Genomic DNA, 57,671 nt, shown 5'->3' on the forward strand with positions numbered 1-57,671 from the left:
ATTGCTTCTGAAAAACGCTTAAGATTATCCATTGCATTTTCTTCAAGAGCTACATAGTAGATTGCTTTTTTATCTTTCAAGAATTCGTTAATTAGGGATGTTTTGCCAATTCTTCTTCTGCCATAGATCACAGTGAATTGAAAATTATTTTCTTGATAAGCTTGATTCAGTTGCTTTAATTCTTGATGCCTGCCGATAAACATTTTGTGCTCCTTTTAGAACTGCTACATTACAATATAGTATAATACGATGTACTACATTATATTATACTACTTTGCAATATATCTTATTATAATCATGTTTATCACAATAATGAAGAAAAAGATATTATCTAAATCCCAACATCGCAATTGGCACAACTTGAACATGGTCATCTTTCCGCTGGTAAGCAACTTGCCCAGTATTGAGCAAAACTTTGCTAATTTGATATTCATCTTTGGCTTGTTCTTCAAACCAATTCAAATGTTTAACATAGCTATTTTTAACATTAGGATTAGTTTTCACTTCAAATAAAACGACCTTGCGATCTTTTTGCAAAATAAAGTCAATTTCGTGGCGGCCCTTGCTATCTCTGAAGTGCGTCAGGTGGACGCCAAGTGCATCCGCGTAAACAATTAAACTCTGGTAAACCAAACTCTCCATCAACTGACCAATCATGTCGCTATTAATCCTGCCAACATGCTTGCTGACGTCAAAATCCGTTAGCTGATCCTTGGTCACATCTAGCAAACTCATTGCAATTGCTGGATCAAGCATGAAATGCTTCGGTGCCTTAGTTAAAGCTGGGAACAGTTTGCCCATGCCAATAAATGGTGGAACATCATCAATAATATAAAGAATCTTTAGTGCTTCTCTGAAGAAATCAGCCGTCGGTCGACTCGGCGTTTGTTCATTATTAGCCAATGCCGTATCGATAATTTTTTTATAGCTAGTTGTGGTGCCAATTGAAGCCGCAAAAGCCTTCAGCCATGCACGCGCGTTTCCGGTTCTTTAACAGTAAAGCCATTCTCCTCAAAATCATGTTGGATAATATTATTTACATAGTCGCGAATTAATAACTCACGAGCTTTAGGACTCTTATTTCTAATTCCAGGAAAACCGGAGCGAAAAATCTCATCTAAATAGTTGTCCAATTTTTGATCAGTAAAACCAGTTGCCTGATAATTGGGATCATCTAATAATTTTGTTACAGAAACATATTGCTGTGACATCTGTCATTCTTGGACAGAATAAGGTCGCATTTTCATCCGCACAATTACTGTGAATACGAGCATCGACGCGAATACTACTACCTGTGAATAAAACACTCTCTGCTGGTAAGACATCATCAACTTGATGACGGACAAAAGACCACAAATTAGGCTCTAGTTGCCATTCATCAATTAAAACTGGCCCTTTAACACCTAAAATTGCTTCCGGGTTGTTACGGAGAAGCATTTTTACTTGTGGATTATCTAAACTCATTATAGTTTTAGCTAAGCGAGAGGCAGTGGCCGTCTTACCCACAGCCTTAGCTCCTTCAATCAAAATAGCGGGTAATTCTTTGAAATCTTCTGCTAAAGGTTGGTCAATTATTCTTGGTTCGTAGTTCATTTTTATATTTTTCCATTCTGAATTTTACAATTATTCCGCTTTTAATTTTAACATTTTTCCACCTTGAATTTTATAATTATTCCACTCTGAACTTTAATACTTTTCCACCTTGAATTTTACAATTATTCCATCTCATCAAAAAAAGCTACCGAAATTAATCGGTAGCCCGTAAAATCTTATTTATTATTCTGCGACATATTTGCCATCATGATTTTCAAAAATAATTTGTTGATCAGGTAATTCCACCACAATTTGCTGATATTCATGCGCATAGCCGTGATGCGTTAACTTCACCGTTACCTGGTTATCCACAACTTCGATATCATACAAGTTGTACTCGCCATCTTGGTATTTAAAGTCAACGTCATCATCTTGGTAATGGGTATACTTGCCGGAGTTGCCAAAGACTTTGAAGGTCATTGTCTTATCCGGCTCATCCGAGATGTGGCTAACTTCTTTGCCCCATGGCAAAATCGTATTCTTCTTGATAAAGAGTGGCAACTTATCAATCGGTGCATCAACCAAGATTGTGTTTTTACCAGCATATTCACTGCCATTCCAGAAGTCGATCCATTCACCTTCAGGCAAATATACCGCACGCTTAATTTGACCTTGCTGCACAACCGGGGCTGTCAAAATGTCCGTGCCCACCATGTATTCGTCGTTCAAGTTATGCACCTGTGGATCATTTTCGTAATTCAAGACCAGTGGCCGCATGACTGGCAAACCAGTTTTGCTTTCACGATAAAATTCATCATACAGGTATGGTACAAAGCGATAGCGCAACTTCAAATACTTGCGGTAAATCGACAAGGTTGGTTCACCAAAGACCCATGGTTCCTGTGAACGCGTACCAAGTGCGGCGTGGTTACGATACAGCGGACTGAACAAGGCACCTTCGATCCAGCGCGTCAAAAGTTCTGGCGTACAGTCTGCACCAAAACCACCAATATCGGTGCCAGCAAAGCTAAAACCGCTCATCCCTAAGTTGCACAACTGTGGGATCATCATTTGTACATGTGTCCATAAACTCTGATTGTCGCCAGTCCACACTGTGGAAAACTTTTGCGTTCCCGCATAGGCAGCACGTGTAATTACAAATGGTCGCTTGCCAGAATATTTCTTGATTCCTTCATAGGTTGCCTTAGCCATATTGTGACCATAGACATTATGCATCTTCTTATGAGTTGATGCCTCTTTTTCATTATGGAAAACAATATCTTGTGGAATCTCACCCTTAAATGAGGCAGGCTCATTCATATCATCCCAAATACCTGAAACGCCTAAGTCAACTAAATACCTGCAGTTCTTAGCCCACCACTTACGCACTTTTTGACGGCCAAAGTCTGGGAAGACGGCATCTCCTGGCCAAACCTGGTTAACGTAAACCGTACCATCTGGCGCCTTAACGAAGTAGCCCTTCTTGATACCTTCTTGGTAGATCTTGTAATCGTCATCCTTCTTCACGCCCGGATCGATGATCGTAATGATCCGGAAGCCTAATTTGCGCATCTTTTTGATAAAATCGGCTGGCTTCTCATAGGTGTCTTTTCTCCAGGTGAAGACGCGATAGCCGTCCATGTAGTCGATGTCTAAATGCAGCACGTCGCAAGGCAAATCATACTTGCGCAAGTTCTCGGCAATCTTTTCAACCTGCTTTTGACTAACGCTGTAGCCCCAGCGTGATTGTTGATAACCTAAAGCCCACTTTTGTGGCATTGGCACGCGACCAGTCAGATAAGTATAGTTGGTGATAACTTCCTTGAGCGAATCTCCGCCGATCACGTAGTAATCAAGGTTGCCGTCAACTGCGGAGTAGTAGTAATAGTTGCTGCTTTCCTTGCCTAAATCGATATGATTGCGGTAGGTGTTATCAAAAAAGATGCCGTAGGGATGACCGTTTTTTAATCCAAGCAAAATTGGAATCGATTTATATAAACGCGTGAAGCTTTCAACATGCGGATCAGGATTGTCGGTATTCCAGTTGTCGTAAGCATAGTGGCGCTTGTTTAAAAAGCCGGTCTTGTCGCCCAAGCCGTAGAATTGTTCATTGTCGGCCAAGGTCTTAATTACCTCATAGTAATCTTTACCGTGCCTGCCTAAAAGCTTGTTAACATCGTGACCTTCTGATTCAGCCAGCTTCAGGTGCTCTTTATCTATTTGACGGTCGATTGGCGTGCGCTGACCGCGATAATCAATGATCAGCGGATTGCCGTTTTCATCATAAACATCAATCTTCTCGTCATCGTAGGCTTTGACGATCAGCTTTTCAGTAGCAAGTTCAGCGTGATCGCCCTTGTCTTCTACCGTGAAGTCGGTCTTGACCTGCTTGTCGCCTTCAATCGCGTAAGAATTGCTGGCATTACCGCGGTCTTGGAAGACGCGAATGATTTCAGGCGTAATAACAGTTAAAACAAGTGAACTATTTTCATAATTTAAAGTAATCTTTTGTCCATCTTCAGTAAAATTAGTAAGTTTGTTAGTCATTTGAATTCCTCTATTTATCTTTTTGTATTCGCTTCCAATTTTAACACAACTAGTTTTCCATATAAGCTCAAAACGATAATCTGGAATTTTTCCCAACAAAAAAACCGCCTAAGGGCGGCAAAATTTAGTTAAACAAGTCCGACAGCTTAGTAGGGATATTATTGTTCTGAGCGAAGTATTTCTTAAAAGTATCAAAATCTGGCTCTTCTTCATCGCGACGAGTGTACATGTCATGCACCGCCAAGATGCCTGTGATCATCAGGTTAACACCTAACACAATTAATAATCCGACTAAAATATACACAAGATATAACATGACTGCACCTCCGCTAATAAGTATTATCTGTATTACTTACCTATTACACTAATATTTATTAGGGCATTTGTCAATCATTCTTTGATTATTTTTCTTTTTCGTGATTTCTACCTAAGTACAAAAAGCCATAGATCGCTGGTCCAATAACAATCGCGCCTGCAATTGAAACGATGATCACTACTACAAAACGGGGCATGGCCAAAAAGCTTGCACGAAAACCGGTACCAGCCCAAGCACCAACGAAGACGATTAGCCAGCCCAACAGCATTGAAATTAGCAAATCCTTAGTAGAAAAACTATTCGGTATCTTTTTCTTCTTCATCATTTTCACCTCATGACTTAATTATGCACAAAAAAATACTGATACGCCATCTTTCAACAGCATATCAGTATACATAATTATCTTGAAATCAAACTGCTAAAGGCTAAACCGAGTGCAGCACCACCGGCAGCACCAGCTTGATGCGATACCGGACGTGCACTTCTAGTAATTGCGTAATGAAATTTCGTCACGCTTTTGGACAGCTTGCTTTGCCAACTCAAGGGATCAAGTCCCACGCAAATCAAATTGCAAACATAGTTAGCAGACTCCCCATTCTCAAGTTGATGTTTAGCCTGCAGTAAAACTTTTCGTTCTTCCGGCTTAGTATCCATATCCATTAACAAATCAGTAATGTTGTTCAAAAGCCAAATTTTCAAATCATCTTTTTCTTCTTGATACATATTCAGCATCTCTTTTCAATTTTTAATTTGACCCTATTTTAGTTCTTCACCAGCAAATTGCAATATTTTTGCAAGAAAAAAGCCATGGAAGTTGTCCATGACTTTCTTATTTACCAAAAGATAATTTTATTCATCTTTCTTTTTCTTATGATCGGTTAACCCGAAGAATCCCAATACCATTGCAAGTAATCCGATAATACCAACTGAGGTATGTTGTTCACCTGTCTGTGGCAAATTATTCTTCTTGGCTTCCCTCTTAGCAAGCTGATTATTAGCTGCCTTTGGAGTTGGTGTTGCAGAATTATGCTCTGCCTCAGTCCCTTGTGGTGAAACTCTATTAGTTCTGTCAGCTGCTTGAGAAGGAGTAACCATATCTTCATACAAAGGCGCATTCTCGTTCTGATAGCCCTTGATCACGGCCGGACCAGACTTGATCTTATCCTTGGAGTGGACATGAACCTCAGTCTCATCAGTACTTGGCTTAGATGGCAACTCAGGATTATTGTCAGGCTCTGGCGTTGGCTTAGGTTGTGGCTTATCAGACTCATCAGGTTTATCATCCTTACCATCATCAGGTTTAGGAATTGGCGGAACTACCTCGTCTTGCGTGTAAGTGATGGTGATTGCCTCATCAGCAGTGGTTACCTCAACAGCTTTAGCAGCAACTGCAGCTTGAGATGGAGTATAACCAGCAATCGTAGGTACATCATAAGCATCCCATTGTGATTTGGCAGGATCAGCAGCATTTGATTTATCAAATTTCCAATCACTGTAAGTAATCTTACCTGTTACCTCATCGAAGGTAGCAGTCCGAGTAAATGTCACAATTTGCTTCTTTTGATCCTCTGGGATTTGTCCCAATTGTTTAGCAGTTAAGCCTTCGTAGTTAATTGTTCGAGTGACATCCTTCATTTGAGTATCTTACTTAGTCTTGTGGACCAGCTTAATGTACAAATGTTGCTCCAATGGAGTACCAAATGTGTAATCTTCAGGTAAAGTTTGACCTGGAGCCAATTCATAGTTTGTTGGAATCGTTAAGCCAAGGTCATTAATCGTTGAATCGGCAACGCCAGTCTTGGTAATTGAATTACCAACTTGCTTGTTGTTTTCATCAGTATCTTGGAACTCAATCGTTAAGGTAGCATCTAATTCAAACTCGGCGGTTGAAGAAAGTTTCAGGTTATAGTTTGGATTTGCGTTGATTAACTTTTGCATTGAAGTTGGTGTTAACGAAATCAAGTAAGTACCAGATTGATTTGGCGTACTTGCAAATCCATACTCTAAGTCATCTGGAACAATTATACCTACTGGTACATTAAGGTGATAGTTACCAGCATTGATCTTAGCAGTCGTTTCTTGTTCAAAGCCAACAATCTTAATCTTAGCGTCAGCGGGACTAATTACATAGGTGATCCGGCCACTTTCAGTAAGCTTGTAGTTTGGATTTGCTTGTTGAAGCTTGTCTAAGCCATCCTTAGTTAAAGCAATGTAGTAAGTTCCGACATTAGTTGGTGCAGCAATCTTCTTGCCTTGAGCATCAACCCATTCGTAATCACCAGTAGTTAAACCTGAAGTATTCAAGCTTTGACCAGTGACAAGGCCATTAGTCCTGAAACTACCTTGAGTAAGATTAATCACAACTGGTTCACCATAAGTGCTACCGTCATTACCATCTGATGTGACATTAGCATCCTTTGGATTAATCTTAAAGCTTGCGTAACCCTTCAATGAACCAGCATTCAACGTTACGTTACCATTGCCAGCATACTTATCAAGAGCTGCCTGTAAATTAGCTAATCCTTGGTCGCTTAACTTAACGGTGTAAGTCTTATTAGCATCAGCTGAATTATTTACAACTATGTAGTCACCTACATGTAACTTGTAAACATCAGCATCAGTGCTACCTGGGAAGACAAACTTGACTTCAATATTTCCATCAGTGCTATTCAGGTCATCTAATGAAATCTCTTGACCATCATAAGTCTTAGCGTTTTGACCACTTAATGTTGCTGTACCAGTGACGGCGTTAATCGTGTAAGTAAACTCACCAGTAAATGCATTATCCGCAAAGCTGTAGTTTGGATTATCGCGCTTAATCTGCGCAATTGCTCCATCATTGAGCTTCAAGTAGTAAGTACCAGCATTCGTTGGTTCACCAGTCATAGCGGTGTAAGTACCATCAGCATTCTTGGTGTACCACGTGTAATCATTAGCGGTTACATCAGTGTGATTCAAGTTCTCACCAGTAACAAAACCAGTTGAACTCCAACTTACCTGATCCATGACATCAGCAACTGAGGTAGTTTGCCCAGTGTAATCACGACTTGCGGAATTGCTAATCGTAACTGTAGCCGGAGCTGGAGTTATCTTGTAATTAATTACACTCTTCGCAACGTCAAAGCTGTAGTTTGGATTCTTCTGCTGTTTTAAAACTTCAGCCACATTTAAATCTTGGCTAGGCTGTCCAGTTTTCTTCGCCCCAGAATCAGCCGTTTCTTCATGCGCGCCATCATCAGATTGCACGTCCGCATGAACAGTCTGACCTTCATTAATCGTCAAAAACAGTGTTGACAATAAAACTGAGCAAACACCAATACTTAATTTTCTTATCCCAAATCTTTGCTTATTATCATAGTCATGTTTATTAAAAGTCATCGCAGAAATCTCCCCTACAAGTAGTAGTCTTATACTCCGTTTATGTTAATAGAAGAAGACTATATGTTACATGTATTTTAACAAAAAGATAACAGTGTATAAAATATATTACCTATTAGGGTTATTAATTAATTAAAGATTTATAATTTTTTATTTAAATAAAAAAACGCCACTCAATTTATAACTAAAAAGGTTATTGAGTGACGTTAACATAATAATAGTATATCTTTATTTGTACATATACTTAGCACAAGCTTCTTTAGGATCCATCCCCTTGCGAATCTTCAATGCTAATTCAATCGACACATCCGCAATAATCGACTGTGGGTCAATCACATGGTAAGGATGATCCGGGGCCTTTTCTTGAGCTAGGGATAACTCAGTGCATCCCAGTAAAATTACATTACAGCCATAATCATCATGCATTTTTTGCAAAATTTGATGATACAACTTGCCATCAACGACTCCTTTTTCCTTGATATCACGATAGATCAACTTGGTTACCATCGGTTGAATCTCCGGGCCACCAAATTCCACGTTGCGATGAATGCGGTGAATCTCATCTTCATAGAGATGATCATAAATTGATCCTTCAGTCGCAATCAAACCAATCTTGGTTTCCTTGGGATATTGTTCGATGAACTTATGAACTGCAATTCGCATCATATGCAAAAATGGAATGTCAGTTAATTTAGCTAAATCATCATAGAAGTAATGAGCCGTATTGCATGGCATGACGAAGAAGTCAGGATTTAACTTTGCTTGTCCTAGCACGTCGTCACGCAGGTCATAGAAAAAGTTAGGCTTAGTATGATCTTTAATATAGGCAGTTCGATCAGGAACTTGTGCGTCATTTACTAAGCAATAATTCAAATAATCTTGATCTTTGGCAATCTTTACGCGATGATTAATCAAACGAACGTAGCTTTCAGTGGCGATAGTTCCCATGCCGCCAATAATACTAAAGAAATGCTTCATTTTTTCTACTTCCTAAAATGTTCTTCTTGACCCTCTAATTCATTAATAACTTGTTGGGCAACTACAATATCTGATGGATATGGCGTATTGACGCCGCGAATCTTTTGGAAGGCATCCGCACCCTTGCCGCAGATCAATACCATGTCATTAGGCGTAGCCATCGCAATCGCGTCATGAATAGCCTTCTTACGGTCCAATTCAATCGTGACATCACACTTAGAATGATCAATGCCTGAGTCAATCTCTTCGGCAATGCTCTTCGGATCTTCAAAACCTGGATCATCAGTAGTTAAGAACGCCTTATCTGCATAAGCAGTTAAACTCTCGCTAAATCCTGGACGACGTGATACACCCTTATCTCCTGGTGCACCAACAACAACGATGATCTTTGGATCGTTAAATTCATTGCGCATGAAGCTCATTAACGCCATCATTGAAGCCTTGTTATGAGCGTAATCAACGACAACCATACCATGCTTCTTGGTTCTTTCAGTTTGCATTCTGCCTGGAATGGTTACATCGCGAATACCGGCAGCACATTGATCATGGTTAAGTCCGGCAAGACCAGCACCAATAATGGCAGCTGTACCGTTGGATTCGTTGAAGTCGCCGAGCATCTTCAATCTGTAGTCGCCATTAATTGGTAACTTGCGTGCCTTATCACTGGCACAAACCAAGTTGAAGCGAGTCTCGTTCATGTCCAATTCTTCAGAAGAAAATCTGAAGTCAATTGGTACCTTCAAATCCGGATTTTCAAAATTATCACGAGCGAATAAGTAGATGCTATCAGGATTAGTCGTGGTAGTAGCTGCTGCATAAATCTCATCAAAGTGATCAGTTTCCGCGTTAATAATACACTTGCGGGAGTTAACCAACAATTGCAATTTGCAATGCAAGTAATCCGCAAAGTTAGGATGCTCGTTTGGTCCAATATGATCAGGACTAATGTTCAAGAAGAAGCCTAAATCATAGGTTAAGCCAAATACCCGATTTTTCTTATAAGCTTGGCTAGAAACTTCCATAACCAAGTGGGTCATCCCATTATCTACTGCCTTACGCATGTCACGGAACAAGTCTAAGCTCTCTGGCGTGGTCAAACTGGACTTGAAGCTATCTTCTGGCTTAGGTCCAACCACATCGTTAACTGAAGAGATTAAGGCAGTCTTGCCACCATTAACTTGATCCAGCATCCCCTTCAAGAAGTAGGCTGACGTAGTCTTGCCCTTAGTTCCAGTGACGGCTACTACATATAAGTCATCTTGCGGGAAGCGGAAGAATGCGGCAGATAGCAATGCCATTGCCTTAGACACATCGCGCACAATTAGGGCGTGCATTCCCTTGCCTTCTGGATATGGTTGCTCTGCCACGTAACAAATAGCGCCATTGTCTTTAGCCATTGATAAGTAAGTTGGTCTAAAGCCTGCGCCTTTGCAGAAGAATAATGTATTAGTTTGAATATCACGCGAATCATAAGATACGTAATCCATCTTAGTTGCGACAGTATCCTGGACTGCGCTTGATTTAAGCAAATGGTGCTCTTTTAAAATTAATATACAGGTATTTAAAGAAATACTCATTAACTTTTCTCCTCGTTGTATTAAAACATTTCAGTCAAAATTATAACACAGCTAACGCTTACTTGGTGCTTTCTTAGGATCAAGTGGCAAACGAATAATGAAACTCGTCCAGTTTTTATCCGACTCACAGCGAATCGTACCATGATGCAAGTCAACGACACTCTTGGTAATCGAAAGCCCTAAGCCTGTGCCGCCAGTTTTGGTATTACGCGAAGTTTCCACCCGGTAGAAACGCTCGAAAATTTTATTTAGTGATTCCTTAGGAATCGGCTCACCATTATTTTCGACGCGAAGCTCAACTTCACGCTTATTGACCAGGTTAGCAACTAATTTGATCTTAGTCGCGCCAGCGCCATACTTGAAGGCATTAGAGATCAAATTATTATAGACGCGCACTAATTTTTCCGCATCAGCCTTAATCGTTAAGTCTTTAGGTCTAGCCTGGATCTCGATCTCAATCCCCTTCTTCTCGGCTTCTAGTTCAAAACCCGCGGCCACTTGCTCTAGCATGGAATAAATATGCAGATCGTTCAGATTCAGCTTGGTATTGGTTGATTTCAAGGTTGTATATTCAAATAAATCATTGGCCAGCGATTTCATCTGCTCTGCTTTGGTATAAGCAATATCGATATACTTTTTCTGATCCTCAGGTGCTGTAACGCCAGTTTTAAGCAAGCCCAGATAGCCAATAATTGAAGTTAGTGGGGTTCTAATATCGTGCGAGACATTGGTAATCAATTCATCCTTAGATTGCTCGATTGCCCGCTCTTCATTAATTGAATGCACAGTACTATCAACCAGTGAATTAATCGAATCCACCACGCGCTGCAATTCGGGCCGCACCCTGAAGTTAATTCGATGATCAAAGTGGCCACTAGCAATGTAATGCAGTTCCAAAATAACGTGACGCAGCTGCATTTGGTGATATCTTCTGATCAAGCGCCAATAAAGAACGGCAAGATCACCTAATCCCATTAAGACAATGAAAATATTCTGCCAAGACCAAACATGATAGCCCCCAGCAAAGGTCATCGTTTTTTTTAGGAAGAAGATCCCATTAACCAAGTTCTCATCCTGCAAAATGGCCAGGTGAATCAGAATAATTATTGATAAATTCAATAAAAGCAGAAGGATAACCGTCACGACTCCTTCTGCAAATAATTCGCTCTTCTCGGCGCCAGTAAGTTTGACGCGTTCTTTTTTCATGGGCTATGCCTCGACCTTGTAACCTACGCCCCAAACGGTTTGGATAACGTCCTCACCATCAGTGGCCTTCTGGATCTTATCCCGCAAGTGCGATACGTGGACCATGACTGTCTTAGCTGACACGATTGATTCTTGTTGCCAAACACGTTCAAAAATTTCATCAGCAGAGAAAACACGGTTAGGATGACTAGCTAATAGGTATAAAATACCGAATTCCAAAGCAGTCAATTGAATGGTCTTGCCATCGATTGTTTTTACTTCGTGTGAATCACGGTTGATTACTAATGGGCCAACTTCCAAAATGTCTGGCTTGTCATCCTTGACTTGCTTTTGACTACGACGAAGTAGTGAACGTACTCTAGCCATCACTTCTAATGGATTAAATGGCTTAGAAACATAGTCATCGGCACCGGTAATCAAACCTTGGATTTTATCCATATCGCCGGTTTTGGCAGAAACTATAATGATTGGAATATCGGAATCTTTTCTAACTTCCTTGATTACTTCGATTCCTGACATATTGGGCATCATAACATCTAAAATCATCAAAGCGATGTCAGGCGTCGTGGTTAACTTAGTAATTGCTTCCTTGCCGCTATAAGCTGCAACTGGTTCATAACCTTCATTTTTTAAATAAATGCTTAAAAGTTCTACGATCTCTTTATCGTCATCAACAACTAAAATTTTCACGAGGAAAAATCCCCCTTCTTATTCTTATTTTTATGCTTATCTATAGTTTAGCAAATCATAGTCTTATTTTACTCATTTTTCAAAAAAACGCCTAAGATCATTGCTTATCTTTATTTTTTCTAAAAAAATAAGCCGGTTAAAACCGACTTATTTAATTTATTGAATTTCTTTCTTACCAGTATAGAGCTCATAGTAGTAACCCTTTTGCTTAAGAAGTTCTTGGTGATTACCATGTTCAATGATGTGACCATGATCAAGAACTAAGATCAAATCTGAATTAACAATCGTGGACAACCGGTGAGCAATTACGAAACTCGTTCTACCGGCTAAGAGGTTATCCATCCCGGCTTGAACCATCTTTTCGGTTCTCGTATCGATGCTTGACGTTGCTTCATCCAGAATCATAACTGGTTCATCGGCGATCATTGCCCGGGCAATACTGAGCAACTGCATTTGCCCTTGAGAAAGGTCGCCCCCATCACCATCGATTACCGTTTCATAGCCGTGATCGAGGTCGTGAATGAATTCATCCGCGTGTGACAATTTCGCTGCTTGGTAAACATCATCGTCACTGGCTTCTGGGTTACCAAAGCGGATGTTGTCCATAATTGTACCAGTGAACAAGTGTGTTTCTTGCAAAACGATCGAAAGTGATTTACGCAAGTCATCCTTTTTAATATTCTTAATCGGAATACCATCATAAGTAATCGTACCTGAATCAATTTCGTAGAAACGATTAAGCATGTTCGAAATGGTCGTCTTACCGGCACCAGTTTCACCAACCAAGGCCACTTTCATCCCTGGCTTGGCATTAATCGAAATATCGTGCAAGATTTGATGTTCTGGCACATAGCTAAAGCTAACATGATCAAAGATAATGTGACCGCGAACTGGCACCTTCTTAACTGAACCGTCTTTTTGCGGCACGTTCCAGTTCCATTGGCCGCCTACTTCAGCATCTTTAGTAATCGTTACGTCGCCTTGGTCGGTTTCTGAAACTTGATCTTCTAAGTTAAAGATTCGATCAGCACCAGCCAAAGCCATAACAATTGAATTCAATTGTTGTGAAATTTGTGCAATTGGCATACTGAATTGCTTAGATAATTGCAAGAATGAACCGATGGCACCCAGTGAAAGCGGAGCCCAGGCATTGATATCTACGGCACCACCAATAAAGGCGATCAAAACATAGAGCAAATTACCCATGTTACCCATAATTGGGAACAAAATCGTGGCATAAGTATTAGCTTTACCAGATGCCTCACGCAATTCTTCGTTGTACTTATCAAAGCCTTCCTTTGATTCTGGCTCATGACTGAAGACCTTAATAACCTTCAAACCATTAAGCATTTCTTCGTTGTAACCATTGATTTGCCCCAACTTCTTCTGCTGCAACTGGAAATAATGACTTGATCTTAAAGTCAAATAACGCACAATTCCAATTGATAAAGCAAAGATAATGAATGAGAACAAAGTCAATTGCCAGCTTAAGCTGAACATCGCAAACACAACGAAGATCAAACTCAGAATTGAGTTGGTAAATTGTGGAATGGATTGTGAGATCATCTGCATCAATGTATCAATATCGTTGGTGTAGCGTGACATCACATCGCCGAATTCATTTTGATCGAAGTATGAAATCGGCAAACTTTCCATATGGGTAAACATCTCGTTACGAACACGGAATTGAACCTTTTGCGCCAAAACACCCATTAACATGTTAAAGAGATAGTTTGACAAAAAGCCGATCGCATAAATACCAAACATTACTGCAATAGCAGTAGCCAGCGGCCCATAATTAGGCACTTTTTCTTTAGTTAATGGCACAATGTAATCGTTAATCAATCGTTCAATGAACAGTGAGCCAATAACGTTGCTGGCCGCCGCCAAGACGATCGTAATAATAGAAACCGTGAGCATCCATGGACTAGTGTTAGCGATTAACTTGAGCAGTCGCATCAAGATTTTCATCCGTCTGCCCTTAGTTTGATTTTTCTTTTCTATTGCTTGATCCAAAATCGCTCACCTACTTTCCTTGTTCTTCTTGGAACTTAGCGATTGAACTGTAAAGCTTGTTAGTCTTTAGCAATTCCTCGTGCGTTCCGATATTCTCAATCTTGCCGTGATTCATCACGATGATCCGGTCAGCATCTTTAATCGAAACAATTCTTTGTGAAATGATAATTTTGGTGGTTTCAGGCATATCCTTTGCCAAGGAAGTTCTAATTTCACGTTCAGTGTTAGTATCAACGGCTGAAGTTGAATCGTCCAAGATCAAAATCTTTGGATTCTTAAGCAAAGCTCTGGCAATGGTAATTCTTTGCTTTTGCCCACCAGAAACGTTGTTACCACCTTGTTCGACCATCGTATCGTAGCCATCTGGCATCTCACTAATAAAACCATCAGCGTGTGCAATTTTAGCAGCTTGGACAACTTGTTCATCCGTGGCGTTTTCGTTACCCCACTTCAGGTTATCCTTAACTGTACCGGTAAACAGAACATTGTTTTGTAAAACCATCGCGACGTTATCACGCAAGGTCTTTAGGTCATATGACTTAACGTTATGACCCGCTACACGCACAGCACCTGATGTAACATCATAAAGACGCGGAATCATTGAAACCAAAGTAGATTTAGACGACCCGGTTTCACCGATAATCCCGATTGTTTCGCCTGGCCGGATGCGCAAATTAATGTCGTCCAAGGCATTCGTCTTATCAGCAGCTTCATATTTAAAGTTCACATGATCAAAAATAATTTCGCCATTAGTTAAACGCTTAAGCGGCTTCTTAGGATTTTCAATCGTTGGTTCCTCAGTAATCACTGAAGCAATACGACGACCACTAGCGCCTGAAATAACCAATTGGGTGGTAATCATTGCCAAGATATTCAAACTGAATAAAACAGAGTTTGAATAAGTAAACATAGAAATTAATTGACCAGTTTGCAAGCTGCCACCAACAACTTCTTTTGCACCAAACCAGCAAATAGCCAAAGTGGAAATATTCAAAACGGCAGCTACAACCAATGCGTTTAAAGACATGATCTTTTGCGCTGTAGCAAATAATTTGTAAATAAAGCCAGATGACTTTTTGAATTCTTTAATCTGGGGCTTTTCTTGCACGTAGGTCTTAACTTCACGAATACCGCGGACGTTCTCACGCACTACTTGGTTCATGCGGTCATACCCTCTAAAGATCTTAGGGAAGTACGGATAAGCCGTTTTGATAATTAAAGCTAAAGCAATAGCAAAGATTGGTCCTAAGACTAGGAAAATCAATGACAAGCGCGGACTAATAATTACCGACATGATGATCGAGACAATGAACATCATCGGTGCTCTAACTGCAATTCTAATTAACATCTGATATGCAAGCTGGACGTTATTAACGTCAGTCGTTAAACGTGTTACCAAACTGGCACTTGAGAAGTGATCAATGTTCTCAAATGAATAATCTTGCATATGGTAAAACATATCCTTACGCAAGTTAGCGGCAAAACCTGCAGCGGCATGTGCCGAAACATAACTGGCGCTCGCACCTAAAGTTAAAGAAACAATAGTTAATACCAGTAAAATTAGCCCCATTTTACTAATATAGGACATGTTTCCTTTCATAATTCCGTTATCGATCAAGATACCGACCAAGTATGGGATTAGCATTTCGATAATAACTTCACCGATAACGAATAGCGGCGAGAGCATGGACAATTTTTTATATTGCCGAATCGATTTGCTCAGCGTTTTGATCATATGAACCCACCCTTCTATTTTTTCTAATCTTACAAAGAAAAAGATAAATGGACTGTACCCATTTATCTTTTATGGTTATTAAAATTAAGCATGTGCTTTTTCTTAAGATTTCGCAAATTATTTGCTTTGTGGTCGTGGTGCAAATGTTGAACCAACGATATGGTAATGCTTTCTGAATAAATAGCGTACACCAAATGCGACCGCAGCAATAATAATATCGGCAATACCTGGCAATACCGGGTTGATTACTTGCATTGCTGGAATTGATAAAATCCAGATCAAGACAAATAATGCAGCTGCAATGATTAAAATACTCAAAAATGCTTTAACCCATGGTCGCCGACTACCCTTTTTGGGAATCATCCAATCATTGTACTTAACCATAGTGACACCCATTAAGATACTTACGGTGGCTAAGGTTAAAACGCCCCATTGAGAGTTATATTCTTGCTTGCCTGTTTGAAATAATGCCAATATGCCGAACATCCCGAAAAAGATAGCCAAATAAAGCAGTGAACCATCAACCGCTAATTGCCAAAATGGCGTTGGCGTTGGTTTTCTCTTAGGGTGAAGCATTTGTTCTGCCTTAATTGCAGGTGAAGCTAAGTAAAGACCATTAGCTAGTTGACCATGACGCTGAGCAATAATAATTTCGCTCAATAAGCTATTCGTCATTTGCACTGCATCATCACGTGACATTGAGCCTTGCTTTTGCAGTTCTTTTTCCAAGCGGAAAACGTAATCGCTATTCTTATTGCTTAACTTGCTACGCAGTTCTTGGAGATCTTCTTGCTTAAGCTTTTCATCTTGGTCCTCAACTTCTGCTTGTTTTTTTAGTTTAGCCTGTTTTGCAGTATCAATCTTAGCAGTATTTTTTTCTTTCTTTGTCTCTTCAGCCATTCTTACTCCTAGACATTAAATCTAAATTCAATAATATCGCCGTCTTGAACCTCGTAATCCTTGCCTTCAAGACGGAGCTTGCCTGCTTCCTTAACCTTTTGCATGGTTTCTAACTTGTCCAAATCATCGTATGAAACAACTTCGGCACGAATAAAGCCACGTTCAAAGTCTGAGTGAATAATACCGGCAACTTGTGGAGCCTTCATCCCTTTGTGGAAAGTCCAAGCACGAGTTTCAGGACCACCAGCGGTGAAGAATGTTCTTAAGCCTAAGATGTGATAAGCCGCACGAATCAAACGATCCAAACCTGATTCCTCAACGCCTTCCATTTCAAGGAATTCTTTCCTTTCATCGTCGTCCATGCCGGCAATTTCTTCTTCAGTTGCGGCAGAAATGCCTAGGCATTCAGCATTTTCGCTATCAGCATGCTTCTTGACGATTTGGTAGTACTTGTCGCTTTCTGGATCAGACATTGAGCTTTCGGCAATGTTGGCAACATAGATAACTGGCTTAGAAGTCAGTAAGAACAAGCCCTTAACAATCTTTTGTTCATCTTCATTAAAGTCGATTGAACGAGCGGCGTTGCCTTCTTCAAGCACTGGCTTTAATTTGTTAAGCACAGCCATCTCAGCCTTGGCTTCCTTATCGCCTTGTTGAGCGACCTTCTTAACCTTGCCGATACGCTTGTTAACAGCATCAAGGTCAGCAATAGCAAGTTCCAAGTTAATCGTATTGATGTCTTCTTCTGGGTCAACCTTACCAGTAACTGAGGTAATATTGTCATCGTCGAAAGCACGAACTACGTGTACGATTGCATCGGTTTGACGGATGTTTTCCAAGAACTTGTTACCAAGACCTTCACCTTTAGAAGCACCCTTAACCAATCCGGCAATATCGGTGAATTCAAAAGTAGTGTGTACGATCTTCTTAGCAGGGATCAATTCTTGAATTCTAGCCAAACGCTTATCAGGAACTTCAACCATTCCGACGTTTGGTTCAATGGTGGCAAATGGGTAGTTGGCCATTTCCGCACCAGCCTTAGTAATCGCGTTAAACAAAGTTGACTTACCAACATTTGGTAAACCAACGATACCAGCAGTTAATGACATTTGTTGTCCTCTTTTTCTAAAAAACTATTCTTTTATATTTTATCTTACTTGTCTATTTTATCTAAAATTCGGGCGAGCGATACTGTCTTTTGGCACATATTGCTCTTTTTTTGCATTTACCGGATCATTGGCCTTAGTTAAGACCTTCTTCATCTTCCGGTTGAAGTCGCTACGCGGCATCATTACCATGTGACCGCAACCCATGCATTTTAATTTAATATCAGCACCCATACGCAAAATTTCCCAGTCATTGACCTGACAAGCATGGGGCTTTTTCATTAGAACCGTATCAGCTAAATTATATGTAATTTCTTTAGTCATCTAAATTAACACCTAAAATATCAAGAATTCGATTCAATTCATCACTAGAAGCAAAGTCAATTGATAAATGACCCTTGCCCTTCTTAGTTTCTGAAATATTGACGCTTGCACCAAATTTATCAGAAAGCTGTGTTTCACTTGCCCGAATAAAGGCTGACTTCTTATTAGTCTTCTTGCGAGGCTTTTTAGCATTGATCTCACTAACCAAGGCTTCTACCTTGCGAACCGGTATTCCTTCCTTAGCAACTTTCTTAGCTAAATCATCAATCTTGTCCTTATCTTTCAAACCAAGCAAGGTTCTCGCTTGCCCCATAGATAAATCGCCATGCTGCAGCAAATGCTTAGTCTTGTTAGGCAGGGTAAGCAGACGCAAGTAATTGGCAATATATGGACGAGACTTGCCCATCCGCTGAGAAACCTCTTCTTGCGTTAAGCCTAGATTCTTCTGCAGCATTTCATAAGCCTGGGCTTCTTCTAGAGGAGTCAAGTCCTCACGCTGCAAGTTCTCTAAGACGGCTACTTCCATCATTTGACTCTCATTAAACTGACGGACAATAGCTGGAATAGTAGTCTTCTTAGCCAACTTGGAAGCACGGTAGCGCCGCTCACCAGCAATAATCTCATAGCCATTCACCGACTTGCGCACGATAATCGGTTGAAAGACGCCGTTTTCTTTAATCGAATCAGACAATTCCTTCAAGCTCTTATCGTCAAACTTTTTACGCGGTTGATAAGGATTGGGCCGAATAGCACTTAATTCTAGTTCTTGAACTTCCTCGGTTTCTTTGTTTTGGGTTTCATCTTCAAATAAAGCTTCAAGTCCGCGGCCTAAACCGCCTTTTTTCTTGACTGCCTTACTTTTGGAGTCTCTTGCCATGAGCTTTTAACACCTCTTTTGCTAAATCATCATATACCTTGGCGCCGCGTGATTTAGGCGCATATTCCGTAATCGGCTGCCCATAACTTGGAGCTTCAGCCAATTTGGTAATTCTAGGAATAATCGTCTTGTATACTTTTTTACTAAAGTAAGACTGTACTTCCTTAACGACCTCAGCTCCTAGGTTTGTTCTAGCATCAAGCATAGTTAGCAATACACCTTCTACGCCTAAATCTTTGTTAAAGTGTTTCTGCACTAAACGAATAGTATTCAAGAGCTGACTTAAACCTTCCATAGCGTAGTATTCACTCTGCACTGGAATCAAAATTGAATCTGAAGCAGTGAACGCGTTGATTGATAACTGCCCTAACGATGGCGGACAATCGATAAAGACGAAATCATAATCGCCACTCACGGCATCTAGGGATGACTTCAATCGCGTTTCACGCGCCATTAGACTAATCAATTCTGTTTCTGCACCAGACAAGTTAATCGTCGCCGGTACCATATCTAACTTAGGCGTTGAAGTATGATGAATTGTTTTTTGAATGGGAATTTCATCAATTAAAACGTTGTAAATGTCCTGGTCAATCTCTGATTTTTCAATTCCTAAACCAGAGGTGGCGTTGCCTTGCGGATCAATATCCACAATTAAAACGCGATAGCCACGGTCGGCAATTGAGGCTGCTAAGTTGATAGTAGTAGTAGTTTTGCCTACACCGCCTTTTTGGTTAGCAACCGAAATTACATTTACCATATTTTCCATCCTTCCCTACTTTCTCTTTAATTCAATCGTGATCTTGTAGTCGTCGGGATTCTTGTCTTCCTTGACTTTAACTCTAATGCCAGAGTCCTTAGCCAATTTAACGGCCTTTTTAATCGTGTTGATTTGCACTTTTAGGTCCTTAGGGATACGACTAGTAATCTTCTGCTCCGGCTTATTCTTTTCTTTCTTTTCCCGCTTAGGATTAAAGTATTCATCAACATTTTGAGCAATTGCTTCAGTTTGCTTAACGTTCAAGCCTTTTTCTTCAATTTCCGCTAAAACACGCTTTTGATCTTCATCATTTAATCCAATTAAGGCACGACCATGACGAGCAGTAATTTTGCCGGCAATCAGAGCTTCTTGCACATCATCGCCTAATTTTAACAAACGCAATTTATTAGCAATGTATGATTGCGACTTTCCCATGTCCTTAGCCAATGCCGTTTGCGTTAAGTCATTCAGCTTCATTAAGTTGGTGTAGGCCTTAGCTTCATCAATCGGATTCAAGTCCTCACGCTGCAAGTTTTCAATTAAAGCCAGCGAAGCAGCTTGATCGTCATCCATATTCTTTACAATTGCTGGAATAGTATCCCAACCTAAGCTTTTCGCAGCCCGATAACGCCGCTCACCAGCAATAATCTCATATTGATCGCCATCTTCACGCACAACGATTGGCTGCAGCAGTCCATCCTGATCAAGCGTTTTAGCTAATTCTTTAATAGAATTATCTGAAAATTCACGCCGCGGTTGATAACGGTTAGGAACGATTTTGTCCAATTCAAGATCTTGAATTTGCTTATTTTTTGGGACTTCATCATCATGATGCATAAAAGAAAATAATGACATTGTTCATCCTCCTACTAATGTATTGGTTTACGCCGTGGCGTCCCTGCTTGACGGGGATACTTTTTAGGCGTTGGCTTGATTTTTTGCATTAAAACCAAGGTTCTTTCTTCTTCACTCTCTGGCAAAGTTAATTCTTCTGCTTTAATTAGTTTACCGCCCAAGGTAGTAATTGCTTTTGAGCCATCATCCAGCTCAGCTTGTGCCTTAGGTCCCTTCAATGCAACGAAATAACCGCCCTGCTTAACTAAGGGCAAGCAGTATTCGCTAAGTACGCTCATCCGAGCCACTGCACGAGCAGTCACGATATCGAATTTTTCACGATACAATTTATTTTGCCCAACATCTTCAGCGCGGCCATGCACTAATTCGACATTGTCTAGACCCAGTTTAGCAATCAATTCCTTTAAAAAAGTCAATCGCTTGGCCAGTGAATCGACAATCGTAACCCTCAAAGTTGGCTTCAAAATCTTCAGCGGAATAGAAGGAAAGCCTGCACCAGCGCCAACATCGCATAGACTAGCGCCATCTTTAAAAATAGTGCCAAAAACAAATAATGGCGTAATGCTATCGTAAAAATGCTTGAGATAGACCTCGTCTTCAGCGGTAATACGCGTCAAGTTAACGTGCTGGTTAAACTCGATTAAAAAATTAAAGTAAAGTTTAAATTGTTCTTTTTGTTTATCTGTTAATTGAAAATTATGTTTTGATAGTTCTAAAATAAATTTTTCCGGATTCATTTTTCACCCGTGAAACCTTGTTTCACACTTCTAAATTTAACGCCAAATATCCTAATTAGTAAAGATATATCATCTTTTTAATTATGGAGTATTTTATCGCAATCGTCAAAGTTTTACCGCCTTGAAATTAGGGTATAATAAGACGGCAAGGAGAAGAAAATATGGTTGTTACTTTAATTGTTTTGGCTTACTTAGCCTATCAAGCATATTCGGGTTATAAGACTGGCTTTACCCGCTATATTATCGGTTTAATTTGTTCGGCGATCGTCTTCATGGTGGCGATTATTATGCAAAATCCATTTGGCAACTGGCTTTATATGCAATTCACCGGTCAGTTGATCAAAAGCAACTCAACTACCAACGTTGAATTAATGCTGGCACGGTTTGCGGCTTTCTTCATTATCTTCTTTGTAGGCAAGATGATCATGAAGATTTTTAAAAATTGGATACCCGCTAAGAATCCTAATGCCACAAATTTAGGCAGCTTATTAGATAGCGTACTGGGAGCGTTAGCATCCCTAGTCGCCAGCTACTTCGTCGTATATGTAGTCTTGTCGATGTTCAACGCATTGCAGAATCCTTGGTTCATGCAGCAGACAATCGATTCTAGCTTTTTGCGGTTCATCATCTACAATACGCCTGGTCTTTCCAACGGCGTCTTCAACAATATCTTTAATATCGGTAAAACAGTCGGATAAACAAAAAATGAGGAAACGAATAATATCGTCCTCATTTTTTATTGCCCAAAATTATCATATTCAACGTGTTCATCGTTATAAACAAAGATGGCACCAATGTGATCAGGATTCTTATGCCAATCTTTCATCGGATGGCCCGCAAAGAATAATCGCTTGCATTCAATCTCCGCCTCGACAGAATCCTTTGTAAAAGTCGTTACCCCTGCCAAATCGGTCTTAACAGGATACCCTGTTCTAGGATCGATCAAGTGGTGGTATTTTTTGCCATTCACAATCAAATAGCGTTCATAAGTACCGCTAGTAACCGCAGAACACTTCGGCACCATTACCGAGGTAATATTATCACCACGCGGCTCCTTTGGATCTTGCACGCCAATCGACCACTGCCCGCTGGCTCTCTTAGGTGAATCACCCACCAGCAGGATATTGCCGCCTAGATTAATAATGCCAGCCTCTACGCCATATGCTTCCCAAAGATCGCGGATTCGATCAGCAATCCAGCCTTTAGCAATGCCACCAAGATCCAATTCCATGCCCTTCATCTGCAAGAAGACGCTTTGATTTTGATCATTTAATACTACCTTAAACGGATCCGTCAGCAGCATTTTATCTTTAATTTCGCTATCTTTTGGAACGTGGGCACCCTTAAAGCCAATATGCCAAAGCTTGACTACCGGTCCAATTAAGGCATTAAAGCCAAAATTCTCACGGCTTTGCTCAACAGCCAACTTGACTAACCCGTAAACGGCACTGGAGACTTGTACTGCATGATCTCCAGCTGCATGGTTGATATCCATGACTTCAGATTTATCACGGTTAACGGTAAATAAATCTTCATAATGATCAATTAAATCAAATGATTTTTTTAATAAAGTACGTTCTTGAGTACCAAAAATTTGTAATGTAATTGAAGTCCCTAACGCATGGTGTTGACCGACTACTTGCTCTAATGCTAAATCTTTAATCATTTTATTGCCTAGTCTTCCAAATATAAATCACGTAACGCATCACGCAACTCTGGCGTAACGCCTATCTTTTCCTCAAGATAATTATCAAGCCCGCCAAAATTCTGCTCAATTGCGATTAGTGCAGTATCTAAAAAGGCATCGCTAACTGAACCTAGGATGCGCATGTTAGCGCGAAAGCAAAGATTTTCACCATTTTTCTTCATAATGACATCGCGCTTAGCACGATAATCATTAAGCATGTAATTCGAGTACAGGTAATCTTGTCTAATGGTTTCCAGATCAACGCCTAGCAGATACAGAATGACGACCGTAACGATGCCTGTCCGGTCCTTTCCTTCTGAGCAGTGATACAGAACTGCGCCATCCTTAGTATTAGCTAAAATTTCTAGAATTCGGTGCAAACTGCGTTGGGCATGTTCTTTCATTACATGATCGCGATAACGATCACACATCATCTGAAAGCCAGCGTACTGATCCTTACGATAAATGGCAAAAACTTGTCCCAGATCTTTTTTGCCACCCTTAGTATTGTCGTCTAATGAAATTGGCACATCGATGTGTTCCACGCCTGAAATTTCACTATCAGGCATACGGCGACATTCATGGGGTGAACGAAGATCAATAATTTTAGTCAAGCCATAATTACGCAAAAATTGCTCGTCATGCGCGGTAATATTACTAATCTTACCTGTTCTCAACAATCGGTGCATCTTCACCTTGCGTCCTTGATAGCCCACATAGCCACCTATATCACGCGGATTGCGAACTTTCTCTAATGGTAAAACATTTAACATCGCCATTCACTTCACCTCTATCTATAACGAAAAAACCGGATAGTCTCTATCCGGTAATTTTACTATTGCGTTGTCTAACTAGCAAAATTATTTATTTGCTTGCTTAACAAAGTTAATAAAGTTCTCCATCATTGCATCTAATTGCTTGACGTAACCCTCATTAGTTAATTCGCCAGTATTTTTGTCAAAATTGCCTGCAGCACCACCAATTAAAACTTCGTTGCCTGGCAAAACATTAGCGCTCATATCTGGCGAAAGCAAGATCTCACGAGCATCTTCTTGAGCACGGCTTGAGCCTTGGATCCCATAGGATGTACCAACAACAGCTGCTGGTTTCATCTTCATTACATTAGGACCAGCATGAGAACCTAACCATTCCAGTGCACTCTTCAATGCGGCAGGAATAGAGTGATCATATTCAGGCGTAGTAACAATGATGCCATCGGCATTTTTGATATCTTCAATCCATTGCTTAGTTTTCTCGTCAGGTTGATCAGTTCTGCAGAATGGCTTGAGTTCATCAATTTCTTTTACTTCAATATCAGCCTTGTCGCCATAACGCTTAGCAATAAACTTAGCTAAAAAACGGTTGTATGAAAATGGAGCATTTGTACCAACGATTGCTAATAATTTCATTTAATAAGCCCCCTACTTAGTAAGTTGTGCGTACCAGTCATCAACTTCGTCAAAGAAATGATCTAAGAATTTCAACGTTCCTGGATCTGCTAAATTGCCTTCTTCGTCGAATTGCTGAGGTGCGATTCCCATCATGAATTCATCACCATTAAAGACGTGAGCACTAAAGCCTGGAGCTGCCAGAATACTCTTCAAACGAGTCTGTGAACGAGCAGCACCTTGAGGCATTGGTGAAGTTGAAACAATGACTACTAGCTTATCGTGGAATGGATGAGCCGAACTAGACAGCCATTCTAAGACACTTTTTAGTGCACTAGTAACGGAGTGCTGTTGTTCTGGCGAACCGATCAAAACTACATCAGCATCGTGAACTTTTTTGCTTAATGCAAGAATCTCAGCTGGAGCATCCACGCCTTCTTTATACATCGGCAATCCCTTAACCGTAGCAAAGTCAAAGTCATATTTGTGATCAAAATGGTTCATAATGACCTTGAGCAGTTTTTCATTAAATGAGTTGTCGGCATTTGAGCCACATAAAGCTAATACCTTCATAAAAACCACCTTTCAAAAATCTCTTATCTTCATTATAACTTACTATTTTAAAAATTAACCGTTTTCATTTTTAAAATAACAAAGGAAAAAGACATCTCACACGCGGTGAAAATGTCTTTTTTGGTTTGAAAAGCACAAATGATTGATGAAATATTATGCCAAGTTATCTTTAAGTGATGCTTCGTCGTCTGCAGCGAACATTGGGTTCTCTTCAGTTTCACTAAGACGATCATTAAGCATAGCATCATGGATTTGTGCATTCAAAACATTAACGATTTGGTTTTGGCTGAAGCTGGCAATCTCATTAACTACCAAAGCAGCCATACCAGTGGTTAAAATCCAGTTGGCAATCACAATATCGTGAATCTTGTCTGCATCATAACCAGTATCTGAATATTGTTCCTTAAACTTCTCAACACCAAGATCCATCAAGGTGTCAGCAATTACCTTGCTACCGAACTTGCCGTTAACGAACATTGCACGGAATAAGTTCACATGAGTCTTAGCAAAATCAATGTATGATAAGTCTAAGTCAATCAAAGGTTCGCCAGTGTACTTTTGTTGCAAAGTGCTGGTTCTCAATTCCTTGGAAATTCTCTTCAATACTTGCGCACGAAGGTCGCCCATATTGTCAAATTCCAAGTACAAAGGTTGAGTAGAGAAGTGACCTGCCTTCGCAATGCTACGAGCAGTCAAGCCTTCTAGCCCATCCTTAACAGCCATCTTATAAGCCGTATCTAAAATCTTGTCTTTACTAATTTCTTTTCTTCTTGCCATTTTAATGCACCTCAATCATTTTATTCAGTATGTGCTTTTCAATACTGCTGTTATTTTTATCTTCGTGACTATCATATATCCAATAAATAACAAATGCAAGTCCTAAACACAGTTTTTTTGAATTTCTTAAAGTCGCTTGAATAGCGATGCATCATTGTTTCCGGTAAATTGATCATAATGTGAAGATACCATTTCAATAACTGCTTGTTTATCCAATCCTTGCTCTGCGCAAAAGGCAAAGAAGGCTGCCGAAAGGATGTAACCGCGTTCACGATCATCTTTTAAATTATCTGAAAACTTCATATTAATGGAGTGATCAGCGTAATCGGTTGTCAATTCAATTGACTTATTCTCTGGATTATTGTCGCTCATTTTATTACCTCATTTTTCGTCAGGATTAAAATAATAATATAAAAACCTAAATTAAACTATTATAATTATATTACAAATTGTTTCAGAAAGCGTGAATTTTATGAATACTACAGTTGGACGTTCATCTTGTACTTCAATTTTAATCGGCAAAAAGGCATCCCTATCGGGCAGTGTAATCATCGGACGCAATGAAGATGCCAAAACGGCTTGGCCAAAGCACCTAGCTTTTAATTTGCATCAAGAAAAGAAAAATAATCATTTTAAATCTAAAGATAACAAATTCGAATTGGATTTGCCGGAAACTATTTTTGCCTATTCTTCTACCCCAGAATGGACTGATAAATACGGCGTCTTCGAAGAAGATGGCATCAATGAATATCACGTTGCCATGAGTGCCACTGAGAGTGCCTATGCTAATGATCGCGTGATGGCTGTTGATCCGTTTAACACGGAAAAGGGCATTCTAGAAGAAGCAATGGTGACTGTTGTATTGCCTTATGTTAAAACCGCACGTCAAGGCGTAAAACGTCTAGGGCAAATTGTCGCAGACCATGGTGCAGCCGAAGCCGATGGCATTCTCTTTGCTGATCGCGATGAAGCTTGGTATATTGAAATCGGCTCAGGTCATCATTGGGTAGCCGAAAGAATTCCAGATGATTCTTACGCGATAGTCGCTAACCAATTGGCTATTCAAGAAATTGACTTTAATAGCGAAGACTTTATGTATTCAGATGGTTTACAGGAATTCGTTTACCAAAATCACTTGTGGCCCCAAGACAGGCCCTTTATCTGGCGCGACATTTTCGGTACGCATGACGACAGCGACTTGCACTACAACACGCCGCGAGTATGGAGCGGACAACAATTGCTTACCCCATCAGTTGAGCAAGCTCCTGAAAGTTTTAACTTGCCATTTACGAGAAAACCAGATTCACCAATTTCTAGTCAAGATGCACAGCGCGTATTAAGCGACCACTATAACAATACAGTTTTTGACTTAACTAATGCTAAAAACAAAAACAGTGCTACCTTCAGGCCCATCTCAGTAGCCACGACGCAGGAATCACATTTGCTTGAATTAAATGGAGAAAACATGATTCACTGGCTGGCAATGGGCGTAACCGCACAAAGCGTTTATGTGCCGTTCTATCCGCAAGGAACCAAGGTGCCTTACACTTGGAAAAATGGCAAGGAAACTTACACGCAAAACTCCGCTTACTGGGTCTTCAAACTAGCTGGCGTCCTAGTCGACCGCGATAGGAGCAAATATGGCTTTGCTTTAAGCAATACGCAAAGTGCCACTAATGCTAAATTATTGCAGCTAAGACACCAATATGATGAAAAATTAAAGCAAGAAACAGACCTGGCAAAGCAGGTTGACTTAGTCAATGAAGCCAACAGCAAACTAGCTAAAACCGCTACGGATGCTTATCAAAAACTAACTGCTAAGCTAATTACTGAGCAGACTGGTGATTCACCACTGCGCTTTAAAATGGATCCTAACTTATAATTAAAAATGGTCTGGAATGCCAGATCATGTTTTAGTTAATTCACTTTTTCTTGGTCATTGTGCCGTCCATCATCTCATAGATATGGTCGGCATATTTTTCTAGTCGGGGATCGTGCGTTACTAGCATAACGGCTTTGTCACGCTTTTTAGCTAAATCCTTAAATAATTGCCCTACTTCTTCAACGTTTTGGGTATCAAGCGAAGCAGTTGGCTCATCAGCTAGCAGAATCTCAGGGTTGGCATACAGTGCCCGCGCGATTGCGGCCCGCTGCTGCTGACCACCTGATAATTCCCCAGGATATTTTCTGAGCAATTTGGTAATTCCGAGCTGTTTAAGCAGATCCTGCAATTCTGCCTTAGACAAATTATTCTGCTTCTTTACTTTATCCACCAAAGTGAACTGCTCGTTAACTGTTAAAAATGGTACTAAATTATAAGCTTGCAGAACAAAACCAATTTTGCCTAAACGTAATTCATTGCTTTTCTTCGCTGAAAAATCGCTAATATCAGCATCATTAATCAGAACTTGTCCCGATGTTGGCTTCTGCAAAGAACCTGCAATCGTTAAAAACGTACTCTTACCAGCACCAGATGGTCCCATAATTAATACGACTTCACCCTTGTCTGCCTTAAAGTTGATGTCTTTCAAGGCCACGACTTGTGCTTCGCCTTTGCCATAAACTTTTTTTACATCTTTTAATTCAATTACTGCCATTTTATTCACCAATCGCCTTTGCTGGATCAACTTTCAAGATCGATCTAATTGGAATCAAACTACCGATGATGCCCATTAACAGCATCCCAACTGTACCACCAAGCGCAATTAACGGCGTGAATTTCACTGGTACGGCATCTGGTAAAAGTAATGCTGTAAGCCACATTAAAATCAAACCAATGATCACGCCAATCACTACCAAAATAATCGATTGACTAATCGTAGCACTGATCAAAGTTTTACTTGGAATTCCTTGAGCCCGCATTACGGCAAAATTATGCATCTTTTGCATAGTTAAGATGTACAAGAAGACCGCGATAACAATTAATGAAATTACAAACAAGAAACCAATCATTAAATCAAAGGTCATGTTTTGTGCGGTATAGCCGGGTAACTCACTGATGAACTTTTCTACTGAATAAGTCTTGGCGTCTTTATAATTAAAATCCAGTTTACTATTCTGAGAAATAACCGCAGAAGCAGCTACATTTGGAGCGGCCATGCGCAACTTCTTCCACGTAGCAAATCGACCATAAACAATTGGTGCAATATTGATCTTGGCGTTATTGACAAAGCCAACGATCTTGTACTTCTTGCTTGAACCATTGAGGCTAATCTTATCGCCTAGATGATAGCCTTGATCTTTAAAACTAGAATCAACGGTTACCTCGTTGGTCTTCTTTGCCTTTTTACCGGCAACTAAATCTTGATCTTTATAAATAAATTGATCTTTTTTAATGCCTAAAAACTGGGCCGAAACCGATTGATGGCCTTTGGCCTTGGCTACTATGCCTAATTCACCAACAACGGCGTCTTTTTTAGTCATCTTAAAATTTTTCAGATCTTCTTTAGTTAAGACCGACTGATTCATATTGATATTGGAATTCTTATTCAATACCACTCTTTGTGTATTCCAACTCTCGATTGCCTGCGTATTTTGACTAGATAATCCAATTGCCAGTGATGACAGCATGAAGATTAAGTAGCTAATTAAAAAAATCATCAAAACAATCAAGCCATAACGCAGCTTTTCGTGTTTGATTTCTTTAATTGCTAAAAACAATTAATCCACTCCCTTTGCTAAAATTTCTAGACTCTTCTTATAACGAGCCAAATTTTGTTCTTGATTTTCTGGGTCAGATAAACAGAGATTAATTACTTCATGACTCAGTACCATCGCGCTCCATAATTGCGGTCCCATGTGCAGCAATTGCCTAGAATATATCTTGAAATTATCGGGTATTAGATATTCATTTTGCGACATGTGCAGTTTCATCATCGGCTCATACTTGCCGCCCTGCGTCTTATCAATAAAGCGAACTACTTGTTCATAAAAGACCTTCGGATCAAACTTTTTGTCTGGACTCATATTCACGTGAATCTGTTCAATCGCAATATGGTACATATAAACATATGCATCCGTTAGATCATCGAAATATTTATAAAACGCGCCGCGAGCAATGTCAGCTTTCTTGACAATATGAGATACTTTCGCATCTGCCAAAGGATAGGTACTGAATTCATCAAGCAATACTTTTTCAATTCCCTTGCGCTTAGCTTCTGGTAAGTTTTTAAAAGTTGATTTAACCATTATTATCCTCTCTTTCCATTATGACAATTCGTCACTTAGTATCTTTATCATAATCATTTGTGACACATTGTCAATACATGCACACAAAAAAAGGGCTTTTTTGCCCTACTTTTACGCCAATAAACGATTATAGTAGATTAACCGCGGAATGCCAGCGCGTACACTGAACTTAGTTAGCGCGCTATTATTCATCGTGTCGATCTTATCCATATCGCCATTCGTCAAATAATGAGCCGTCATCATTCTAATTAAGCGACCATGAGCTACAACGAGTACCTTTTTATCTGAATACTTGTGGTACATCTCGTCTAAGAATTCACCACAGCGTTGGTCAAATTCCTCATAAGTCTCACCATTAGGGGCATATTTAACATAATTACGGTTGACCTTGCCCCATGGATCCATGACATCAGGATATTTCTTAGCTAAATCTGCCATCTTTTTCCCATCCCAATCGCCAAAATCAAATTCTAATAAGCGATCATCGAGCTTGATTTGTTTTTGACCCTTAGTAAAAATCTCCGCGGTCTCTACAGCACGCTTCATTGGACTAGAATAGACTACGTCAAATTGACTCTCATCAAAATTTTTGGCAGCTTTTTGGGCATATTCACGCCCATAATCATTCAGTTCTGCATCAACTTGCGCTCCTTGGATGCGGTTATCTTTATTCACGTCTGTCTGTCCATGACGGATAAATACAATTTCCATCTGATTACCAATCTTTCCATTTTCTTAATCTATTTTTTTACTTTTTTATCACGCTAAAAGTTTACAATAAATAGTAGTAAATATACAGGGGGGGAAAATATGTCCCGCATTACAATTCAAAGAGACGGCCTTACCTTAGTCGGAGACCGCGAAGAACCATTTGGCGAGATCTATGATATGGCCATCATTATGCATGGCTTTACCGCAAATAGAAATACTAATTTATTAAAAGAAATCGCAGCTAATCTGCGCGATGAAAATGTAGCTAGCGTCCGCTTCGACTTCAATGGCCACGGTGAAAGCAACGGCAAGTTCGAAAATATGACCGTCTGCAACGAGATTGAGGACGCAAAGGCAATCCTGCAATACGTCCGCACCGATCCTCATGTGCGCGATATCTTCTTGGTAGGTCATTCTCAAGGCGGCGTAGTAGCGTCAATGCTAGCTGGGCTTTATCCTGATTTAATTAAAAAAGTTGTACTCCTAGCTCCTGCCGCTCAATTAAAAGACGATGCCATCAAGGGCAACACACAAGGCGCAACTTACAATCCTGACCATATTCCAGCCGCTGTTCCTTTCCGTAATAAAAAATTAGGTGGCTTCTATCTTAGAACAGCACAGGTTTTGCCAATTTACGAAATTTCACAGCGTTTCACTGGTCCGGTTTCCGTAATTGCAGGTACGAATGATCAAACGGTTGATCCTAAATATGCTAAAAAGTATGACGAAGTTTATGAAAATAGTGAACTTCACCTGCTCGATGGTGGCGATCACCGTTTTACTGGTAAATACCAAGCAATGGGGGCTGATTTAACCGCCCAATTTTTAAAGCCATTATTTTAGCGGCGGGTAAAATCAAAGTTAGTTCGAAAAACGTAGTGATCTTGGCTACTGACTTCAGGCGTAAATTTAAATTCAAAATCATGAAAAGCTTGCAATTCCGCGGGCTTTTTTATTTGCCTTTCGGCAATGAAACGAACCATTTCACCCCGTGCCATCTTGGCATGGACACCCACGGTCTTCCAGCGTCCATTTTTCAGCTCCTGAAAGTCGATCGTGATCATCTGTCGCTGGTCAGTTAAGTAAGGTTTAATTAAACGCATATACTGCTTAGAAGCTAAATTGATGACTAAATTATCTGCTTCAAAAAGCTGATCCGCAATAGCACTACCCCAGAAGTGATACAAACTATAGTCGCGAAAACCGATCATCTTGGTATTTAGCTCCAAGCGATAAGGACAAACGCCATCAAAAGGTCGCAGCATCCCGTAAAAACCAGATAGAATGCGTAAATTTTGTTGAATATAATCCAGCGCAGGCTGAGTAAACAGGTCTGGTGCCATATATTGATACTGAATCCCCGAAAAGGCTAGAATTGCAGGAGTTAAACGATGATCTAAATCCATCTGTCGCAATTGCAAGATGCTCTGCTCAGTCACTTTTTTACTAGTATGCCACAGAGTATTCAGCTGGTCTTCACTCCTAGATTTCAAGAATTTTTCTAGTATCCTTGTTTTAGCTAAAAATGCAGGCTTGGATTGAACCGGAAAAGAATCACGATCAATCTTCATAATCTTAGCTGGAGCAATAATAACTTTCATTTTATCAGTCCTTTAGGTAAACTATTGATGATTAACAGAAGGAGAAAGGAATGATTAACTATTATATAATGAAAAGCAGAAATAAGTAGAATAAGATAGAAGCATATGCTATAATCTTTCTCAAAGGCAATATGTGGAGGTGAAGATTATGGCTATGCTTAAACCTAGAGAGATGGCTGACCGTTTAGGAATTACAGTACGTACTTTGCAGGAATGGGATCGCAAGGGAATATTTCCAGCGCACCGCACGCCTACAAACAAGCGCTATTATACCGAGCAGGATTATTTAAGATACGTTAATGGCCAGTCTAGCTCAGAAGAAGACAAGCGCAAGATAGTCGGATATGCAAGAGTTTCTACTGCTAATCAGAAGGGTGATCTTAAGGATCAAGAAGACTTTATCCGCCAATATGCGAATGCAAAAGGCATTATTCTTGATGAAATGATTACCGATATTGGCAGTGGGCTTAACTACAAGCGCAAGAAATGGAATAGACTTCTTGATGAGGTAATGCAAGGCAAGATTAAGACAATCTACATTACCTATCAAGACCGTTTTATTCGCTTGGGTTATGACTGGTTTGAGAAGCTGTGCAATCAAAATGGCACTGAAATAGTAGTGCTGAACAACCAAGAAACCTCGCCTAATGAGGAATTAGTGCAGGATGTTCTAAGCATTTTGCATGTATTCTCGTGCCGACTTTATGGTTTGCGTAAATATAAGCATAAGATTAGCGAGGATAAGGAGCTGAGCCAAAAATGATTGTGAAGACACGAATCTACCAGCTATACCCTAATCAGACCATGAAGCAGGTCTTAGACGATTGGTGCGACTATCGCAGATATTGTTGGAATCAAGCACTGGCTCTATGGCAAGACCTATATATGGCTCATACTATCTTGGATAAAGTGGTTGCCACGGTTTTTATTCCCAAGCAGGATAAAAAGACTAAAAAATGGAAAGCAATTCATCGGGATCAGCACCTGAATCCTAGTCCTAACTGGCGCTTAGTGCGCGACAGAATGATCGAGCAAAAAAACGACTGGCAATATGCCTACTCTGCCCGTACTTTACAATTGGCGGTTCAAGATTTAGGCAAAGCATGGGAAAGCTTCTTTAATCAGGCTCAGCCTGATTGGGGCAAGCCAAAGTTCCGTTCCAAGAGAAATCCACGGCAAGGCTTTAAAACCGATCGAGCCAAAATCAAAGACGGGCGACTTTGGCTTGAAATGCCTAGAGAAACGCCTTATAAGGATGACTGGACTGGCATCAAGCTTTCAGAAAAGCCGCTGCCAGGCAAAATTGGCGTAGTATCCATCGTTAGAATTAATGATAAATATTATGCCTGCGTGCCGTATAAGCTAGAAACACCTGTATCAAAGGCAAAAACGGGCAAAGAAGCAGGAATTGATGTCAATGTCGGCCACTTCAATTATCAGGATGGTCAGTGCTTGATTTTGCCTGATTCGCTAAAGCATCTTTATCTTAAAATTAAGTTTTACCAAAAGCGTTTAGCTAAAAAGCGGACAGTCAACGGCAGAATTAAAGGAACGCAAAGCAACAAATACTTGAAGACGAAAGCCAAGCTTCAAGCCTGCTACCAGCGTGCCACTAATATTCAGCGTGACTTGATGCATAAGTTTACTACGAAAATGGCTGATGAATATGACCAGATTGTAATTGAAAGCTTAGACGTTAAGGCAATGCTTATGAGTCATGTAGCTTCGAAGGGCATGCAAAGATCAATGTTCGGACTATTTAGGCAACTGCTGGCTTATAAATGCGCTTGGTACGGCAAAGAACTAATTTTAGCTGATCAGCACTATCCATCAACGCAAAGATGTGCGGTCTGTGGCACGGTCAAAAAAGGCGCTGACAAGATCACTTTAAAAGGCAATCAGAAGCATGGAACAAAGCACAATGAGTATATCTGCTACAATCCAGCTTGCCCTAATTACGGCAAAACGGTTGATCGTGACGTAAATGCCATGAAAAACCTTACGCTGTTGATCAGTCATCCCGAATTAAACAAAACATTATAAAAAAATCCACGGTCAGGCTATGGCCGATAACGATGCCATCATAGCTGGTCAATGCGATTACTCCCTAGTTGGAATATCGGAATACCGGTGTTTGACGGTGGTGAATATAGAATGGAAAGGGAAAAATGTAAACCTTTGAGGCATGGAAAATACCGTTCTTTTATGTTCTTCTATGCTTTTCCACATTTTATATAGCAGGAAAAGATGAATCCTGATTTTGCAATTGTCTTAAATTATAACTTAACTGGCCCAGCAGATGCCGACTTTTTAGTAAAGACTGCTAGAGACATCGGTGCTCGAGCCGTAATGACTAACCAGCAAGTCGATGATTTTAAAGCCGCTTGCGAAAAGTACACTATTTTTTTAGCTAAACCAACCAGCGGTCTCGATTTAACTAGTGAAACTGTCATCGACACAATGGTTGATAACCGACAAAAAGGACAAAATACTGTCATTAATATTCCTGTACAAAATGGCAAATTCACTGAAGCTACTCAAAAGACGCTAGACGTGATCAACTCCTGGATGCACATGTTTAGCCACGCATTCAACGAAGGGCAGCCTAGTCAATTAACTAGCAGTGCTGGTTTTGTTTTAGAAAACCGTCACGCTAATTATCAAAAGTATGTTTTCTTAAAAGACATCCCTGAAAAGCTGGTGATTACCGGTTTAACTCAAGAACCTAATCGAGTTGAATGGATTGAGCATAGAACTGAACTCGATTTCACAATGAAGGACAAGCAGTTGACTATTAACCTAGTCAAACCAGATGACGTCTTCGAGTGGAACGTGCTACGCATTCAAGCTCATCGACCTGAAGATGACATTATTCATACGGAATTTTAACAAAGGGCACTCTCATTTGAGAATGCCTTTTTATTTATATCTTCGATCCCTGATCAAAGAACTCTCTAAAGCGATGTGCTTCCTTATCTAAGGTAATCTCATCATTTACCTGAGACAGCTTATACCCTACAAAATAAGGCGGTGCCTCAAATCTAGTCACATATTTAGCACAGATGCCGCCATCATTCCGTGGATAGAAGAATAGATTATACGAGTCACATCTGCCATTGTACATAATATTAAGCATGTACTTAGCACCACTCTGAATCCAATCTGCCCATAAGTCGATACTCTGGCGATCCAGCAAGTTCATATTCAATTCGGTATAACCCTGGACGGGATGCTCGCCCACATTGACCTCTACCCCATCTTTTTCAAACAGTGTTTCACCTTCAAAATTATTAGGGTGAATATACTTATACCCATCTTCATGTTCTAATCCCACAATCTGCATGTGAGGATGAATTAATGAACCACCTGAATGTGGGCCATAATTCTTATACCAAACAACAGATTCATATTGATCATTATGGTTCATTTTTTCAAAACAATCTAAACTGAAGCGCATCAATTCACGGTTGTGCTCTTGTGTGCAAGTACTAATGTCGCCGTGATGATCATGCGACTCAATTAGAACCGTCTGCAGAGTATCACGCAACGTAGGAAACTTATTATGTAGCCAGATCATCTCGCCTTGTTTGACATAAATGTCGGTTAAACTTGCCACGTCACAAAAAGGACAAACTTTTTTCTTTTTATCCTTATGATAAGATTGGGGCTTGCCCTTAGCAGCACTTAATTGAAAAACTAACGGATCATTAGTCATAATATTTGCCTCTAAAATATAAAATAAATATTGTTATACATAGCAATAATAATGTAGAATAATTACGTAACTTTACTATAATAAAAATAGTTGCTATACTGTGTCAAAGCAAACGCTTATTCGAAAAATGAAGAGATGGGTAATTAACAAATGCAATCTAGAAAAGACCTTAGAAAACATAATAGCCGCAATAATCTCTACTTAGTAATTATCGGTGTAATTATCATAATTGCAATTATTGGCGGTGCATTCTTTTATAATCAAAAAATCGCTAATGAAAAACGTCAACGTAGCTTTGCGACTACGCACTTCAACCCGAATGTATCAATCTATGGGGTGAAGGTCGGCAAGCTAACGGTGAAAAAAGCAACTGACAAGATTAATGAAAAAGCTGATAACGTCATCTTCTTAAGAAATAAAAAGATTGTTTCAGAACGGGATGCCAACACGCAAACCATTGACCAACAGACGGTTCAGAGTTATTTTGACAAGCAACATACAGATTTGCCTAATAGTCAAAAATATACCTACAAGTCTAGTCAATTGACTGAAGCTAAGAAGAATCTAACGAAGATGCAAAAAGTTGCAGTTACTTACAATATCGACGGTAAGAGCTACACCCTAAAGGCTGCTGACCTAATTGGCGAGGTTACTTATAAGGATGGCAAGTACAAGTTCACCGACGTTAAGGCACTTAATACCAAGCTGAAGCAAATCGATGATGAGGTCAAAACTCTAAAGAAGAGCTACAAATTCACTGTCCCTGTCGGCAACAAGGTTAAGGGTAAGACAATTACTGTCAAAAATGAAAGCTACGGCTGGGGCGTTTACGTCAAGAAGGCTCGAGCAGCAATAGAAAAAGCCTTTATTAACGGTGAAACAACCGTTGACGGCAGTAAGTATGTCTACGGCGATGGTTACAGTACTTATGCTCATGGCTATGGTAAGAGCAACAACGGTATTGGTAACAACTATGTTGTTGTCTCAATTAAACACCAAGAATTATGGGTTGTGCGCAAAGGCAAAGTTGCCGTTCACCTCAACGATGTCGTTACTGGTACTTTAGAAGGCGGCAAGGGCAACCAAACTCCTAAGGGTGTCTGGTACATCATGTACAAGCAATCACCAAGCGTATTACGCGGCTTCAATGATGATGGTTCTAAGTATGCTTCAAAGGTACAGTATTGGATGCCATTCACTTTAAGTGGCTGTGGTTTACACGATGCTAGCTGGCGTAACGACTGGAGCAAGACTGCTTACCTAACTGGCGGCTCACACGGTTGCGTTAACATTCGTCCTGCCGAAATTAGAAGCGTCTGGAACAACGTCCTTACGAATGAAGCTGTAATTGTTTATTAAAAACTAAGATAATGCTATTCGAATTTGAATAGCATTATTTTTTTGCGTAAAATTAAGCTAAAAAGATATAGACTTTTGAAAGGATTATTATGATATTCATCGGAATCATCTGCCTCGCTGTAGCGGCAATCTCATATTTTAGATATTTAAGCATGAAAAATAATAACAATCAGCAAGATAAAGAGACTAACGCCAATGAAGCAAAATGGCAACGTTCTTTAGCAATTATCTTCTTAATCTTAGGTATTATCTTGGTTATGTACGCCATTTACTTACGTAAATTCTAAAAAAGCGCGCGGGAATTACTCTCGCGCGTTTATTTCTAAACATAATTAATTTCAACATCGCCCATATTAGCCTTGCCCTGCAAAACTAAAGTAGGACCGCCGCCATTGCTCTCGCCTTTGATTGTGACATCGCCTAAAGTTGTCCGCAGGTGATTCTCAACTCGCCAAGATAGTGGCACAAAGAGCGTTACATCCCCCATTGAGGCATTCAGATTCACGTCGACGCGATTGCCAGCGGCCTTGGCATCATCTAGATACACATTGATGTCACCCATCGAAGCATTAATTTGAATCGATTCTAGATGTTGCGAGTGCACATAACGCGACGTATCGCCCATACGATGATCAATTACGATATTATTGCCATTTTCCTCAACCGTAGTGTCACCAATCTCTTTATTAACGCTTATTTTGGGCCGAAAGCTATGAGTAAAAAGCAGACTCAAACCAATTGCAATTAATAGGGCAATAAACAAAATCTTCATTGGTGATAGCATTTTTTCAATATGCAGATCCTTAGAAAAAGTAATTACTAAAAAGGCTAACGAAAATACAGTTAAGTAAATGCTACGATCAATTAATCCCTTAATCACCAGCGCTAAGAAAATTATACCTAGAATAATAGTCATGAAGCCTAAACGGAAACTAAGCAAATTTAATTGGTTCACTACCAGTAAAACAGCCGCCGCAATAAAACCTACTCCTAATAAAATTCTGCTAAAACTCTTTTTCATCATTAAAACCTTCTTTCATTCAAGCGATTACGTAAATCTTTATAATAACGACGTGAAGCATAGACTGTCTTATAAGAATCATGAAATTGAATCTTACAATTAGAGATCGACCGCGTTAGGCCATAAATCTGATCTAAATTAATAATTGCTGATTTGGAGATACGCATGAACCCTGCGCCCAAGATATTTTCAAGCTCGTATAATTTATATTTTACCAGATAAGCGTGCCTCTTAGTATGTGCCATGACTTGGTTTCAAAAAAGAGAATATCACTCAAGCGCAGATAGTAAGACATATCATCACGTATTCCTTCAATTTGATCCGCGTGCTGATCTTGTGCCTGCAATTTTTGATAAAGCTGTTTTATTTCCGGGGAAATATCCTTGGCTCTAATTACGATCTCCGCTTCCGGTGCATCTGGATCTATTTCAAGTTTGACTTTCATGCTTCTCACCTCAAATCTGATAATTTTATTAAAAGATATATTCATTTAAATTACTAGTCTTTTGGCTTAAGCGGTAACTTTTTAGTTCCAAGCGGTAAAAAAAGCCCTACTTTCGTAGACTCTGATTGAATTTCTAATGAACGCCTTCCATCAGCGTATTAATTTTCTTAACTAACGCGAACATAATAATGCCAAAGACAGCACTGACTAAACCGATTGCCAAGAAGTATTGTATACTTCTGTACCACTTGAATAAAACTTAACGATTTGTGCGTTGATTGCCTGACCCGTTGCGTCAGCCATGAACCACATACTCATCATCTGTGAACGGAATGCATTCGGTGCTAATTTAGTCGTAATTGACAAACCAATTGGTGAAATCAGCATCTCGGCAATTTCTACAATAAACCAAGATCCAACAAACCAAAATGGACTAACGCGACCGCTAGTGCCAAAGAGCATCCCTGGTAAAGCCATCCACATGTAAGACAAGCCGGCAAAGATCAGTCCTGCCGCAAACTTGCCTGGTGCTGTTGGCTGCTTTTTCCAATGTTCCCATAACCAGACAAAAACCGGCGTTAAGATCATAATAAACAATGGATTAAGTGATTGGAAATTAGCTGCCGCAAAGTGCCAACCACCAATATGCAGCACCGTTCTTTGTTCCGCAAATAAAGCCAAAACAACAGAACCCGATTCTTCAATACCCCAGAAAATAGCTGCCGCGAAGAACAACGGAATATAAGCCTTAACCCGTGAGCGTTCCATCTTAGTAACCTTAGGGCTGCGCAGCATCATAACGAAATAGTAGATTGGCAGTGCAATTGCTAGAATCGTTAGCAAGGTAATAATGTTATTAACATTCAATTGACCTACACCAGCCATTGCAGCTAATACTATGCCAATTGCCACGATAATAATTACTACCCACTTAATTACATTAAGCAAATCGCCTTTATCAATTGGATCATTCGGCGTCAAACTATCAGTTGAAAGATATTTCTTACCGCCTAACACATACTGAACCAAGCCTAGGAACATCCCCACTGCAGCTAATGAAAAGCCAGCGTGGAAGTTCATTTCATTGCCGAACAAATTAAAGCCGAAACCTTGAGCAGCCCATGGCACGAGTAGCGGTGCCAAAAACGAACCGATATTAATACCAAAAACAAAAATACTAAAGCCGGCATCTCGACGACGGTCTTCAACTGAATAAAGGCCTCCAACCATTGAGGAAACATTAGGCTTGAGTAGTCCCGTACCCACAACGATTAACGCGATTGAGCTATATAACGCCGCTACGCCTGCTGGCAAAGCTAAGACGATATGACCTAACATGATCAAAACACCGCCATAGAAAACGGTCTTTCTTGAACCCCATACTCGATCAGAAAGCCAACCACCCACTAGGGTAGATAAATAAACCAGCGAGCCATAAATCGACATGATTGACGCAGCAGTAGTCTGGTCCATCCCCAGACCACCCTTGGTAACTGCATAATACATGTAGAAAAGTAAAATAGCACGCATACCGTAATAACTGAAACGCTCCCACATTTCAGTAAAGAATAAAGTAGACAAACCCTTTGGTTGTCCAAAAAATGCTGTATTTGAATCTCGTTTACCCAAAGAAAAACTCCCTTCTTATCTAAGGTAAGCAATAAAAATAATTATACCACGAAAAATAAGGATCCTCTTTTTACAGTTGGATCCTTATCTTCTAAATATTATTTTTTCTAATTAAAGTGCCTTAGCAACGGCAGCATTAACTGCATCTTTTTCGGCTTCGATCAAGTCAACCTTGCTTTCGATGACCTTAACATCCATCTTAATTTCACGGCTAAGAAGTGGAACGTTTACCTTTGGTTCAAAGAATTCCTTGAATTCCTTCAATCTTGCTGGAGTGTGGAAGACGCCGGTTGTAACGGTGATAAACGTAGCAAATTCCATGTCACCGCCAACAGTCTTATCAAGCCAGTCCCAGTCGTCTCTGATCCAGTCCCAAGCAGCTTGTTGACCATGATGGTTAGCCAGTAACCCGCGGTACCAACCACGCAAGTCTTGTGGCTTAATTACATCGGCATTTTCGAAATTATTAATAATTTCCTTAACTTCAGCCGGGTCAATCGTGCTGGTAATCGCACCACGCAAGTCTGCCTTGTAAGATGCATCAGCAGTTCTTTGATATTCTTTGATCAACTTAGCAACTAAGTCGTGACTACCATAGTTCTTTACTTCATTACGCAAAACATATGGACGAACATCTGCATTCATGCCTTCCAAGTTGTTTTCATTTTCAGTAAAGACTTCGTGAGCCGTCTTAATTGAATCAGCGTTTTCTGCATAAAGGCTAGCGGCTAATTCGTATGGACGGATTTGAATATCTTCATCGCTTTCGCCTGGCTTTACTGTCCAGCCTAAGCGAGCAACTTGATCCTTGGACAAAAGACCATAGAGTTTCTTCAAGTTCTTTTCGGCAGCTGATTCAGGTTCAACGAATTGACGAAGCTTAGCGGCAGTTGTGTACAATGCATTGATTACCAAACTTGACTTAGAGTCAGCGAATTTGGTAAGAAGAGGTACGATTGATGCGTAAGAAATTTGCTTGCCTTCTGCCAAAAGACGCAAGTCTTGCAATAATTGCAATTTAGCAATTGGATCAAGCTCATCAACATCAGACAAGATATCATCGAGCAAGGTCTTGTCGTACTTAACAATAAAGTGAGAATTGTTGCCCACATTGATTCTTAATGGGTGGCCTGCTTCTTCACGAATTACCTTATAGTTGCCTAAGTCGATTTCCTTGTCGGACATAATCTTAGGTGCATCGAAGTTAGCGTTCAATGGAATTTGCCATTGTCTACCCTTATCTTCGCCTTCACCGATGAAGAATTGCTTTTGCGTAAGCTTCAAGTGACCATCTTCATCAACAAAAGCGTTAACTACTGGATAGCCAGGTTGCTTGAGCCATGAGTGCATGATCTTGCCGATATCCAAATCAGTAGCAGTAGAAAGTGCATCCCACAAATCATCACCAGTAGCATTGCCAAACTTATGATGATCGAAGTAGTACTTTAAGCCTTTACGCAATGCGTCATCGCCAAGAAGTGAGCGAACCATGACCAACATTCTTGAACCCTTAGCGTAAACAATCGCGCTATCAAAGACTGAGTCAATATCTGCAGGGTCGTTGATTTCCATTTGAATTGGTTGAACGCCATCAGTAGCATCACGGCTCAAAGCTGCAGGAGCTTCGCTCGTTTGAAACATTTCCCAAATATGCCAGTCAGGTTCCAAGCCATCAACTGATAAGTATTCCATCATGTTGGCAAAACTTTCGTTTAACCATAAGTTGTCCCACCACTTCATGGTTACCAAGTCACCGAACCATTGGTGAGCCAATTCGTGGGTAATAACAGTGGCAACCAGCTTCTTCATTTCCAAGCTAGTGTTGTCTGGGTCAAGCAATAAGTATGCTTCACGGTAAGTTACCAAGCCCCAGTTTTCCATGGCACCAGCAGAGAAGTCTGGCAAGGTCAATTGCAATGATTGTGGAAGTGGGTACTTAGTTTGGTAGAATTCTTCGTAAAATTCGATTGCCCGTTTAGCAATATCCAAAGCAAAGTCTAATTCCTTAGCCTTATGAGCCTTGGTTGCGTAAACACCAATTAAAACGCCATCCTTAGTATGAGTAGTCTTGGATTGCAAATCACCAAAGGCAAATGCGACCAAGTAACTAGACATGCGGACAGTTTCTTCAAAATGGTGGTAGCCATCCTGGTCCACTTCAGTTTCAGGCATGTTGGCAAGAGCAACTTCGCCATCTTGTTCGTCCCACTTAAGTGCAAGTGAGAAAGTAGCCTTAGCTTCTGGTTCATCGATTGATGGGAATGCTTGACGAGCAAAAGTAGTCTCAAATTGCGTACCGATAATTTGCTTCTTAACGCCATCAACTTCGTAATATGAAGGATAAATACCCATCATTGTATCGGTCAATGGTGCGGTATAAGCAATCTCGATGACCATCTTGCCGGTTTTGCCCGCATCAATCTTAATTGCTTCATCCTTATCATTAAATTCGAAAGGAACTTTTTCACCATCGACTGTAACATTCTTGATGTCCATAAACTTTTGGTTAACCATTACTGGATTTTCAATTGCTTCACCAGTAATAGTAGAAGTTCCAGAAATTGTCTTCTTTTCACGGTTTACTTCGATTCGAAGATCATAGTGTTCTGGATGAAAAGTTTCATAAAAACGTTTAACTGCCATTTCATACCTCCTAAATTAGTACATTTCATTTAAATTTTACCAAAATTGGGCGGAAAACACTTAAAAAAGGCTAAATATTCTCGATTGTAAGAGTGACGTTTTCATTTTGTAACACTGCTGTCACATTAAGCTCGTACTATATAAGCATAGTCATTAAGAAATAAATAAGTTTTTTTAAAACAAGTATTAATAAGGATGAATAAAATAAATGAGTAAAAACGTTAAATCTACTTTTGTTAAAATTTTAGCTGCTTTAGCACTTGCCTTTGCCTGTGTAACAGTTGTACAAGCTTTCAGCAGCAACTCAACCCAAACTGTACAAGCCGCGAAGCTTTCTAAGAAAGAAAGAGCAGCTAAAAGATGGATTGCAATGCGCGAATCAGGTGGTAACTACACTGCTAGAAACGGTTCATGTTACGGTAAATACCAATTATCAATCGGTTACTTGCACGGCAACTTATCACCTAAGAACCAAGAACGTACTGCCGACAGATATGTTTACAGCCGTTACGGTTCATGGGTTAACGCTAAGAGATTTTGGTTAGCACATAACTGGTATTAATTCATTCTTAATTCCCAAAAAATATAAGAAAACAGCCTAGTTCAATTAGAGCTAAGCTGTTTTTGTTTATGCAAAATTATCTTGTTTAATATAGCGATAGATGGCAATGATTAATACTAGAATTGAACAAGCCATGCCCACATAGGCCATCGTTCCAATACGCACGGCATTATTGGCAGCTTCTCGAGCCATCTGATTCTCCATCGCGTAGCCAACTACCCATTTTCTCATCAAAAGGGGTGTCAGAATAAAACTTACGGTTGTGATCAGTGAAGTAACTAAAGTCGCATTTCTTGAATAAGGCTCTCTAAAGAATTGGGCCAAAACGCAAAAAGCTGGAGCAAGCATTAACAACATAATCCAAATAATAATCCAGCGACCAGAATTACTATTCATCATCTGTGCACTATTGGTGGCATAGCGATATGAACTCCATAATTGCCCACCAGTCACCGTATTCAGCAAGTTTAAAAAGTACGAGCCACGTTGACCATAGATGCCACCACTATTAGACAAGGCACCTTGAATGATCTGGAAGCTATCTGTTGACCCAGCTGATGAGAAGTCTACGGTAACTACCTGCTTCATATAGGTAGCTAAAAACATTACAACGGAACCACCAAGCTCTAATGCTCGCAACATGCTTAATTTTCTTGATGCCTTCAGGTGAAATTCTAAACTTAACACCTGATGTGGGTGATGACTGTGACCAATAATGAAAATACCAGCAATCACCACTAGCAATAAGATGAGTAAGGCCCACCATAATTTAATCATGGCTAAGAATAGGGCTAAAACGATAATTGCCACTGAAACATAAGGTCGATCCGAAAAGATAGTCCAGAAGTTCAGCTTTACCTGATGATAATCTTCTCTTGAAGTATCCAGTTTGGTATTAAGTGGTGCAGGATTGCTAATCTTTTTATTTCTAAAAGCCTCGCGACTATTAGCTTGATTCCTGGAATAATTAACCCGCGCTTGATCAGCACTGGTTTGATTATGTTCCTTCTTCATGCGATATTCACGCCGTGACATGTGTGCCATAATACAACTTCTCCCTTCAAGCCATTATCGTAGCACATTATTTACAATATAGTATTAGTCGCAGCCAGAATTGAAGAAAATTTTAGCATTTGAAGCATATGTTACAATAAGCATTATTAACCAATTTTTTGAAAGAGATGACTTTTTGACTGCAAAAATACGCAATTTACCAGCTGGCTGGCATAAAGCATTTTACACCCTTTGTCTAGGATGTTTTATTACTGGAATGGGCTATTCAATGACCATGCCCTTTATTTCATTATTTATTTCTGATTTAGGTAATTATTCTAAGTTACAAATCAACCTATATTCAGGATTGGCCTTTGCCATGACTTTTATTGCCCAGGCAATAGTTTCGCCTTATTGGGGTAATTTAGCCGACCGTAAAGGTCGAAAGTTAATGTGCATGCGGGCTTCTGGGGTAATGGCTTTGACGATTACCTTAACTGGTTTTGCTCCTAACGCAATTTATATCGTTATTATGCGTTTTATTCAGGGTGCTTTTTCTGGCTACATTAACAACGCAACTGCACTGATGGCTAGTGAAACGCCGCATGAACGTAGCGGCTGGGTGATGAGTCAAATGATGACTGCTGGTACTGCCGGCAACTTAGTTGGCCCACTTCTTGGTGGTGCCTTATCTAGTTTCTTTGGCAACATGTTCGGCGGTGCCTGGGGTTATCGGATTCCTTTCTTCATCACCGGTGTGCTCATGTTCATCGTCTTTTTAGGAACGACCTTCTTGGTTCACGAAGACTTTACTCCTATTTCTCGTGAAAAGATGAAGCCGATGGGCGAGATCATGCGAAGTCTGCCTAGTGTTAAATTGATTATCGTAATGTTCATTACTACAATGTTGGTCCAATCTTCAACGATGTCAATTGACCCTATCGTATCATTATATGTAAAATCGATGATGCCACACGGCAGCAATGTCGCCTTTGTAGCAGGTATCGTTGCCGCAACGCCGGGACTGGGCACATTAATCGCGGCATCCCGAATTGGCCATAAGATGGATGAAATTGGGCCGTTACGCGTTTTGCGTGTAGGTTTAGTCATCGGCTTCATTTTATTTGCACCAATGGCTTTAACTAATAATCCGTGGATGCTTGCCTTCTTACGTTTCTTATTAGGTATTGCTAGTGCGGGAATGTTGCCTGCAGCTCAAACTGTTTTAACTTTGAATACTCCTAAAGAAAGTTTTGGTCGAATTTTTAGTTATAATCAGTCTTTCCAAGCAGTAGGTGCAGTACTTGGATCATTAATGGGTTCTGCCATTTCGGGTTTTTCAAACTATGCGACTGTTTTCTGGGTAACCGGATTTACTTTATTATTGAACTTTATTTTAATTTTGATCTTCGCATGGGGTATTTCTTATCGAGATAAATAAGTAATCGCTTTCACTAGTTTTACTTTTAATCCATAACTGAAACTTGAAAGCACTAAAACTAGCCGGATCCATATTGGATCTGGCTTTTTGTCTCTTAAATTAGTTTTTAAGCTGTCCGCAGCTGCTGCTTTTGCATGAAAACCGGCAATAACTTAATAAAGTTGTCTAATATTTGTTCCACTGTGGCGGAGATCTCTGCTTTTACTTCTTTAAGAGCGGTAAGCAGGTACTCTTCAAAGGCTAAATCAGGCAGCGCTTCATTCATTAAATAGAATAAATCGCCTAAGGTTCGATCATCGATACTCTGTCTTTCTTGCCAAGCCAACAGATCATAAGTTAGAGCTGTCACGGCAATGTAGCCGCATTGCCCGTCATAGCTTTGAATCTGTGATTTGTTTAAGGCTAAGTATTGCTTAGCTGCTTTAAAATAAGTTTCGATCTGCCATCTGCGGCCATAGAGCTGAATGATTTCCTGTGGATGCAGCTTGTATTGCGTAGTTGCCAGTACTAAATATTTTCCTTTACTGCCGCGTTTTGGCGGCAGCCAAACGTTCATACAGGCCTTTGACATCATAAAGGCGGCCGCGGTAACGATAATAAACTTTCTTGGTCTGCTTAAGCATGCCTACGCTGTCTAACCCTAATTGTTTCAGCTGCCAGAACATTTTAGGTGAAGAGAACCAGCTGTCGAATAAGACGTATTCAGCCGGTATGCCCAGCGCGACAGCCTGCTTAAGCAGCTCCACCGTGACAGCGTTCATTGGTCTTTGAGCCTGGGTTCTTCTACGACCGGCAATTGAGCGCTGATCAGTAGTAACAGGCTGATTGCCAATCATATTCTCTTTTTTCTTAGTTGACATCAAAGCAAAATTAACCGGCAAGAAGGTATTGCCATCGCTCCAGCCAACAGTTAGACCACGATAGCCGGTTAAAAATTCATGCTTGTCATGATCATAGACTTTAGCCAATAATTCGGTCTTCTTAGAACAAGAACGAGCCATTAGCGTGTCATCAACGATTAAAGCCAATCTTCTACGTCGATCAATTACCGGTTTCAAAACAGAAATCAGTTTGACAGCAGCCAAACAGACCAGCTTCTGCCAGTTGATGCGGCCATCATTAAGCACATTTCTGCCAGTTTTAGCAGTAAAATTCTTGGCGCGCTGACAGCGATAAAGCGACTTTCGCGCAAATCTAGCCTTGATCATCCAGGTAATAACCATTAACAGGCTAACCAGGGAATGTCGTTTGAAGTTTACCTTTTTACTCAAATCACCTAGACCAATTAACTTAGTAAATGAAGAAATTAAAGATTTAGTGTCCTTTTCTTGGTTAAATTGCGTTATACTTTTCATTGCGTAGGATCTCCTTTACTTTGGATTTGACACTTAAAGTATAACGTGGAGAAATCCTGCGTTTTTATTTTTACGCAAAAAAGACTAGAAACCATGCGGAAAGAGCGTGATTTCTAGCTTTCAAGTTTCAGTAATCTAACTAAAAAGGTCATGAACTTACTGCTCATGACCTTTTTGAATACTATTTTTAAATATTTGACACCATTTATTAGCTTCATCATTATACCCTAGCAAACATAGTATGTCAGTCAACTTTTCCATTGTAGTAACTGGTCGACTGTCATTTTGCAAATAGGCTACTACTTCTTGTAGAAATAATATCTGCATTTTCAAATATAATAAATCTACAGGAATTTTAAAGCTGCTCGTTTTTTCTAAAAGAGCTGCAGCTATCTTTGCATCCCTTTGCAATAAAATAATCACAGCATTAAGTACGGCTTTAACAGATTCTGAGATCTGTGTCAGATTATCTTGCGGTATCTCTTTTAAACCGTTAAGAATCTGAACGCTTATTTTAAATATCTCACTACTATTCAATAATGTAATACAATTGCCAAATGCCCTAATATAGTATTTATTCCAGACATTCACATGCTGAAAAATATGATCTAATCGAGTTCGCTCTTTATCACTCAAAATGTTCTTTCCAGTGATATCTTCATAACAACTACATATTGTCATCGCTAAAAATAAATCTAGTTCTTTATTAGACGACTGATAACATCGTATCTGTCGTTGAGCCAACTCTTCTAAACGAACAGCGTTATCTTCTGAATAAGCTTTTTGCACTTGTTCCAATAATGCTCTGATCGCTGCATTATCTTTTCTACTATATTGTGCAATACTAATGAATTCGTCTAGATAAATATTTAACCGTTGCAAGAGACTCACTACGTTACCAAAATACATTTCTCCTTTACCATTCTCCCATATAGATAGTGTGGCTGGAGAAATTATTCCTCTTGCAACTTGAGTTAATGACAATCCCCTTTTTTCACGTATATTTTTAAATATAGCCCCGTAATTATCTACTGTTTCCACTTTTATCACCAACCAGGGTTTAATTGATTTTAATAAATCCTACGCTACCATCTTCTCATACAAGCGATACATCTGATTATCGTAGGCACACAACGCAATAGTCATCTTATAATCAGGATTTTCCTTTTGCCACTTTTGAATAGTATCAACTGCAACTTTAGTTGCACTTTCTGCAGGATAGCCATACACACCAGTAGAAATAGCTGAGAAAATCACACTATGAAGTCCCTTTTCTTTAGCCAAAACAAGTGAGTTGTAATAGCAAGATGCAAGCATATGCGCATCACTTGAGTCGCCCGAATATACTGGACCTACTGTATGAATTACATATTTTGCTGGCAACTTATAGCCACGCGTTATCCTTGCTTCTCCTGTTGGGCAGCCATGTAAAGTCATACATTCCTCTTGCAAGTGCGGACCTGCTGCCGCATGAATCGCACCGTCAACGCCACCGCCACCAAGAAGAGAATTGTTAGCAGCATTAACGATGGCATCTGCCTTCATTTTAGTAATATCGCCTTGAATAATTTTCATTTTTGTCATTTTCATGTCCTTGAAAAACCCTTTTTTCGTTTCTTTTTCAGCTTCATTCTAACACGAAAACGGTTACGCAAGGAGCAAAAACATAATGATTAATTTTGGGTACAAAAAACGCCTTGCCCTTTCGAGCAAAGCGTTTTTTAGCATAAGCAATTTTATATTTACCTTAACCCTTATCTGCACCAGCAGTAATTCCGTTAACGTAGAACTTCTGCATGAAGACGAACAAGATCGTAATAGGAATCGCGATGATTACACACCCTGCAACGAATTGTGCGAAGTATGCAGTCGCGTTACCCTTAGCCGTGTGAACCATGTTGTATAGTCCATAGGCAACCGTGTAGGTCTTGGCGTTTCCTGAGGTTGAAAGAATAATACCTGAGAAAATGAAGTCTGTCCATGGAGCAATGAATGCAGTCAAAGCAGTGTAAACGATCATTGGCTTTGAAAGTGGCAAACCAATGTGTAAGAATACTTGCCACTTAGTAGCACCGTCGATTTCAGCAGCTTCGTCGATTGATCTAGGAATCGTATCAAAGAAACCTTTAGCAACGTAGAAGCCTAAGCCGGCACCACCTACATAAACTAGGAACAACCCAAAGAGGTTTAACATATTAAGTCCCTTTAAGATGTAGTACAAAGCAATCATTGACATGAAGCCTGGGAACATCCCTAAGACCAAAGCAATTTGCAAGAATGGTTTTCTAAATGCGAAGCGGAGTCGTGACAAAACATACGCAACTGAAATAGTTAAGAAAGTTGAAACAATCATTGAAGCGATTGAGACAATTAAAGTATTAATGATCCAGTTGCCAAATGGGTATTGTGGATTAGTGAAAATCCCAATATAGTTTTGCAACGTGAATTGTTCTGGCCAGAAGGTCGAAACAAACCCCGTATCATTGTATGAAAAACTTGCTAAGACGATCCACACAATTGGCAGTATCCAGAGAATTGCTAATAGAATTAGCAGGATATACCGAAAGATTAATGAGAGCCGTCTTTGATTTGAATAAGACTTCATGTGTTAGCCCTCCTTGAAAGCATTGGTGTGTCTGTACGCAATCAGCGAAACAACCGCACTAATAATAAAGATTAAGATACCTAGAACAGCTGATGCGTTATAACGTTGCTCTTGCCCGAAGGTCAAGTTATATAGCCACGTTACCAGCAAGTCAGTCGACCCGGCGCCGTTATAATTACTGTTCATTGGTGCCCCACCGGTCAGCAAGAAGATAACGTTGAAGTTATTAATGTTACCAATGAATTGTTGGATCAATGAAGGAGCCATTACAAATAGGATTTGTGGGAAAGTAATTGAACGGAAGATTTGTGCTGCATTAGCACCGTCAATTTTGGCAGCTTCAATTTGATCTTGCGGCAAATTTTGAATAATCGCGGTTGAAACCAACATGGAGACTGGAATACCGATCCACATGTTAACGATAATAACGGTAATTCTGGCAACTAATGGGGAAGCTTGGTTGTCAATAAAGTGAATTGGCGAACTGATCCAGTGCAGATTCATCAAGATGTTGTTCAAGGCACCCTGATAGTCTAAGAATTGAGCCATCATCAACAGTGATACGAATTGTGGGACAACCCAAACAATTACGAAGACCGTTCTCCAAAATGCCTTATGTTTGATGCCTTTTGATTCAATCAGCATTGCAAGCAGGACACCGAAGAAGAATGTAGTTGCAGTCGCAGCTACAGCCCAGATCAAGGTCCAGCCTAAGACTGGGAAGAAAGTACCAGCTAAGTCACCACTTAAAACATTCCCGAAGGCTTTAAAGCCAGTCCAAGAGAATGCGATCGGGTGTTGACGATCATAGTTGGTAAATGCCATTGAGATCATGAAGACCGTTGGCAAAATCGTGAAGAACAAGATTCCAAGTAATGGGATAACCATCAAGGTTGCGTGCAAACGCGTATCAAACAAGCTCTTGATTTCTTCCATATTGGTTGGAATGTGTTCACCGTCACGCTTTAAGATGTAGTTGTGTCTGGTTGATCTTAAGTTAACAATGTAAAGATAAATCATTGCAATACATAAGATAATTGCCAGTACCCCAAACAGCAGAATCAAAACAGAGTTTGAAGGCTGCTTGGTGATATAAACGCCTTGTGCAGCATCATAGACAACTTTTTTGCTTTTAATAGAACCTATTGTAGCTAATACGCCTAAAGTTGAAATACCGCTGAAGATGAACCAAACAAGGAAAACAACTTCCGAGAGTAAAAGTGCTAACCCTTTTACCCATTGCTTATTGGCCAAGGCGTTACTACCCATAATCAAGAATGATAACTTAGTAGCAATATCGCCTTTGGACCATACTTCGCTATATTTTGCTTTAGGAGCTACATGTTTTTTCTTTAGAAACATAACTTCTCCCCTTCTTAGGCAAAAAGGTTGGGATTAACGGCCAACCTTTGCTTATGCTTTAAGAAATATTATTTTAATTATTTCTTAGAAATATCTTTTTGCAACTTAGCAAGCTTTGCCTTGTATTGTGAAGGCTTAATCTTGCCGTCGTAAGTACCACTGATAAGTGGAGCTGATTCGTTCCAGAATGTTGCCATTTGTGGAAGCTTAGGTTGTAATACTGAGTTACCTGGTTTAGCCATTTCAATTACAGCTTCAGCCACTGGGTCATTCTTAACAGCGCTTGAGTTTACAGCAGTCTTAAGTACTGGGATTTGACCAGCTTCCTTGTGAGCGATTAATTGTGCCTTCTTGTTAGTAATGTAAGCAGCTAAATCTGAAGCAGCCTTAGCGTTCTTGGTGTGTGAGTTAACTGCGAAACCTTCGATACCAAGGAATGCTTGCATTTGAACAGTCTTGCCGCCAACTTCAATCTTAGGATACTTAGCAACACCGAAGTTCTTGCCCAAGATCTTCTTAATGTTAGCAGCGTTCCATGGACCATCAAGGATAGCTTGTGCGTTACCCTTCTTCAATTGGTTCAAAGCGTTTGAAGTTTGCATTACGCCCTTGTTCTTCTTTTGAGCTGCGTACCACTTCAAAGCATTAACACCGTTTTGTGAATCGAAGGTTGAACCCTTAAGGTCTTCACCGCTAGCACCATAAAGCTTTGTACCTGCTGAGAACATTACTGGCCACATTACGTATGCGTTAGTAAAGTCAGTAGCTACAACACCCTTAGAAGTTAAAGTCTTCCAGTCCTTAACATCATTTGCGGACAACTTAGACTTGTTGTAGTAAATGGTTTGTGCTTGTTGTGCGTATGGGAATGCGTAAATCTTGTTCTTCCAAGTTACACCTTCTGAAGCAACCTTAATGTAGTTAGCCTTAATATCCTTAGTTGCTTCTGGTGAAAGTGGGTTAATGTAACCAGCTTCAGCCATTTGACCTAATTGGTCGTTAGGAACTTCAAATACATCGGCAGCCTTTGATGGGTCCTTACCAACATCAGTCTTAGCGTTAGCTGAACCGTTAGGACTTTGAACAACACGAACCTTGATATTCTTGTTCTTCTTAGTAAAGTCCTTAGCAATTTGCTTGTAGTAAGGAACTTGCTCAGTATCAACCCAAAGAGTTAAGTTAGCTTTCTTGCTTGAGCTATTACTACTACTTGATGAGTTGCTTGAACCGTTTGAACAAGCTGCTAATGACATAGCTGCGAGTACTGCAGCACTACCTAAAGCCATTTTCTTCCAAATCTTCATGACTTTTCCTCCTAAAAATCAAAACAATAAACAATTCTTAACAACAGTAGCCTTTGCTACATATGGTTGTAAGCTTTAATAAAATTAGTTAACGATCGTCTTGGTGCTGTCTTTGTCAAAGAAGTGAGCCTTGTTAACATCGAAGCCCATCTTGACCTTGTCACCAGGCTTATGATAATCACGTGAATTTACGATTGCAGTAAATTCAGTACCATCAACTTCTTGGTGAAGCTGAATGGTTGCACCCAGAAGCTCTGAAACAACAACCTTAGATTCAATGACTGAATCTGGCCAAGTTTCCATAAATGCTTCTTCTGAGTGAATATCTTCTGGACGAATACCGAAGACTAAATCCTTATCGTTGTAGCCCTTTTCGTCAAGCATCTTAGCCTTGCCTTCAGGGATACCGATATTCAGACCCTTGCCGTCTGAAATTCGTCCGTCCTTATAGTGAACATTGAATAAGTTCATTTGAGGGGAACCAATGAATCCGGCAACGAACATGTTCACTGGCTTGTTGTAGACCTCAAGTGGCGAACCGATTTGCTCTACTCGGCCAACAGACATAACGACAACTCTGTCAGCCAAAGTCATTGCTTCAGTCTGGTCGTGGGTAACATAAATAGTAGTGGTACCCAAGTCCTGGTGCAATTTAGCAATTTCGGTACGCATTGTTACACGCAGCTTAGCATCAAGGTTTGACAAAGGTTCGTCCATTAAGAAGATAGGTGCCTCACGTACAATCGCACGTCCTAAGGCAACACGCTGACGCTGACCACCGGACAAAGCACCTGGCTTTTTATCCAAGTACTCTTCTAGGCCTAACATCTTAGCAGCCTTCTTAACCTTGCCGTCAATTACGTCCTTAGGCGTATGGCGAAGCTTCAAGCCGAAAGCCACGTTGTCATAGATCGTCATGTGTGGATACAAAGCGTAGTTCTGGAAAACCATCGCAATGTGTCTATCCTTTGGCGCAACATCGTTCATAACCTTATGATCGATTTTCAAAGTACCCTTGCTGATATCCTCTAGACCAGCCACCATTCTCAAAGTCGTTGACTTACCACAACCTGATGGACCAACGAATACGATAAATTCCTTGTCCTTAATGTGTAAATCAAAATCATTTACAGAATACTTATCGTTGCCTGCGTATTTCTTGTAAATATGGTTTAAATCAACCTCAACCATTGTTTCCCCTACTCTCTAACTTTTATTTTTCTTCAAAAACTTTTTCAATCTCACTCAGCTTCAAATCCGCTGTAGTTGGAACGATATAGTCTGCTTCATGCAAAAGATCCTTATCACCAATGCCAACTGCAAATTGACCAGCAGCCTTGATTGACTCGACCCCAGCCTTGGCATCTTCAAAACTGATTACTTCATCAGCTTTAAGCCCGGCAATTTCTTGCGCCTTTTCATAAATCTCAGGATCCGGCTTGCCGCGATGCAAAGTTGCAGGATCAACAATGCCATCGAACTCATCCATAATGCCTAATCTAGTTAAAATCTTAGGGGCATTCTTGGAAGCTGAAGCAATCACCATCTTTAAGTTTTGCTTTTTAGCATCTGCTAAAAGTTCTGGAATGCCTGGCAAAATATCCTTAGGCGTCATCGTTTCAACTTGTTCAACGAACTTAGCGTTCTTTTCCGCCGCAAACTTTTCTTTTTCTGCTTCAGAATATTTATCTTCTTGGCCACCGTACTTCAAGATTAATTCCAGTGAATCCATTCTTGAAATCCCACGTAAGCTATCAAGTTGAGCGTCAGTTAAAGTGATGCCCAATTCTTTAGCTAAATTATTCCAAGCAGTCAGGTGAAACTTAGCCGAATTGGTTAAAACACCATCTAAATCGAATAATAATCCTTTAAGCATTTTGCGTTTCACCTTCTTTAAGAGTAAGTTTCTTGTCTTTAACTAAGACATCTAAATCATCACCCTTAAGCAAGGTGATCTTAGTGTCTTGGTGATCTACATAAACTTCAATTAAACGACCACGGTAGTTAATCTTGAAGCTGTAATGATCCCAAGCATCTGGCACGAATGGATTGAACTTCAATTGATTATGGTCATAACGCATCCCTGCGAAACCTTGAACAATTGCCAGCCATGAACCGCTCATTGAAGTGATGTGCAAGCCGTCAACCGTATCATTGTTGTAGTTATCAAGATCAAGTCGAGCCGTTCTTTCATAAAGCTCAACAGCCTTCTTTTGCTTGCCTAACTCAGCAGCCAAGATCGAGTGGATACATGGTGAAAGTGAACTTTCATGAACTGTCAATGGTTCGTAGAAGTCGAAGTTCTTTTCTTTTTGTTCCTTAGTGTATTGATCATTCAAGAAGTAAATGCCTTGCAAAACATCAGCTTGCTTGATGAATGGTGAGCGCAAGATCTTATCCCATGACCAGTGCTGATTAATTGGACGTTGATCTTCAATTTCGCTAACCGGACGGATGTCTTTATCAAGAAAGTCATCTTGCTGTAAGAAGATGCCGCGTTCTTTATCTTCTGGTAAGTACATCTTATCAACGATGTCTTGCCATTTAGCTTTTTCTTCTTCAGTAACGTGAACTCTTGCTTGAGCTTCCTTAGTTGCCAGTGGCAAGCGCTTCAAAGTATATTGCAGAAGCCATCTTGCCATTGTATTGGTGAACCAGTTGTTGTTAACGTTATTTTCATATTCGTTAGGACCCGTTACGCCGTGCATGACGTACTTGTTACGCCACTTAGACCAGTGAACTCTAGCTGCCCAGAATCTTGCGGTGCCAACTAAAACGTCCATACCTTCATTCTTAACGTAGCTATCATCACCGGTGTAATCAGTGTACATAGCAATTGCATGAGGAATATCTGCATTTCTGTGAATTTCTTCGAAGGTAATTTCCCATTCGTTGTGGCATTCAATTCCGTTAAAGGTAACCATTGGGAACAAAGCTCCTGGAAGACCTTGCTCTTTAGCATTATGGTAAGCACCTGGCAATTGATCGTGCCGATATTGCAGCAAAGCTCTTGGAACGCTTGGATCAGTTACACATAAGTACATTGGAACAATGTAAGCTTCGGTATCCCAATAAGTAGCACCACCGTACTTTTCTCCAGTAAAGCCTTTAGGACCGACGTTTAATCGTTCATCTTCACCGTAGTAAGTCATGAACAATTGACAAATGTTAAAGCGAATACCTTGTTGAGCGGCATCATCACCGGAAATCTCAACATCTGACTTATCCCAGCGCTTCTTCCAAGCTGCTGTATGGTCAGCTAAGTTATCTGCAAAGCTCTTTGATTGCAGCTTCTTCATTAAGTCCGCTGCAACATCAGCTTGATCTTCATCCTTAACGTCGCGGCTAGTTACTACAATGACGTCTTTTTCAAGTTCATAGCTTTCGCCTTCATTTAAGTCAATTGAAAGCTTTTCGCTTAATTTAGCCTCTTCAGTAGAAACATCGCCTTCTACCGTTTCACCGTTATGACGTAAGCCTTGTTTAAGCAAAACAGTAAATTGAGGAACGTCATATGGATTTTCCTTAGTTTGGACTTGAATGGTTCTTGCATCCTTGTCTTCACCAAGTGGCAACCAGAAGCGTTCGTCGTAATTGCTGTCTTCATTAACAACGGTGCCATCTAACGAGGAATAAAAATCAATCTTGGCATGTCCTTCAAGTACAGTTGCCTTAACCTTGATTAAAGCAGCTTCTTTTTGAATGATATAAAGGAAGCGTTCAAATTCAAATTTAACTTTGACATCTTTTCCTTCATAAATGAAGCTTCTTGAAAGAAGTCCTTGGTGCATGTCTAATGCTAATTCAAAATCATCAAACTTAACTAGGGCTAAATCTAGCTTCTCGCCATTAATTGTAATGCCAATACCGATAAAACTTGGTGCGTTTGGGGTCTTGCCAAAGTACTTTGGATAACCGTTCTTCCACCAGCCTACACGAGTCTTATCTGGGAACCAGACACCTGCAAGGTAAGTTCCTTGCAAATGATCACCAGAGTACCCTTCTTCAAAGTTGCCTCTCATACCCATATAGTCATTACCGATTGCAGTCATGCTTTCCTGCAGCCGTTTATTATTTGGATCGAAGTTATGAGTGATGACCTTCCAAGGGTCAATTTCAAAAATTCGTTTCATTTGTTATCTCCCGCAATATTTGAGGTGCTCTTTTGTTTGCGCTTTCATTATATTTGAATTGAAATTATATTTGAATTGAAAGCGGTTTACAATATTAAAAGTACTGTTAACGGTATCAAGATTTATTGCAAAAAAAGAAGATAGAACTTCATCCATCTTCTCGATCTGGCTTATTATAAGTAACTTTTACTGAACACTGATTACAAAGCCTTTTGGAGCTAATTGATTATTTTCATAATCTTGGCTAAAAGTATCTGCACAACTAATCTCTACTGGTTCGTTCGTAGTGTTAAAGTATGCGTGAATACTCTCTTTTCCTTCACGAATGACCTCAATCAGACCATTTTCTGTTACGCGTAACTGAATCGTCCCTTTGCCAAAGGTTTCGTCATGGTCTAACCGGAATTTAATTAATTGATGCACTCTTTGCCAAACCGGACCATCTTCCTTAGACCAATCCATTGGTTTACGGCAATCAGGATCATTGCCACCAGTCATGCCCATTTCCGTACCATAGTAAATACATGGACTGCCTTTTTGCATAAATTCAAATATCAACGCCTGCAAAGCTAAATCTTGATCACCATTAGCCACCGTTAAAATCCTCGCAGTATCGTGAGAATCCAGCATATTCATCATGGCCGCGT

General features: G+C 40.1%; 57 protein-coding genes and 3 pseudogenes (2 of these 60 cut by a window edge). 10 read left to right on the top strand and 50 right to left on the bottom strand.

The features are described 5' to 3' along the window. The 23 genes from ICI50_RS09350 to rsmG form a co-directional block, all read right to left on the bottom strand. Nucleotides 1-203 carry the 5' portion of an ATP-binding protein gene (locus ICI50_RS09350; RefSeq protein ID WP_188891597.1) on the bottom strand. It extends 1,195 nt beyond the left edge of the window, so 203 of the gene's 1,398 nt are visible here — the first part of the coding sequence; the start codon lies at nucleotides 201-203; its stop codon lies beyond the left edge, outside the window. A gap of 124 nt (nucleotides 204-327) precedes the next feature. Then, nucleotides 328-966, bottom strand: coding sequence for a DUF4143 domain-containing protein (locus ICI50_RS09355; protein ID WP_425324908.1), 639 nt, complete (start codon nucleotides 964-966; stop codon nucleotides 328-330). Further along, nucleotides 963-1,211, bottom strand: coding sequence for a hypothetical protein (locus ICI50_RS09360; RefSeq protein WP_013854811.1), 249 nt, complete (start codon nucleotides 1,209-1,211; stop codon nucleotides 963-965). Before ICI50_RS09360 ends, ICI50_RS09355 begins: the two co-directional genes overlap by 4 nt. Then, nucleotides 1,171-1,593, bottom strand: a complete 423-nt coding sequence (locus ICI50_RS09365) for an AAA family ATPase (protein ID WP_188891600.1) — start codon at nucleotides 1,591-1,593, stop codon at nucleotides 1,171-1,173. Before ICI50_RS09365 ends, ICI50_RS09360 begins: the two co-directional genes overlap by 41 nt. A gap of 183 nt (nucleotides 1,594-1,776) precedes the next feature. Next, nucleotides 1,777-4,080 carry a glycoside hydrolase family 31 protein gene (locus ICI50_RS09370; protein ID WP_188891602.1) on the bottom strand — a complete coding sequence of 768 codons (2,304 nt, stop codon included), beginning with the start codon at nucleotides 4,078-4,080 and terminating at the stop codon, nucleotides 1,777-1,779. A gap of 124 nt (nucleotides 4,081-4,204) precedes the next feature. Beyond that, nucleotides 4,205-4,396 (bottom strand): hypothetical protein, encoded by a 192-nt coding sequence (locus ICI50_RS09375; RefSeq protein ID WP_013854814.1) that lies wholly within the window; start codon nucleotides 4,394-4,396, stop codon nucleotides 4,205-4,207. Nucleotides 4,397-4,481: 85 nt separating this feature from the next. Further along, the gene (locus ICI50_RS09380) at nucleotides 4,482-4,718 is read right to left on the bottom strand and encodes a hypothetical protein (protein WP_188892117.1); all 237 of its coding nucleotides are present in this window, start codon (nucleotides 4,716-4,718) and stop codon (nucleotides 4,482-4,484) included. 77 nt (nucleotides 4,719-4,795) lie between these two features. Then, nucleotides 4,796-5,119 carry a bacteriocin immunity family protein gene (locus tag ICI50_RS09385; protein ID WP_013854816.1) on the bottom strand — a complete coding sequence of 108 codons (324 nt, stop codon included), beginning with the start codon at nucleotides 5,117-5,119 and terminating at the stop codon, nucleotides 4,796-4,798. Between the two features lie 126 nt (nucleotides 5,120-5,245). Continuing rightward, entirely contained in the window at nucleotides 5,246-6,031 is a 786-nt protein-coding gene (locus tag ICI50_RS09390; protein ID WP_188891604.1) for a mucin-binding protein, read from the bottom strand. 9 nt (nucleotides 6,032-6,040) lie between these two features. Further along, on the bottom strand, nucleotides 6,041-7,774 hold the full coding sequence (locus tag ICI50_RS09395) for an MBG domain-containing protein (protein ID WP_188891606.1): 1,734 nt from the start codon (nucleotides 7,772-7,774) through the stop codon (nucleotides 6,041-6,043). A 228-nt stretch (nucleotides 7,775-8,002) separates the two neighbouring features. Further along, the gene (locus ICI50_RS09400; RefSeq protein ID WP_013854817.1) at nucleotides 8,003-8,752 is read right to left on the bottom strand and encodes an aspartate/glutamate racemase family protein; all 750 of its coding nucleotides are present in this window, start codon (nucleotides 8,750-8,752) and stop codon (nucleotides 8,003-8,005) included. 5 nt (nucleotides 8,753-8,757) lie between these two features. Continuing rightward, nucleotides 8,758-10,329 (bottom strand): UDP-N-acetylmuramoyl-L-alanyl-D-glutamate--2,6-diaminopimelate ligase, encoded by a 1,572-nt coding sequence (locus ICI50_RS09405; RefSeq protein WP_056940979.1) that lies wholly within the window; start codon nucleotides 10,327-10,329, stop codon nucleotides 8,758-8,760. A 51-nt stretch (nucleotides 10,330-10,380) separates the two neighbouring features. Then, nucleotides 10,381-11,535: a sensor histidine kinase gene (locus ICI50_RS09410; RefSeq protein WP_013854819.1), complete on the bottom strand. Its 1,155-nt coding sequence runs from the start codon at nucleotides 11,533-11,535 to the stop codon at nucleotides 10,381-10,383. Nucleotides 11,536-11,538: 3 nt separating this feature from the next. Beyond that, nucleotides 11,539-12,225 (bottom strand): response regulator transcription factor CroR, encoded by a 687-nt coding sequence (gene croR, locus ICI50_RS09415; RefSeq protein ID WP_013854820.1) that lies wholly within the window; start codon nucleotides 12,223-12,225, stop codon nucleotides 11,539-11,541. A gap of 156 nt (nucleotides 12,226-12,381) precedes the next feature. Continuing rightward, nucleotides 12,382-14,241 carry an ABC transporter ATP-binding protein gene (locus ICI50_RS09420; protein WP_054640313.1) on the bottom strand — a complete coding sequence of 620 codons (1,860 nt, stop codon included), beginning with the start codon at nucleotides 14,239-14,241 and terminating at the stop codon, nucleotides 12,382-12,384. Nucleotides 14,242-14,251: 10 nt separating this feature from the next. Next, nucleotides 14,252-15,976 carry an ABC transporter ATP-binding protein gene (locus tag ICI50_RS09425; RefSeq protein ID WP_013854822.1) on the bottom strand — a complete coding sequence of 575 codons (1,725 nt, stop codon included), beginning with the start codon at nucleotides 15,974-15,976 and terminating at the stop codon, nucleotides 14,252-14,254. Nucleotides 15,977-16,093: 117 nt separating this feature from the next. After that, entirely contained in the window at nucleotides 16,094-16,876 is a 783-nt protein-coding gene (locus tag ICI50_RS09430) for a DUF1129 family protein (protein WP_188891607.1), read from the bottom strand. A gap of 8 nt (nucleotides 16,877-16,884) precedes the next feature. Beyond that, the gene (gene ychF, locus ICI50_RS09435) at nucleotides 16,885-17,985 is read right to left on the bottom strand and encodes a redox-regulated ATPase YchF (protein ID WP_188891609.1); all 1,101 of its coding nucleotides are present in this window, start codon (nucleotides 17,983-17,985) and stop codon (nucleotides 16,885-16,887) included. Nucleotides 17,986-18,042: 57 nt separating this feature from the next. Beyond that, nucleotides 18,043-18,306: a DUF951 domain-containing protein gene (locus tag ICI50_RS09440; protein WP_013854825.1), complete on the bottom strand. Its 264-nt coding sequence runs from the start codon at nucleotides 18,304-18,306 to the stop codon at nucleotides 18,043-18,045. Further along, on the bottom strand, nucleotides 18,299-19,183 hold the full coding sequence (locus tag ICI50_RS09445; protein ID WP_013854826.1) for a ParB/RepB/Spo0J family partition protein: 885 nt from the start codon (nucleotides 19,181-19,183) through the stop codon (nucleotides 18,299-18,301). The genes ICI50_RS09440 and ICI50_RS09445 overlap by 8 nt, the downstream gene beginning before the upstream one ends. Next, a complete protein-coding gene (locus tag ICI50_RS09450) occupies nucleotides 19,161-19,940 on the bottom strand; it encodes a ParA family protein (protein ID WP_013854827.1) in 780 nt (259 codons plus the stop codon). Before ICI50_RS09450 ends, ICI50_RS09445 begins: the two co-directional genes overlap by 23 nt. A 15-nt stretch (nucleotides 19,941-19,955) precedes the next feature. After that, on the bottom strand, nucleotides 19,956-20,795 hold the full coding sequence (noc, locus tag ICI50_RS09455) for a nucleoid occlusion protein (protein ID WP_095342158.1): 840 nt from the start codon (nucleotides 20,793-20,795) through the stop codon (nucleotides 19,956-19,958). Between the two features lie 14 nt (nucleotides 20,796-20,809). Then, nucleotides 20,810-21,532: a 16S rRNA (guanine(527)-N(7))-methyltransferase RsmG gene (rsmG, locus tag ICI50_RS09460; protein WP_013854829.1), complete on the bottom strand. Its 723-nt coding sequence runs from the start codon at nucleotides 21,530-21,532 to the stop codon at nucleotides 20,810-20,812. Nucleotides 21,533-21,693: 161 nt separating this feature from the next. On the opposite strand from rsmG, the gene ICI50_RS09465 reads away from it, so the two are divergent. Further along, nucleotides 21,694-22,230 carry a CvpA family protein gene (locus ICI50_RS09465; RefSeq protein ID WP_013854830.1) on the top strand — a complete coding sequence of 179 codons (537 nt, stop codon included), beginning with the start codon at nucleotides 21,694-21,696 and terminating at the stop codon, nucleotides 22,228-22,230. 38 nt (nucleotides 22,231-22,268) lie between these two features. Here the strand turns inward: ICI50_RS09465 and ICI50_RS09470 are convergent, their stop codons facing one another. The 6 genes from ICI50_RS09470 to ICI50_RS09495 all read right to left on the bottom strand — a co-directional run bounded on the left by ICI50_RS09470 (nucleotide 22,269) and on the right by ICI50_RS09495 (nucleotide 26,329). Further along, nucleotides 22,269-23,198 carry an FAD:protein FMN transferase gene (locus ICI50_RS09470; RefSeq protein WP_013854831.1) on the bottom strand — a complete coding sequence of 310 codons (930 nt, stop codon included), beginning with the start codon at nucleotides 23,196-23,198 and terminating at the stop codon, nucleotides 22,269-22,271. Nucleotides 23,199-23,206: 8 nt separating this feature from the next. Beyond that, nucleotides 23,207-23,992 carry a tyrosine-protein phosphatase gene (locus ICI50_RS09475; RefSeq protein ID WP_095342163.1) on the bottom strand — a complete coding sequence of 262 codons (786 nt, stop codon included), beginning with the start codon at nucleotides 23,990-23,992 and terminating at the stop codon, nucleotides 23,207-23,209. Nucleotides 23,993-24,079: 87 nt separating this feature from the next. Next, nucleotides 24,080-24,628: an NADPH-dependent FMN reductase gene (locus ICI50_RS09480; RefSeq protein WP_013854833.1), complete on the bottom strand. Its 549-nt coding sequence runs from the start codon at nucleotides 24,626-24,628 to the stop codon at nucleotides 24,080-24,082. Nucleotides 24,629-24,640: 12 nt separating this feature from the next. Beyond that, nucleotides 24,641-25,180: an NADPH-dependent FMN reductase gene (locus ICI50_RS09485; RefSeq protein ID WP_013854834.1), complete on the bottom strand. Its 540-nt coding sequence runs from the start codon at nucleotides 25,178-25,180 to the stop codon at nucleotides 24,641-24,643. Nucleotides 25,181-25,333: 153 nt separating this feature from the next. After that, on the bottom strand, nucleotides 25,334-25,957 hold the full coding sequence (locus ICI50_RS09490) for a TetR/AcrR family transcriptional regulator (RefSeq protein ID WP_013854835.1): 624 nt from the start codon (nucleotides 25,955-25,957) through the stop codon (nucleotides 25,334-25,336). A gap of 126 nt (nucleotides 25,958-26,083) precedes the next feature. Then, nucleotides 26,084-26,329, bottom strand: a complete 246-nt coding sequence (locus ICI50_RS09495; RefSeq protein ID WP_054640314.1) for a hypothetical protein — start codon at nucleotides 26,327-26,329, stop codon at nucleotides 26,084-26,086. Between the two features lie 100 nt (nucleotides 26,330-26,429). Here ICI50_RS09495 and ICI50_RS09500 point away from each other — a divergent pair, with 100 nt between their 5' ends. Continuing rightward, nucleotides 26,430-27,839: a C69 family dipeptidase gene (locus ICI50_RS09500; protein ID WP_188891611.1), complete on the top strand. Its 1,410-nt coding sequence runs from the start codon at nucleotides 26,430-26,432 to the stop codon at nucleotides 27,837-27,839. A gap of 40 nt (nucleotides 27,840-27,879) precedes the next feature. On the opposite strand, the gene ICI50_RS09505 is transcribed toward ICI50_RS09500, so the two are convergent. From ICI50_RS09505 to ICI50_RS09520, 4 genes are all read right to left on the bottom strand, one after another. Further along, complete coding sequence (locus ICI50_RS09505; RefSeq protein ID WP_054640328.1) at nucleotides 27,880-28,554, bottom strand: ABC transporter ATP-binding protein; 675 nt, start codon at nucleotides 28,552-28,554, stop codon at nucleotides 27,880-27,882. A 1-nt stretch (nucleotide 28,555) separates the two neighbouring features. Next, nucleotides 28,556-29,617, bottom strand: coding sequence for an ABC transporter permease (locus ICI50_RS09510; protein ID WP_056940975.1), 1,062 nt, complete (start codon nucleotides 29,615-29,617; stop codon nucleotides 28,556-28,558). Further along, a complete protein-coding gene (locus tag ICI50_RS09515; RefSeq protein WP_188891613.1) occupies nucleotides 29,618-30,145 on the bottom strand; it encodes a TetR/AcrR family transcriptional regulator in 528 nt (175 codons plus the stop codon). A 111-nt stretch (nucleotides 30,146-30,256) separates the two neighbouring features. After that, entirely contained in the window at nucleotides 30,257-30,856 is a 600-nt protein-coding gene (locus ICI50_RS09520; RefSeq protein ID WP_054640316.1) for a histidine phosphatase family protein, read from the bottom strand. A gap of 99 nt (nucleotides 30,857-30,955) precedes the next feature. On the opposite strand from ICI50_RS09520, the gene ICI50_RS09525 reads away from it, so the two are divergent. Further along, nucleotides 30,956-31,699, top strand: coding sequence for an alpha/beta hydrolase (locus tag ICI50_RS09525; protein ID WP_056940974.1), 744 nt, complete (start codon nucleotides 30,956-30,958; stop codon nucleotides 31,697-31,699). Here the strand turns inward: ICI50_RS09525 and yaaA are convergent. Continuing rightward, the gene (yaaA, locus tag ICI50_RS09530; RefSeq protein ID WP_056940973.1) at nucleotides 31,696-32,457 is read right to left on the bottom strand and encodes a peroxide stress protein YaaA; all 762 of its coding nucleotides are present in this window, start codon (nucleotides 32,455-32,457) and stop codon (nucleotides 31,696-31,698) included. The two genes, ICI50_RS09525 and yaaA, sit on opposite strands and share 4 nt — an antisense overlap. 148 nt (nucleotides 32,458-32,605) lie before the next feature. On the opposite strand from yaaA, the gene ICI50_RS09535 reads away from it, so the two are divergent. From ICI50_RS09535 to ICI50_RS09545, 3 genes are all read left to right on the top strand, one after another. Then, nucleotides 32,606-33,220: an IS607 family transposase gene (locus ICI50_RS09535; protein WP_095342156.1), complete on the top strand. Its 615-nt coding sequence runs from the start codon at nucleotides 32,606-32,608 to the stop codon at nucleotides 33,218-33,220. Beyond that, nucleotides 33,217-34,500 (top strand): RNA-guided endonuclease InsQ/TnpB family protein, encoded by a 1,284-nt coding sequence (locus ICI50_RS09540; RefSeq protein WP_095342155.1) that lies wholly within the window; start codon nucleotides 33,217-33,219, stop codon nucleotides 34,498-34,500. Before ICI50_RS09535 ends, ICI50_RS09540 begins: the two co-directional genes overlap by 4 nt. Before the next feature lie 204 nt (nucleotides 34,501-34,704). Then, complete coding sequence (locus ICI50_RS09545) at nucleotides 34,705-35,346, top strand: hypothetical protein (RefSeq protein WP_013854842.1); 642 nt, start codon at nucleotides 34,705-34,707, stop codon at nucleotides 35,344-35,346. A gap of 34 nt (nucleotides 35,347-35,380) precedes the next feature. Here ICI50_RS09545 and ICI50_RS09550 read toward each other — a convergent pair whose 3' ends face one another. Further along, the gene (locus ICI50_RS09550; RefSeq protein ID WP_013854843.1) at nucleotides 35,381-36,172 is read right to left on the bottom strand and encodes a DUF4931 domain-containing protein; all 792 of its coding nucleotides are present in this window, start codon (nucleotides 36,170-36,172) and stop codon (nucleotides 35,381-35,383) included. Nucleotides 36,173-36,322: 150 nt separating this feature from the next. On the opposite strand from ICI50_RS09550, the gene ICI50_RS09555 reads away from it, so the two are divergent. Both ICI50_RS09555 and ICI50_RS09560 read left to right on the top strand, forming a co-directional pair. Further along, the gene (locus ICI50_RS09555; protein ID WP_056940971.1) at nucleotides 36,323-37,531 is read left to right on the top strand and encodes a L,D-transpeptidase family protein; all 1,209 of its coding nucleotides are present in this window, start codon (nucleotides 36,323-36,325) and stop codon (nucleotides 37,529-37,531) included. 89 nt (nucleotides 37,532-37,620) lie between these two features. Beyond that, nucleotides 37,621-37,818 carry a hypothetical protein gene (locus ICI50_RS09560; RefSeq protein ID WP_054640318.1) on the top strand — a complete coding sequence of 66 codons (198 nt, stop codon included), beginning with the start codon at nucleotides 37,621-37,623 and terminating at the stop codon, nucleotides 37,816-37,818. A 35-nt stretch (nucleotides 37,819-37,853) separates the two neighbouring features. On the opposite strand, the gene ICI50_RS09565 is transcribed toward ICI50_RS09560, so the two are convergent. The 4 genes and pseudogenes from ICI50_RS09565 to ICI50_RS09580 form a co-directional block, all read right to left on the bottom strand. Next, nucleotides 37,854-38,552 carry a LiaF domain-containing protein gene (locus tag ICI50_RS09565; protein WP_025084239.1) on the bottom strand — a complete coding sequence of 233 codons (699 nt, stop codon included), beginning with the start codon at nucleotides 38,550-38,552 and terminating at the stop codon, nucleotides 37,854-37,856. A 2-nt stretch (nucleotides 38,553-38,554) separates the two neighbouring features. After that, nucleotides 38,555-38,997: pseudogene (locus tag ICI50_RS09570) on the bottom strand (LytTR family DNA-binding domain-containing protein). 133 nt (nucleotides 38,998-39,130) lie between these two features. Beyond that, nucleotides 39,131-40,626 (bottom strand): annotated as a pseudogene (locus ICI50_RS09575) (peptide MFS transporter). Between the two features lie 111 nt (nucleotides 40,627-40,737). Next, complete coding sequence (locus tag ICI50_RS09580; RefSeq protein WP_054640319.1) at nucleotides 40,738-43,269, bottom strand: M1 family metallopeptidase; 2,532 nt, start codon at nucleotides 43,267-43,269, stop codon at nucleotides 40,738-40,740. A 208-nt stretch (nucleotides 43,270-43,477) separates the two neighbouring features. Between ICI50_RS09580 and ICI50_RS09585 the strand changes: the two genes are divergently transcribed. After that, nucleotides 43,478-43,831 carry an aggregation-promoting factor C-terminal-like domain-containing protein gene (locus tag ICI50_RS09585; RefSeq protein ID WP_056940969.1) on the top strand — a complete coding sequence of 118 codons (354 nt, stop codon included), beginning with the start codon at nucleotides 43,478-43,480 and terminating at the stop codon, nucleotides 43,829-43,831. A gap of 66 nt (nucleotides 43,832-43,897) precedes the next feature. Here the strand turns inward: ICI50_RS09585 and ICI50_RS09590 are convergent, their stop codons facing one another. Further along, nucleotides 43,898-44,875, bottom strand: coding sequence for a hypothetical protein (locus ICI50_RS09590; RefSeq protein WP_013854849.1), 978 nt, complete (start codon nucleotides 44,873-44,875; stop codon nucleotides 43,898-43,900). Between the two features lie 145 nt (nucleotides 44,876-45,020). Here ICI50_RS09590 and ICI50_RS09595 point away from each other — a divergent pair, with 145 nt between their 5' ends. Next, a complete protein-coding gene (locus ICI50_RS09595; RefSeq protein ID WP_188891615.1) occupies nucleotides 45,021-46,265 on the top strand; it encodes an MFS transporter in 1,245 nt (414 codons plus the stop codon). Between the two features lie 106 nt (nucleotides 46,266-46,371). Here the strand turns inward: ICI50_RS09595 and ICI50_RS09600 are convergent. The 10 genes and pseudogenes from ICI50_RS09600 to ICI50_RS09645 form a co-directional block, all read right to left on the bottom strand. Further along, nucleotides 46,372-47,620: pseudogene (locus ICI50_RS09600) on the bottom strand (IS4 family transposase). 156 nt (nucleotides 47,621-47,776) lie between these two features. After that, nucleotides 47,777-48,661 (bottom strand): helix-turn-helix domain-containing protein, encoded by an 885-nt coding sequence (locus ICI50_RS09605; protein WP_188891617.1) that lies wholly within the window; start codon nucleotides 48,659-48,661, stop codon nucleotides 47,777-47,779. Between the two features lie 39 nt (nucleotides 48,662-48,700). After that, nucleotides 48,701-49,204: an O-acetyl-ADP-ribose deacetylase gene (locus ICI50_RS09610; protein ID WP_188891619.1), complete on the bottom strand. Its 504-nt coding sequence runs from the start codon at nucleotides 49,202-49,204 to the stop codon at nucleotides 48,701-48,703. A 163-nt stretch (nucleotides 49,205-49,367) separates the two neighbouring features. Further along, nucleotides 49,368-50,225 (bottom strand): sugar ABC transporter permease, encoded by an 858-nt coding sequence (locus ICI50_RS09615; RefSeq protein ID WP_013854852.1) that lies wholly within the window; start codon nucleotides 50,223-50,225, stop codon nucleotides 49,368-49,370. A gap of 3 nt (nucleotides 50,226-50,228) precedes the next feature. Further along, complete coding sequence (locus tag ICI50_RS09620; protein ID WP_056940968.1) at nucleotides 50,229-51,587, bottom strand: carbohydrate ABC transporter permease; 1,359 nt, start codon at nucleotides 51,585-51,587, stop codon at nucleotides 50,229-50,231. A 77-nt stretch (nucleotides 51,588-51,664) separates the two neighbouring features. Then, nucleotides 51,665-52,891, bottom strand: a complete 1,227-nt coding sequence (locus tag ICI50_RS09625) for an extracellular solute-binding protein (RefSeq protein ID WP_054640322.1) — start codon at nucleotides 52,889-52,891, stop codon at nucleotides 51,665-51,667. 84 nt (nucleotides 52,892-52,975) lie between these two features. Continuing rightward, the gene (locus ICI50_RS09630) at nucleotides 52,976-54,082 is read right to left on the bottom strand and encodes an ABC transporter ATP-binding protein (RefSeq protein WP_188891621.1); all 1,107 of its coding nucleotides are present in this window, start codon (nucleotides 54,080-54,082) and stop codon (nucleotides 52,976-52,978) included. A 22-nt stretch (nucleotides 54,083-54,104) separates the two neighbouring features. Beyond that, the gene (pgmB, locus tag ICI50_RS09635) at nucleotides 54,105-54,767 is read right to left on the bottom strand and encodes a beta-phosphoglucomutase (protein WP_013854856.1); all 663 of its coding nucleotides are present in this window, start codon (nucleotides 54,765-54,767) and stop codon (nucleotides 54,105-54,107) included. Beyond that, nucleotides 54,760-57,024 (bottom strand): glycoside hydrolase family 65 protein, encoded by a 2,265-nt coding sequence (locus ICI50_RS09640; protein ID WP_054640323.1) that lies wholly within the window; start codon nucleotides 57,022-57,024, stop codon nucleotides 54,760-54,762. Before ICI50_RS09640 ends, pgmB begins: the two co-directional genes overlap by 8 nt. A gap of 186 nt (nucleotides 57,025-57,210) precedes the next feature. Next, nucleotides 57,211-57,671, bottom strand: the 3' end of a protein-coding gene (locus ICI50_RS09645; protein WP_188891623.1) for a glycoside hydrolase family 13 protein. It continues 1,261 nt past the right edge of the window; 461 of the gene's 1,722 nt are visible here — the last part of the coding sequence; the start codon falls outside the window, past its right edge; the stop codon is at nucleotides 57,211-57,213.

It is taken from the genome of Lactobacillus kefiranofaciens (genome assembly GCF_014656585.1).
GTDB classification, from domain to species: Bacteria; Bacillota; Bacilli; order Lactobacillales; family Lactobacillaceae; genus Lactobacillus; species Lactobacillus kefiranofaciens.

What these genes read in the sequence shown, in the direction of transcription:
- ICI50_RS09360 (WP_013854811.1), bottom strand. Translation starts at nt 1,211, where the DNA reads ATGTCACAGCAATATGTTTCTGTAACAAAATTATTAGATGATCCCAAT.
- ICI50_RS09365 (WP_188891600.1), bottom strand. Translation starts at nt 1,593, where the DNA reads ATGAACTACGAACCAAGAATAATTGACCAACCTTTAGCAGAAGATTTC.
- ICI50_RS09370 (WP_188891602.1), bottom strand. Translation starts at nt 4,080, where the DNA reads ATGACTAACAAACTTACTAATTTTACTGAAGATGGACAAAAGATTACT.
- ICI50_RS09375 (WP_013854814.1), bottom strand. Translation starts at nt 4,396, where the DNA reads ATGTTATATCTTGTGTATATTTTAGTCGGATTATTAATTGTGTTAGGT.
- ICI50_RS09380 (WP_188892117.1), bottom strand. Translation starts at nt 4,718, where the DNA reads ATGAAGAAGAAAAAGATACCGAATAGTTTTTCTACTAAGGATTTGCTA.
- ICI50_RS09385 (WP_013854816.1), bottom strand. Translation starts at nt 5,119, where the DNA reads ATGTATCAAGAAGAAAAAGATGATTTGAAAATTTGGCTTTTGAACAAC.
- ICI50_RS09390 (WP_188891604.1), bottom strand. Translation starts at nt 6,031, where the DNA reads ATGAAGGATGTCACTCGAACAATTAACTACGAAGGCTTAACTGCTAAA.
- ICI50_RS09395 (WP_188891606.1), bottom strand. Translation starts at nt 7,774, where the DNA reads ATGACTTTTAATAAACATGACTATGATAATAAGCAAAGATTTGGGATA.
- ICI50_RS09400 (WP_013854817.1), bottom strand. Translation starts at nt 8,752, where the DNA reads ATGAAGCATTTCTTTAGTATTATTGGCGGCATGGGAACTATCGCCACT.
- ICI50_RS09405 (WP_056940979.1), bottom strand. Translation starts at nt 10,329, where the DNA reads ATGAGTATTTCTTTAAATACCTGTATATTAATTTTAAAAGAGCACCAT.
- ICI50_RS09410 (WP_013854819.1), bottom strand. Translation starts at nt 11,535, where the DNA reads ATGAAAAAAGAACGCGTCAAACTTACTGGCGCCGAGAAGAGCGAATTA.
- ICI50_RS09425 (WP_013854822.1), bottom strand. Translation starts at nt 15,976, where the DNA reads ATGATCAAAACGCTGAGCAAATCGATTCGGCAATATAAAAAATTGTCC.
- ICI50_RS09430 (WP_188891607.1), bottom strand. Translation starts at nt 16,876, where the DNA reads ATGGCTGAAGAGACAAAGAAAGAAAAAAATACTGCTAAGATTGATACT.
- ychF (WP_188891609.1), bottom strand. Translation starts at nt 17,985, where the DNA reads ATGTCATTAACTGCTGGTATCGTTGGTTTACCAAATGTTGGTAAGTCA.
- ICI50_RS09440 (WP_013854825.1), bottom strand. Translation starts at nt 18,306, where the DNA reads ATGACTAAAGAAATTACATATAATTTAGCTGATACGGTTCTAATGAAA.
- ICI50_RS09445 (WP_013854826.1), bottom strand. Translation starts at nt 19,183, where the DNA reads ATGGCAAGAGACTCCAAAAGTAAGGCAGTCAAGAAAAAAGGCGGTTTA.
- ICI50_RS09450 (WP_013854827.1), bottom strand. Translation starts at nt 19,940, where the DNA reads ATGGTAAATGTAATTTCGGTTGCTAACCAAAAAGGCGGTGTAGGCAAA.
- noc (WP_095342158.1), bottom strand. Translation starts at nt 20,795, where the DNA reads ATGTCATTATTTTCTTTTATGCATCATGATGATGAAGTCCCAAAAAAT.
- rsmG (WP_013854829.1), bottom strand. Translation starts at nt 21,532, where the DNA reads ATGAATCCGGAAAAATTTATTTTAGAACTATCAAAACATAATTTTCAA.
- ICI50_RS09465 (WP_013854830.1), top strand. Translation starts at nt 21,694, where the DNA reads ATGGTTGTTACTTTAATTGTTTTGGCTTACTTAGCCTATCAAGCATAT.
- ICI50_RS09470 (WP_013854831.1), bottom strand. Translation starts at nt 23,198, where the DNA reads ATGATTAAAGATTTAGCATTAGAGCAAGTAGTCGGTCAACACCATGCG.
- ICI50_RS09475 (WP_095342163.1), bottom strand. Translation starts at nt 23,992, where the DNA reads ATGTTAAATGTTTTACCATTAGAGAAAGTTCGCAATCCGCGTGATATA.
- ICI50_RS09480 (WP_013854833.1), bottom strand. Translation starts at nt 24,628, where the DNA reads ATGAAATTATTAGCAATCGTTGGTACAAATGCTCCATTTTCATACAAC.
- ICI50_RS09485 (WP_013854834.1), bottom strand. Translation starts at nt 25,180, where the DNA reads ATGAAGGTATTAGCTTTATGTGGCTCAAATGCCGACAACTCATTTAAT.
- ICI50_RS09490 (WP_013854835.1), bottom strand. Translation starts at nt 25,957, where the DNA reads ATGGCAAGAAGAAAAGAAATTAGTAAAGACAAGATTTTAGATACGGCT.
- ICI50_RS09495 (WP_054640314.1), bottom strand. Translation starts at nt 26,329, where the DNA reads ATGAGCGACAATAATCCAGAGAATAAGTCAATTGAATTGACAACCGAT.
- ICI50_RS09500 (WP_188891611.1), top strand. Translation starts at nt 26,430, where the DNA reads ATGAATACTACAGTTGGACGTTCATCTTGTACTTCAATTTTAATCGGC.
- ICI50_RS09505 (WP_054640328.1), bottom strand. Translation starts at nt 28,554, where the DNA reads ATGGCAGTAATTGAATTAAAAGATGTAAAAAAAGTTTATGGCAAAGGC.
- ICI50_RS09515 (WP_188891613.1), bottom strand. Translation starts at nt 30,145, where the DNA reads ATGGTTAAATCAACTTTTAAAAACTTACCAGAAGCTAAGCGCAAGGGA.
- ICI50_RS09520 (WP_054640316.1), bottom strand. Translation starts at nt 30,856, where the DNA reads ATGGAAATTGTATTTATCCGTCATGGACAGACAGACGTGAATAAAGAT.
- ICI50_RS09525 (WP_056940974.1), top strand. Translation starts at nt 30,956, where the DNA reads ATGTCCCGCATTACAATTCAAAGAGACGGCCTTACCTTAGTCGGAGAC.
- yaaA (WP_056940973.1), bottom strand. Translation starts at nt 32,457, where the DNA reads ATGAAAGTTATTATTGCTCCAGCTAAGATTATGAAGATTGATCGTGAT.
- ICI50_RS09535 (WP_095342156.1), top strand. Translation starts at nt 32,606, where the DNA reads ATGGCTATGCTTAAACCTAGAGAGATGGCTGACCGTTTAGGAATTACA.
- ICI50_RS09540 (WP_095342155.1), top strand. Translation starts at nt 33,217, where the DNA reads ATGATTGTGAAGACACGAATCTACCAGCTATACCCTAATCAGACCATG.
- ICI50_RS09545 (WP_013854842.1), top strand. Translation starts at nt 34,705, where the DNA reads ATGAATCCTGATTTTGCAATTGTCTTAAATTATAACTTAACTGGCCCA.
- ICI50_RS09550 (WP_013854843.1), bottom strand. Translation starts at nt 36,172, where the DNA reads ATGACTAATGATCCGTTAGTTTTTCAATTAAGTGCTGCTAAGGGCAAG.
- ICI50_RS09555 (WP_056940971.1), top strand. Translation starts at nt 36,323, where the DNA reads ATGCAATCTAGAAAAGACCTTAGAAAACATAATAGCCGCAATAATCTC.
- ICI50_RS09560 (WP_054640318.1), top strand. Translation starts at nt 37,621, where the DNA reads ATGATATTCATCGGAATCATCTGCCTCGCTGTAGCGGCAATCTCATAT.
- ICI50_RS09565 (WP_025084239.1), bottom strand. Translation starts at nt 38,552, where the DNA reads ATGAAAAAGAGTTTTAGCAGAATTTTATTAGGAGTAGGTTTTATTGCG.
- ICI50_RS09580 (WP_054640319.1), bottom strand. Translation starts at nt 43,269, where the DNA reads ATGGCAGTTAAACGTTTTTATGAAACTTTTCATCCAGAACACTATGAT.
- ICI50_RS09585 (WP_056940969.1), top strand. Translation starts at nt 43,478, where the DNA reads ATGAGTAAAAACGTTAAATCTACTTTTGTTAAAATTTTAGCTGCTTTA.
- ICI50_RS09590 (WP_013854849.1), bottom strand. Translation starts at nt 44,875, where the DNA reads ATGGCACACATGTCACGGCGTGAATATCGCATGAAGAAGGAACATAAT.
- ICI50_RS09610 (WP_188891619.1), bottom strand. Translation starts at nt 49,204, where the DNA reads ATGACAAAAATGAAAATTATTCAAGGCGATATTACTAAAATGAAGGCA.
- ICI50_RS09615 (WP_013854852.1), bottom strand. Translation starts at nt 50,225, where the DNA reads ATGAAGTCTTATTCAAATCAAAGACGGCTCTCATTAATCTTTCGGTAT.
- ICI50_RS09620 (WP_056940968.1), bottom strand. Translation starts at nt 51,587, where the DNA reads ATGTTTCTAAAGAAAAAACATGTAGCTCCTAAAGCAAAATATAGCGAA.
- ICI50_RS09625 (WP_054640322.1), bottom strand. Translation starts at nt 52,891, where the DNA reads ATGAAGATTTGGAAGAAAATGGCTTTAGGTAGTGCTGCAGTACTCGCA.
- ICI50_RS09630 (WP_188891621.1), bottom strand. Translation starts at nt 54,082, where the DNA reads ATGGTTGAGGTTGATTTAAACCATATTTACAAGAAATACGCAGGCAAC.
- pgmB (WP_013854856.1), bottom strand. Translation starts at nt 54,767, where the DNA reads ATGCTTAAAGGATTATTATTCGATTTAGATGGTGTTTTAACCAATTCG.
- ICI50_RS09640 (WP_054640323.1), bottom strand. Translation starts at nt 57,024, where the DNA reads ATGAAACGAATTTTTGAAATTGACCCTTGGAAGGTCATCACTCATAAC.